General features: G+C 60.5%; 50 protein-coding genes and 1 riboswitch (2 of these 51 running past the window's edge). Of the genes, 14 read left to right on the plus strand and 36 right to left on the minus strand.

Annotated elements, in window-relative coordinates; genetic code table 11:
* Window positions 1–649: the end of an ABC transporter ATP-binding protein gene (locus Q4D83_RS02150; protein ID WP_303172549.1), read on the plus strand. 845 nt of this gene lie to the left of the window's left edge; 649 of the gene's 1,494 nt are visible here — the last part of the coding sequence; the start codon falls outside the window, past its left edge; it ends in the stop codon at window positions 647–649.
* On the opposite strand, the gene Q4D83_RS02155 is transcribed toward Q4D83_RS02150, so the two are convergent.
* Window positions 646–4,260, minus strand: coding sequence for an exonuclease domain-containing protein (locus Q4D83_RS02155; RefSeq protein WP_303172550.1), 3,615 nt, complete (start codon window positions 4,258–4,260; stop codon window positions 646–648). The genes Q4D83_RS02150 and Q4D83_RS02155 overlap by 4 nt on opposite strands.
* Before the next feature lie 501 nt (window positions 4,261–4,761).
* Between Q4D83_RS02155 and Q4D83_RS02160 the strand changes: the two genes are divergently transcribed.
* On the plus strand, window positions 4,762–5,706 hold the full coding sequence (locus Q4D83_RS02160) for a sugar-binding transcriptional regulator (protein ID WP_368502172.1): 945 nt from the start codon (window positions 4,762–4,764) through the stop codon (window positions 5,704–5,706).
* Here Q4D83_RS02160 and Q4D83_RS02165 read toward each other — a convergent pair whose 3' ends face one another.
* A complete protein-coding gene (locus Q4D83_RS02165; RefSeq protein WP_303172553.1) occupies window positions 5,707–6,921 on the minus strand; it encodes a NupC/NupG family nucleoside CNT transporter in 1,215 nt (404 codons plus the stop codon).
* 42 nt (window positions 6,922–6,963) lie between these two features.
* Window positions 6,964–7,371 carry a cytidine deaminase gene (locus tag Q4D83_RS02170; protein WP_303172555.1) on the minus strand — a complete coding sequence of 136 codons (408 nt, stop codon included), beginning with the start codon at window positions 7,369–7,371 and terminating at the stop codon, window positions 6,964–6,966.
* A 150-nt stretch (window positions 7,372–7,521) separates the two neighbouring features.
* Here Q4D83_RS02170 and Q4D83_RS02175 point away from each other — a divergent pair, with 150 nt between their 5' ends.
* Genes Q4D83_RS02175 through Q4D83_RS02185 form a run of 3 tightly spaced genes read left to right on the plus strand, consistent with a single transcriptional unit; the run spans window position 7,522 to window position 11,177 of the window.
* Window positions 7,522–8,808, plus strand: coding sequence for a thymidine phosphorylase (locus tag Q4D83_RS02175; RefSeq protein ID WP_303172557.1), 1,287 nt, complete (start codon window positions 7,522–7,524; stop codon window positions 8,806–8,808).
* A gap of 33 nt (window positions 8,809–8,841) precedes the next feature.
* On the plus strand, window positions 8,842–9,510 hold the full coding sequence (gene deoC / locus Q4D83_RS02180) for a deoxyribose-phosphate aldolase (protein WP_303172559.1): 669 nt from the start codon (window positions 8,842–8,844) through the stop codon (window positions 9,508–9,510).
* The gene (locus Q4D83_RS02185) at window positions 9,507–11,177 is read left to right on the plus strand and encodes a phospho-sugar mutase (RefSeq protein WP_303172562.1); all 1,671 of its coding nucleotides are present in this window, start codon (window positions 9,507–9,509) and stop codon (window positions 11,175–11,177) included. The genes deoC and Q4D83_RS02185 overlap by 4 nt, the downstream gene beginning before the upstream one ends.
* 11 nt (window positions 11,178–11,188) lie before the next feature.
* Here Q4D83_RS02185 and Q4D83_RS02190 read toward each other — a convergent pair whose 3' ends face one another.
* From Q4D83_RS02190 to Q4D83_RS02200, 3 genes are all read right to left on the minus strand, one after another.
* Window positions 11,189–12,112: an ADP-ribosylglycohydrolase family protein gene (locus Q4D83_RS02190; protein WP_303172564.1), complete on the minus strand. Its 924-nt coding sequence runs from the start codon at window positions 12,110–12,112 to the stop codon at window positions 11,189–11,191.
* Between the two features lie 125 nt (window positions 12,113–12,237).
* Window positions 12,238–13,431, minus strand: a complete 1,194-nt coding sequence (locus Q4D83_RS02195) for a hypothetical protein (RefSeq protein ID WP_303172565.1) — start codon at window positions 13,429–13,431, stop codon at window positions 12,238–12,240.
* 238 nt (window positions 13,432–13,669) lie between these two features.
* Window positions 13,670–14,956 (minus strand): alpha/beta fold hydrolase, encoded by a 1,287-nt coding sequence (locus tag Q4D83_RS02200; protein ID WP_303172567.1) that lies wholly within the window; start codon window positions 14,954–14,956, stop codon window positions 13,670–13,672.
* Between the two features lie 42 nt (window positions 14,957–14,998).
* On the opposite strand from Q4D83_RS02200, the gene Q4D83_RS02205 reads away from it, so the two are divergent.
* The 3 genes from Q4D83_RS02205 (at window position 14,999) to Q4D83_RS02215 (ending at window position 18,336) form a co-directional block, all read left to right on the plus strand.
* The gene (locus Q4D83_RS02205) at window positions 14,999–16,261 is read left to right on the plus strand and encodes a hypothetical protein (protein ID WP_303172569.1); all 1,263 of its coding nucleotides are present in this window, start codon (window positions 14,999–15,001) and stop codon (window positions 16,259–16,261) included.
* Window positions 16,262–16,368: 107 nt separating this feature from the next.
* Window positions 16,369–16,929 carry a neocarzinostatin apoprotein domain-containing protein gene (locus tag Q4D83_RS02210; protein WP_303172570.1) on the plus strand — a complete coding sequence of 187 codons (561 nt, stop codon included), beginning with the start codon at window positions 16,369–16,371 and terminating at the stop codon, window positions 16,927–16,929.
* A 129-nt stretch (window positions 16,930–17,058) separates the two neighbouring features.
* Window positions 17,059–18,336 (plus strand): YdiU family protein, encoded by a 1,278-nt coding sequence (locus Q4D83_RS02215; protein WP_303172572.1) that lies wholly within the window; start codon window positions 17,059–17,061, stop codon window positions 18,334–18,336.
* Here the strand turns inward: Q4D83_RS02215 and Q4D83_RS02220 are convergent.
* The 4 genes from Q4D83_RS02220 to Q4D83_RS02235 all read right to left on the minus strand — a co-directional run bounded on the left by Q4D83_RS02220 (window position 18,333) and on the right by Q4D83_RS02235 (window position 21,679).
* Window positions 18,333–19,163 carry a PRD domain-containing protein gene (locus tag Q4D83_RS02220; protein ID WP_303172574.1) on the minus strand — a complete coding sequence of 277 codons (831 nt, stop codon included), beginning with the start codon at window positions 19,161–19,163 and terminating at the stop codon, window positions 18,333–18,335. The two genes, Q4D83_RS02215 and Q4D83_RS02220, sit on opposite strands and share 4 nt — an antisense overlap.
* Window position 19,164: 1 nt before the next feature.
* Window positions 19,165–19,665, minus strand: coding sequence for a glucose PTS transporter subunit IIA (locus Q4D83_RS02225; protein WP_303172575.1), 501 nt, complete (start codon window positions 19,663–19,665; stop codon window positions 19,165–19,167).
* Complete coding sequence (locus Q4D83_RS02230) at window positions 19,658–21,238, minus strand: PTS transporter subunit EIIC (RefSeq protein WP_303172576.1); 1,581 nt, start codon at window positions 21,236–21,238, stop codon at window positions 19,658–19,660. Before Q4D83_RS02230 ends, Q4D83_RS02225 begins: the two co-directional genes overlap by 8 nt.
* Window positions 21,239–21,484: 246 nt before the next feature.
* On the minus strand, window positions 21,485–21,679 hold the full coding sequence (locus tag Q4D83_RS02235; RefSeq protein ID WP_303172577.1) for a DUF4177 domain-containing protein: 195 nt from the start codon (window positions 21,677–21,679) through the stop codon (window positions 21,485–21,487).
* A gap of 74 nt (window positions 21,680–21,753) precedes the next feature.
* Here Q4D83_RS02235 and Q4D83_RS02240 point away from each other — a divergent pair, with 74 nt between their 5' ends.
* Window positions 21,754–22,827, plus strand: a complete 1,074-nt coding sequence (locus Q4D83_RS02240; protein WP_303172579.1) for an alpha/beta hydrolase family protein — start codon at window positions 21,754–21,756, stop codon at window positions 22,825–22,827.
* Here the strand turns inward: Q4D83_RS02240 and Q4D83_RS02245 are convergent.
* The 4 genes from Q4D83_RS02245 to lepA all read right to left on the minus strand — a co-directional run bounded on the left by Q4D83_RS02245 (window position 22,814) and on the right by lepA (window position 32,349).
* Window positions 22,814–25,996, minus strand: a complete 3,183-nt coding sequence (locus Q4D83_RS02245) for an exonuclease domain-containing protein (protein ID WP_303172581.1) — start codon at window positions 25,994–25,996, stop codon at window positions 22,814–22,816. The genes Q4D83_RS02240 and Q4D83_RS02245 overlap by 14 nt on opposite strands.
* Window positions 25,997–26,099: 103 nt before the next feature.
* Entirely contained in the window at window positions 26,100–28,664 is a 2,565-nt protein-coding gene (locus Q4D83_RS02250) for a hypothetical protein (protein ID WP_303172582.1), read from the minus strand.
* A 717-nt stretch (window positions 28,665–29,381) separates the two neighbouring features.
* Window positions 29,382–30,356 carry a hypothetical protein gene (locus tag Q4D83_RS02255; RefSeq protein ID WP_303172584.1) on the minus strand — a complete coding sequence of 325 codons (975 nt, stop codon included), beginning with the start codon at window positions 30,354–30,356 and terminating at the stop codon, window positions 29,382–29,384.
* A gap of 145 nt (window positions 30,357–30,501) precedes the next feature.
* Window positions 30,502–32,349, minus strand: coding sequence for a translation elongation factor 4 (gene lepA / locus Q4D83_RS02260; RefSeq protein ID WP_303172585.1), 1,848 nt, complete (start codon window positions 32,347–32,349; stop codon window positions 30,502–30,504).
* A gap of 217 nt (window positions 32,350–32,566) precedes the next feature.
* Here lepA and Q4D83_RS02265 point away from each other — a divergent pair, with 217 nt between their 5' ends.
* Complete coding sequence (locus tag Q4D83_RS02265; RefSeq protein ID WP_303172587.1) at window positions 32,567–33,115, plus strand: type II toxin-antitoxin system PemK/MazF family toxin; 549 nt, start codon at window positions 32,567–32,569, stop codon at window positions 33,113–33,115.
* Window positions 33,116–33,136: 21 nt separating this feature from the next.
* On the opposite strand, the gene Q4D83_RS02270 is transcribed toward Q4D83_RS02265, so the two are convergent.
* The 4 genes from Q4D83_RS02270 to Q4D83_RS02285 are packed head-to-tail and all read right to left on the minus strand — an operon-like array spanning window position 33,137 to window position 35,768.
* Window positions 33,137–33,925: an energy-coupling factor ABC transporter ATP-binding protein gene (locus tag Q4D83_RS02270; RefSeq protein ID WP_303172588.1), complete on the minus strand. Its 789-nt coding sequence runs from the start codon at window positions 33,923–33,925 to the stop codon at window positions 33,137–33,139.
* Between the two features lie 42 nt (window positions 33,926–33,967).
* Entirely contained in the window at window positions 33,968–34,720 is a 753-nt protein-coding gene (cbiQ, locus tag Q4D83_RS02275; protein WP_303172590.1) for a cobalt ECF transporter T component CbiQ, read from the minus strand.
* On the minus strand, window positions 34,717–35,049 hold the full coding sequence (locus Q4D83_RS02280) for an energy-coupling factor ABC transporter substrate-binding protein (protein WP_303172592.1): 333 nt from the start codon (window positions 35,047–35,049) through the stop codon (window positions 34,717–34,719). Before Q4D83_RS02280 ends, cbiQ begins: the two co-directional genes overlap by 4 nt.
* Window positions 35,046–35,768: an energy-coupling factor ABC transporter permease gene (locus tag Q4D83_RS02285; protein WP_303172593.1), complete on the minus strand. Its 723-nt coding sequence runs from the start codon at window positions 35,766–35,768 to the stop codon at window positions 35,046–35,048. Before Q4D83_RS02285 ends, Q4D83_RS02280 begins: the two co-directional genes overlap by 4 nt.
* A gap of 47 nt (window positions 35,769–35,815) precedes the next feature.
* Window positions 35,816–36,019: riboswitch (cobalamin riboswitch) on the minus strand.
* Window positions 36,020–36,274: 255 nt separating this feature from the next.
* Between Q4D83_RS02285 and rpsT the strand changes: the two genes are divergently transcribed.
* Window positions 36,275–36,538, plus strand: coding sequence for a 30S ribosomal protein S20 (gene rpsT / locus Q4D83_RS02290; RefSeq protein WP_303172594.1), 264 nt, complete (start codon window positions 36,275–36,277; stop codon window positions 36,536–36,538).
* Window positions 36,539–36,633: 95 nt separating this feature from the next.
* Here rpsT and holA read toward each other — a convergent pair whose 3' ends face one another.
* The 5 genes from holA to Q4D83_RS02315 form a co-directional block, all read right to left on the minus strand.
* Complete coding sequence (holA, locus tag Q4D83_RS02295; protein ID WP_303172596.1) at window positions 36,634–37,590, minus strand: DNA polymerase III subunit delta; 957 nt, start codon at window positions 37,588–37,590, stop codon at window positions 36,634–36,636.
* Between the two features lies 1 nt (window position 37,591).
* The gene (locus Q4D83_RS02300; protein WP_303172598.1) at window positions 37,592–38,425 is read right to left on the minus strand and encodes a TspO/MBR family protein; all 834 of its coding nucleotides are present in this window, start codon (window positions 38,423–38,425) and stop codon (window positions 37,592–37,594) included.
* A gap of 162 nt (window positions 38,426–38,587) precedes the next feature.
* Window positions 38,588–40,261, minus strand: a complete 1,674-nt coding sequence (locus Q4D83_RS02305; RefSeq protein ID WP_303172600.1) for a ComEC/Rec2 family competence protein — start codon at window positions 40,259–40,261, stop codon at window positions 38,588–38,590.
* Window positions 40,258–40,929 carry a ComEA family DNA-binding protein gene (locus Q4D83_RS02310; protein ID WP_303172602.1) on the minus strand — a complete coding sequence of 224 codons (672 nt, stop codon included), beginning with the start codon at window positions 40,927–40,929 and terminating at the stop codon, window positions 40,258–40,260. Before Q4D83_RS02310 ends, Q4D83_RS02305 begins: the two co-directional genes overlap by 4 nt.
* A 149-nt stretch (window positions 40,930–41,078) precedes the next feature.
* Window positions 41,079–41,507 (minus strand): ComEA family DNA-binding protein, encoded by a 429-nt coding sequence (locus Q4D83_RS02315; RefSeq protein ID WP_303172604.1) that lies wholly within the window; start codon window positions 41,505–41,507, stop codon window positions 41,079–41,081.
* 303 nt (window positions 41,508–41,810) lie between these two features.
* Here Q4D83_RS02315 and Q4D83_RS02320 point away from each other — a divergent pair, with 303 nt between their 5' ends.
* Entirely contained in the window at window positions 41,811–42,641 is an 831-nt protein-coding gene (locus Q4D83_RS02320; RefSeq protein WP_303172605.1) for a DUF4352 domain-containing protein, read from the plus strand.
* Here the strand turns inward: Q4D83_RS02320 and Q4D83_RS02325 are convergent.
* The 6 genes from Q4D83_RS02325 to Q4D83_RS02350 form a co-directional block, all read right to left on the minus strand.
* Window positions 42,638–43,465, minus strand: coding sequence for a DegV family protein (locus tag Q4D83_RS02325; RefSeq protein ID WP_303172608.1), 828 nt, complete (start codon window positions 43,463–43,465; stop codon window positions 42,638–42,640). The two genes, Q4D83_RS02320 and Q4D83_RS02325, sit on opposite strands and share 4 nt — an antisense overlap.
* Before the next feature lie 24 nt (window positions 43,466–43,489).
* A complete protein-coding gene (locus Q4D83_RS02330) occupies window positions 43,490–44,203 on the minus strand; it encodes a histidine phosphatase family protein (protein ID WP_303172609.1) in 714 nt (237 codons plus the stop codon).
* Window positions 44,200–44,667, minus strand: a complete 468-nt coding sequence (gene rsfS, locus Q4D83_RS02335; RefSeq protein WP_303172611.1) for a ribosome silencing factor — start codon at window positions 44,665–44,667, stop codon at window positions 44,200–44,202. Before rsfS ends, Q4D83_RS02330 begins: the two co-directional genes overlap by 4 nt.
* A gap of 57 nt (window positions 44,668–44,724) precedes the next feature.
* Window positions 44,725–45,375, minus strand: a complete 651-nt coding sequence (nadD, locus tag Q4D83_RS02340; RefSeq protein ID WP_303172613.1) for a nicotinate-nucleotide adenylyltransferase — start codon at window positions 45,373–45,375, stop codon at window positions 44,725–44,727.
* Window positions 45,376–45,393: 18 nt separating this feature from the next.
* Window positions 45,394–45,702, minus strand: coding sequence for a hypothetical protein (locus Q4D83_RS02345; protein ID WP_303172614.1), 309 nt, complete (start codon window positions 45,700–45,702; stop codon window positions 45,394–45,396).
* 95 nt (window positions 45,703–45,797) lie between these two features.
* Window positions 45,798–47,075: a glutamate-5-semialdehyde dehydrogenase gene (locus Q4D83_RS02350; protein WP_303172616.1), complete on the minus strand. Its 1,278-nt coding sequence runs from the start codon at window positions 47,073–47,075 to the stop codon at window positions 45,798–45,800.
* Between the two features lie 81 nt (window positions 47,076–47,156).
* Here Q4D83_RS02350 and Q4D83_RS02355 point away from each other — a divergent pair, with 81 nt between their 5' ends.
* Window positions 47,157–48,008, plus strand: coding sequence for a hypothetical protein (locus Q4D83_RS02355; protein ID WP_303172617.1), 852 nt, complete (start codon window positions 47,157–47,159; stop codon window positions 48,006–48,008).
* Here the strand turns inward: Q4D83_RS02355 and proB are convergent.
* The 4 genes from proB to obgE form a co-directional block, all read right to left on the minus strand.
* Window positions 48,005–49,186, minus strand: a complete 1,182-nt coding sequence (gene proB, locus Q4D83_RS02360) for a glutamate 5-kinase (protein WP_303172619.1) — start codon at window positions 49,184–49,186, stop codon at window positions 48,005–48,007. The two genes, Q4D83_RS02355 and proB, sit on opposite strands and share 4 nt — an antisense overlap.
* A 23-nt stretch (window positions 49,187–49,209) precedes the next feature.
* On the minus strand, window positions 49,210–50,058 hold the full coding sequence (locus Q4D83_RS02365) for an ABC transporter permease (protein ID WP_303172620.1): 849 nt from the start codon (window positions 50,056–50,058) through the stop codon (window positions 49,210–49,212).
* 18 nt (window positions 50,059–50,076) lie between these two features.
* Window positions 50,077–50,940, minus strand: a complete 864-nt coding sequence (locus tag Q4D83_RS02370) for an ABC transporter ATP-binding protein (protein ID WP_303172621.1) — start codon at window positions 50,938–50,940, stop codon at window positions 50,077–50,079.
* A gap of 354 nt (window positions 50,941–51,294) precedes the next feature.
* Window positions 51,295–52,797, minus strand: coding sequence for a GTPase ObgE (gene obgE / locus Q4D83_RS02375; RefSeq protein ID WP_303172623.1), 1,503 nt, complete (start codon window positions 52,795–52,797; stop codon window positions 51,295–51,297).
* A gap of 103 nt (window positions 52,798–52,900) precedes the next feature.
* Between obgE and Q4D83_RS02380 the strand changes: the two genes are divergently transcribed.
* Window positions 52,901–53,941 carry an LLM class flavin-dependent oxidoreductase gene (locus Q4D83_RS02380; protein ID WP_303172624.1) on the plus strand — a complete coding sequence of 347 codons (1,041 nt, stop codon included), beginning with the start codon at window positions 52,901–52,903 and terminating at the stop codon, window positions 53,939–53,941.
* A 72-nt stretch (window positions 53,942–54,013) separates the two neighbouring features.
* On the opposite strand, the gene rpmA is transcribed toward Q4D83_RS02380, so the two are convergent.
* The 3 genes from rpmA to Q4D83_RS02395 form a co-directional block, all read right to left on the minus strand.
* A complete protein-coding gene (gene rpmA, locus Q4D83_RS02385) occupies window positions 54,014–54,280 on the minus strand; it encodes a 50S ribosomal protein L27 (RefSeq protein ID WP_303172626.1) in 267 nt (88 codons plus the stop codon).
* A gap of 46 nt (window positions 54,281–54,326) precedes the next feature.
* Window positions 54,327–54,635: a 50S ribosomal protein L21 gene (gene rplU, locus Q4D83_RS02390; RefSeq protein ID WP_303172627.1), complete on the minus strand. Its 309-nt coding sequence runs from the start codon at window positions 54,633–54,635 to the stop codon at window positions 54,327–54,329.
* A gap of 170 nt (window positions 54,636–54,805) precedes the next feature.
* Window positions 54,806–57,671 carry the 3' portion of a translation initiation factor IF-2 N-terminal domain-containing protein gene (locus Q4D83_RS02395; protein ID WP_303172629.1) on the minus strand. 2 nt of this gene lie beyond the right edge of the window, so only the last 2,866 of its 2,868 coding nucleotides appear in the window; the start codon is cut by the window's right edge — 1 of its three bases falls inside, at window position 57,671; the stop codon is at window positions 54,806–54,808.

The following is a 57,671-nucleotide window of genomic DNA, read 5'->3' on the forward strand; positions in this document are numbered from 1 at the left end:
GGAAACGTCGCTCGCGCTGCATCAGCACCAGCGTCTCGGCATTGTTGGCGGTTCCGGCTCCGGGAAAACCACCCTGCTCAAGATCTTGGCCGGGCTCGACAATCCGACCACCGGTTCGGTGGTGCGGAGTCCCGGCACCAGCTTGCACATGGTGTTCCAGGACCCACAATCCTCCCTCAACCCACGCATGCGAGTGGGGCGTTCGATCGCGGAGCCGCTGCACGGTATGTCGGCTGCCCAACAGCAGGCCCGCGTTGCGGAGGTCTTGCAAGAGGTGGATTTGGAACCGGACGCCGCGACCCGCTTCCCACACGAGTTTTCGGGCGGGCAACGGCAACGAATTTCGATTGCACGTGCGATTGCGGCGAAGCCCAGTGTATTGCTCGCAGATGAACCTGTAAGCGCCCTCGACATGTCTGTACGCACCCAAGTGATGGACCTGCTGGATCGCCTCGTGCGCACCCACGGCCTCAGCCTCGTGTTCGTGTCGCACGACCTTGCGGTAGTGCGGCAGTTGTGCACCGACCTCATCGTGCTGCGCAACGGCGAAGTTGTTGAACGTGGCAACGTGGCAGACATTTACAATTGCCCACAGCACGACTACACGCGGCAGCTTCTCGAGGCCGCCCTCCCCCTCCAGGTGTCCTAAACCAGCTCGCGCACCATATCCGCGAGGTCGTCTTGGTAGCGGTGGCGCAGAATCGCCACCGCGCGACGCCGCGGGGCGTTCGGCTGCAACCCCAACGCGCGGTTCACCGCTGGCACGAGTTGTTCACGGGTGACGTCCAGACCCATGAGGTTGGCCACCGTGGGTTCCTCCATCAGCGGCGTGGCGCGGGTGATGTCAAAGTGGCCGTCGTCATGGAATTCCAACCACACGCGATCGCCTTCGCCAACACCCAAATCCAGCAAAAACCTCCGGATCGTCCCTAGCGTGCTGCCCGCCCGGTTGTAGCGCACGGCCTGCGGCCCGAGCCGGCTGGGCAGTTCGACGCCGCCGAGGAACGGGACGTCGACAAGCGCGCACACGCCGCGGTGCACGCCGAAACCGGAGCCGCGCAGGTGATCACTATTCACCACCAATAGCAGTGACCACGTCTTGCCGCGGCGGTAGAAGTTCGGCACCTCGCGCGGGGAAGCATCATTGACCACCGGGGCCTCCGCTCGACGCACCACGCCGTTTTCGATCACAAATTCGCCCGTTGAACAATAGGTACGAATGGAGCTCTCGGCCGCGCCGATGGTGTGCGCGTCGCGAATCAAATCGTTCAGAGAAATCTCCCCGGCGGCGTCGACACGGCGCGCAATCCAATCAAAAATGGTGGTGTATTCCTCCATCCCCCACTCGCTCAGCGCCCACGTCTCTGGCCGCACACGCATAAACCGCGGGTCGGCCGAAAGTTGGTTCGACATCGAACGCGCGTTACCGGAACCGATCTCGGCGATGATCTCATCGGCAACCATCGGTTTCCCCGCGATGGCAAGCGCCGCACCCGCCCGATCTTGATAGGAATCGTTTCGCGTATAAATGCGGGTATCTTCCACGCGCAGGCGGCGATCCCGCTTCAAATACGCCGACAGCATCTCCGCGCCCACACCCAACGGCTTCGCGATGGCCGACAGCGAGCACACACCCCAATCATCGGAAAACGTGGCGAGCGCTTCGGCCACCTGATCGGCAAAGCCAGGGAGGCACACCCAGCCTTCCTCCAGCTCCCACACGTCCGTCACCGCACTTAAGGTCCGCAAGCCTGGTTCGGTCAACAGTTCGGCAACGTCTTCGGCAGGCGCGAGGGGCAAAAACCGGTACGCTACTGCGGAGGTGAGCAAACTCACCGCAGGCGACTCGTTGGCTAACCGCTGGCGCAACGACTTTTCCAACTGTCGAATACGCTCTCGAGTCAAACCGAGTTCCGTGCCGATATCGTCGAGGGTCCGCGAGCCCTGCAGCCGGCCGGCAAAAATTACCGGGCCGCGGGGGTCTTTCGACACAATCGCCTCAATCTCCGCCAACGCCGCGGCCACGGCACTTTCAATGGGATCGGGGACTTGCCCGATGAGCGCATCCACCCACTTCACTACCGGCTCCGGCATATCCGGGCGAAACGCCGCCACGGTGCACCATTGCACCAAATGCGTGAGATCGGCGTTGAGTTCGGGCGCGGCCGACCAGGTTTCGTCGATCACCACGGCGTCGACAACATAGTCGGCCCCGTTGTTGGAGACCCGGGCGAAATCGTCGTATTCGATGTCGGCGAAAGCTTCCGCCGCGGTGAACTCAACGGTGCTGACATCCTCAAAATCCGCCAGCAGGTCCTTCGGTTCTTCGGCGAGTTTGCGGTCTCGCTCCTCGGCGCGCTCGATGGCAGTGTCCACCACGGCATGCACGAATTGTTGCAGCCGCAGCTTGCCCACCCCGTGCAGCTCGGAGAGAGCCCGCGCGGTAGCGTTCAGCGGGTTTGGGTAATCCGCGAACCAACCCGCAACAATGCGCGAATTCCGGTCCAAACCATCCGGCACGAGGTCGGGGCTGAGCACCGCCGACATACGGCACAGGGGTTCCTGCGGATGGTTCGCAATCCACAGCGCGGCCACCTCCCCTACCGACGTCGGCGCGGGCGAAAACTCCAGCGCCCAGGGGAACAGCGAAATACTAAACGGCGCTTCCGGCTCCTCCTCCGACGACACAGTTTTCAGTCCGCTGAGCTGACGCGCGAACGCGGTTTCGTCAATAATGGGGATGCTGAGCTCGCGCGCCCGGCGGGCCCGCTCACTCTTAGAATTTCGGTCCGCGGCCACCACCACGGCACTCTCAGGGGTAACTTCACCCACGTCCAAACCGACACCGCGGGCCCGCGCCTCCCACGCATCCCGCGGCACGGCAAGGTTTCCGGTAAAGGTCACGCGGTCACCCGGCGCAAACAACGCACCGGGAGTGACATCACTGCTGTCTTCTTCGGGTTCGGCGAGCAACTCCTCCACAATTTCGGCGTCCACCCCAAGCTGCGTCGCAGCCTCCTGGAGGTACGCCCGTTCCGAGTCGGTAACTACCCCATCCACCCACGCTTCGATGGCCACCTGACGTACGAATCGCCCGTGCAAGTCCTGCACTTCGTCGCGAGTAATCCCCAGCGCCTCCGCGCACGCCACGAGTGCCTCTAATGCCGATGGGCTAATCTGCCCGTCGGTGAGCACCGCGCGTAGGAAGCACAAATAATAGTCCGCGTCTTGGTCGCCGGTTTTGGGCACGCGTTCCGCCACCGCCGCCAGCCAGGCCGCCATCGGATCCACGTCGGTTTCCAGCTCCGCCAATCCCTCAAAGATTTCTTCGACTTTGGCTTTGGCTTCGGGAGCGAGGCTGGCCACCGCCCCCTCATGCGACAGCGCTACCCCCAACGGCTGCGGTTCCGCCATCAACAGTTCCGCGCTCGGCGACGCAAACACCTCCGTGGGGAGCTCGGCTACCGGCATGGATTTCGGCTTCGCGTGCTTGCTTTTCGACGCCACGGGAGGCACGCTCGGCACCTCCGGCAACTGGTGGAAAACCTCGGTGGGCGCGTCCTCAACAGTATCCACCGGCGCCTTCGGCTCTGGCGCGCGCCGCCTGCCCCGTTTCTTCACTGGGGCCTGGAACACCTCGGTGGCGGGTTCGGCACCCTCATTATCAGCATCGTGTTTGCCTTTACGGCGGTCCGAACGCGGCACCGCCGGCCGCGGCTCCGGGGTAGGCAGCGGCGGCACATACGTCAACGCGCAATCGTTTGGCAGCGGCGTGGTTTCCAATAACCTCATCAGCAACACAGCGGTTCCGTGCGCATCAGAGATGGCATCGTGATCCTCGAGCGGCCGCTCCCCAACCGCCTCTAAACAATCATCCAGAGACTTTGGCCGTCCCGGCAATTTGGACGCCAATTGAATAGTGCACACCGGAGAGAAATCCACTTCCACCCCAAGGCGCGCAAACTCCCGGCGCAGCATCCGGATTTTCAGCCGCGCATCATGGGTAACCACAATCCGATCACGCAGCAGCTCGCCTAATTCCTCAGCAATTTCCGGGAATCGCGGCGCCCCCGAAACCATGGATGCGGTAATCCCGTGCACGTCCGGATTAGGTATTTTCCGGTTCGGGCGGACCATCGTCTCCCAAGTACCGCTGATCGACCCATCGGATTCCAGCAGCACAACTCCGATCTCAACGATCCGGTCGTTGGCGCTGAAGCCGGTGGTTTTCAGATCGACAACAGCAAAAGGGTGAGACATGACGATGTAAGGCTCCGGTGTTTGTTAAGAGAATTACCCCTAACACTTTATCGGTCGGGGGTGACCAGAACCGCATAAAAAGTGAATAAATCCCGTACAGCCTTATAGAAGCACTACCCCCGTAGAGCTAAAAAATGGTTTCAAAGTGGTCAATGATAGATTTCGGGTCGAGCACATTTTCTCATGCGCGTAACGGATTTTTGCGCACGCCACGCCGAAGAACACCCAAATGGGTGGCATCGAATATACTATTGAACTCGGAGGTTCAAGGAAAAGCCACGCACGTCTGAACTTTCGCGCACCATCGACCTCCATCCTTACATTGCGCACCACCTACTAAATGGACCGTTCCGCTACCCCCGCTGCGTTTTCCCGGTGAAGTAACCAGTGCCACATTAGGCACGCAGCCATTGACGCCAAGCGTTCCCAATAACAGATAATAAGGTGACTACGCACAAACAGCGTGTTCATTACCGTGAAGTGGAAGGACAACACACCACCGTGGATGCCCGCGACGAGCAAGCCCTCACCGCCGTCAAGTTGTATTACGAAGAAGGGCTGAGCCAGGCGGAAGTTGCCCAAGAGATGGGTGTGTCCCGGCCGACCGCCTCCAAGCTCATTCACCACGGCAAACAACGCGGCTTCGTAACTATTCAGATTCACGATCCCCGCGAGGCTGGCTCCCAACTGGCCACCGACCTCGCTGCCAAATACCGATTGCAGGATGTGCGCCTCGCCCAGGTGCCGCGCGGGACGAACACCGATTTGCTGCGCGAGTTGGGCCGCGCCGGGGCGGATGTGTTGGCGGATCACGTCCGCGACAATATGAAGGTTGGCGTCTCGTGGGGTAATACCATGTTCGCCGTGGCACAGCAGCTGGCACCCACGGACCTCCACGGCGTGGAAATCGTGCAACTCAAGGGCGGTACCTCGCATTCCCAGTACAGCACCAATGACATCGGGACGATCGATAGGTTCTGCTCGGCGTTTAACGCCCAGGCCCGCACGCTGCCGCTTCCGGTGATTTTTGACAATGTGGAAGCCAAGCGCATCGTCGAGCAGGACCGGCACATCGCGCGCATCCTGAAGCTGGGTAGGCAAACGGACGTGGTCATCTTTACCGTCGGTGCGGTCCACCCCGAATCCCTCCTACTCAACTTGGGCTACCTCACCAAGGTCGAGGTGGCCAAGCTGGTGGCAAACGCGGCGGGCGATGCCTGCTCGCGGTTCTATACCGCCTCCGGGGACATCGCTCTGCCGAGTGTGGATGAACGTACGGTGGGCATTTCGCTGAAGGACCTCGCTTCGCGCCCAGTGCGCATCCTCGTTGCGGGCGGGGTGAGCAAAACCACCGCGATTCGCACTGCGCTTTCCATGGGCCTGGCCACTCACCTTGTGATTGACCAGAGCACCGCGCACCGGGTATTGGAAAGCGCGACTGACTAGCTAGAACACCACGACGCCCACGATCGCGGCGTTCAGCATGTTCGTGGCAAAACCCGTCATCAATGCCAGGGGCGCCAGTTTGGCTACCTCGCCGCGCCGCTCCGGCACCAAACCACCGATCGAACCGATCTGAATGGCCATGGAGCTGATGTTGGCAAAGCCAGCCAGGGCGAAGGTGGTGATCATCACGGACTTCGGATCCATCGACGGGATATTCGGGCCGAAGGAGGTGAAGCCAACGAACTCGTTAATAATGGTCTTTTCGCCGATGAAGTTGCCCACCATTTGGGCGTCCTGCCACGGCACGCCGATGAGCCAGGCGGCGGGCGCAAACAGCAACCCGAACAGGCCCTCCAGGGACCAATTGTCGTAGCCAAACAGTCCACCGATGCCGCCAAGGATTGCGGAGATCATTGCAATAAAGGCGATAAACGCGATGAGCAAACAACCCACGGCCACCGCGATGCGGCCGCCCGACATCGCGCCACTGCCGATGGCATCAATAATGTTTTTGGATTCCGTATCGCGAACATCCCGCACCGAGGCGTCGAGGTTGGATTCCTCGGTTTCCGGCCAGAAAGCCTTGGCCACAATCAACGAACCGGGGGCGTTCATCAAACTGGCCGCCAACAGGTACTCCAGAGGTGCGCCAAGCAGCGAATAACCGATGAGGGTAGACCCCGCGACGGAAGCAAACCCGCCGGTCATGCAGGTAAACAATTCCGAGCGGGTGAGCTTTGGCAGGTACGGGGCGATCACCAGTGGCGCCTCGCTTTGGCCGAGAAAGATCACGGTGGAGGCCCATACGGACTCTACTTTGCTGGTGCCCAAGATCTTCTTCAGCGCCCCACCGAGGAGGTCAACGAAAATCTGAATGACCCTCAAGTAGTACAGTGCACCGATGATTGCTCCGAGGAAGATGATCACGGGGAGCACGTTCAGCGCGAACACAAAGCCGTTATCTTCGCCGAACAAGCCGCCGAACACGAACGAGGTGCCTTGGTTGGTAAACTCCGTGAGCTTTTCCAACCCCTCCGCGACTTTCTTTAATGCGAGGAACCCGTAGTCCCATTTCAGCACGATCAGCGCGAACGCGGTTTGCAGTACCAACCCCACCCCCAGCGTGCGCCACCGAATTTGCTTTCGATGTCTGGAAAAGAGGATGAGTACACCAAAGATAACGGCAATGCCGAGGAGACCTTGGAGGCGATCCATGAGGTAGAACCTTTCAACGTCGTCGGTATTTAGCTGCGAGCGCTACAGCGAATCTGGCCCGAACGCGTTCGGGAGCAGCTCTGAAAACGGCACCGTATGCGGCTTACCGTCCTGGGAAACGATGACCCGCTCGCAGCTGAACTCGCAGAGAACTTGGCGGCATGCGCCGCACGGATAGCAGGGTTCGGCCTTGAGACCAACGACAGCTGCCGCAACGATTCGCGGGCGCCGCGTCCGATCCGCCTCGCCGCTGATGATCGCCCGCGTCACGGCTGTGCGTTCGGCGCAGATCGTCAGCCCGAACGAAGCGTTTTCTACGTTGCAGCCGGTGACGACGCGGCCGTCGTCAAACAGCAATGCGGCGCCGACGGGGAAGTCGGAGTATGGGGCGTACGCGCGGTAGGCGGCGTCCCGAGCAAGTTCGAGGAGCTCGGTGTCGGTGGGGGTCATGGGCTACCTCCTCACGAAAAATTAACACTTGATAAACGAACCCTTGACAAGTGTTCTTGCCCTTATGATAATCGGAAGTAGGCTAGCGCACAAGAACCCCCTTACTGTGACCGATACCACACGCACCCCATTTCGCAAGGAGTATTTGCAATGGCTGAAAAATTCGATGCCGTAGATATCATCCGCACCAAGCGCGACCGGCACCGCCTCACCAAAGATCAAATCGACTGGGTGATCGATGCCTACACCCGCGGCGTCGTCGCTGACGAACAAATGGCCGCGTTGAACATGGCTATCTTCCTCAACGGCATGGATCGCGCCGAGATCGTGGACTGGACCACCGCCATGATGAACTCGGGCGAGCGCATGAACTTTGACTCCCTCTCCCGCACCACCTCGGACAAACACTCCACGGGCGGCGTCGGCGATAAAATCACCCTCCCGCTTGCGCCCCTCGTGGCCACCTTCGGCGTCGCCGTACCGCAGCTTTCCGGTCGGGGACTTGGCCACACCGGCGGCACTTTGGACAAGTTGGAATCCATTCCGGGCTGGCAGGCGAACATTTCCAACGAGCGCATGATGGAAATTTTGGAGGACCCCGGCTGCATTATTTGCGCGGCTGGGGCTGGCCTCGCCCCCGCTGATAAGAAGATTTACGCCCTGCGCGATATTACCGCCACCGTGGAGTGCATCCCGCTGATTGCCAGCTCGATTATGAGCAAAAAGATTGCGGAGGGCACGGCCTCGCTTGTGTTGGACGTCAAGGTTGGCTCCGGCGCGTTTATGAAGGAGTTCGACATGGCCCACGAGCTCGCCACCACCATGGTTGATCTGGGCAAAGACGCCGGCGTGACCACGGTTGCACTCTTGACGGACATGTCCCGCCCGCTGGGCCGCGCGGTGGGTAACGCGCTGGAAGTGCAGGAGTCGGTGGATATCCTCGCTGGCGGCGGGCCGCAGGACGTACGCGAACTGACGGTCGCCTTGGCGCAGGAGATGCTTACCCTGGCCGGCAAGCCTGACGAAGATGTTGCCGCCGCGCTTGACGACGGCCGCGCAATGGACGTGTGGAAACGCATGATCCGCGCCCAGGGTGGTGACCCTGACGCCCCGTTGCCCACCGCAAAGCACTCCCACGAGGTTGTCGCGGATCGGGATGGATATCTTGGCGAGTTGGATGCGCTCGCTGTGGGTGTTGCCAGCTGGCGCCTCGGCGCCGGCCGTGCCCGCAAGGAGGATCCAGTGCAGGCCGGCGCTGGCGTGCTGCTGCACGCGGGTTTCGGCGACAAGGTGAAACGCGGGCAACCGCTCTTTACTCTGTATACGGACACCCCGGATCGGTTCGAGCGCGCCTTGGAGTCGCTCACCCCCGGGTTTGCTATTACTGACTCCGCACCGGCGATGCCGGAGTCCGTCATCCTGGACCGCATCGCCTAACTGAATTGCTATTTGCTGAGGAGTTTACTCACCATGACCACTCGCGCCGACGTCGCCGCGATTATCGACCACACCCTGCTCAAACCGGAAGCAACGCGCGAACAAGTTGCCGAACTCGCCGCGGAGGCCGGACGCTTAGGCACCTTTTCCATTTGCGTGTCGCCGTCCCTGTTGCCGGTGGATACGCCCCCTGGCGTGGCGGTTGCCACTGTGGTGGGGTTCCCTTCCGGGGCGGTGCGAGCGTCCATTAAAGCTGCCGAAGCTGCGGCAGCGGTTGCCGACGGCGCCGACGAGGTGGACATGGTGATCAACCTCGCCCTGGTCAAGCAGGCGCAGTGGGATGCACTCACCGAAGAAATCGCTGGCGTCAAGCAGGCGTGCGGCTCGGCGCTCCTCAAAGTGATTATCGAATCCGCCGCGCTGACCGACGCTGAGATCGTCGCCTGTTGTCGCGCCGCAGAAGCCGCGGGCGCCGACTACGTCAAGACTTCGACCGGCTTCCACCCCGCCGGCGGCGCATCCGAACACGCAGTGAAACTCATGCGCGCAACCGTGGGTGACCGCCTTGGTGTGAAAGCCTCCGGTGGCATTCGCACCACCGAGGCCGCACTCGCCATGATCGACGCCGGCGCTTCCCGCCTCGGCCTGTCCGCATCCGCCGTGATCCTCGACGGGCTACCCGAACAAGAAGGTTCCCTATGAACACTCTCCAACGCGCCGTTGTGTGGCGCGACCACGACCCCGACCCCGCCACGCGGGACACCATAACCAAACTTATCGACGCCGCGACCAGCGGCGACACCGGCGCCGAAGCCGAGCTCGCCTCCCGCTTCGCCGGACCGCTCACCTTCGGCACGGCCGGATTGCGCGGCGAGGTAGGCGCGGGCGAGAGCCGCATGAACCGCGCCGTGGTCATCCGAGCGACCGCTGGCTTGGTGTCCTGGTTGCAAACGAAAACTCCGAACCCCACGGTGGTCATCGGCTGCGACGCCCGCCACGGATCCGCGGAATTTCAACGCGACGCCGCGGAAGTCGTCTCCGGCGCTGGCGCCACCGCCTTGGTGCTGCCCGCACAACTGCCCACCCCCGTGACCGCGTTCGCCGTGCGCTCCCTTGGCGCGGACGCTGGCATCATGGTCACCGCCTCCCACAATCCCCCCGCAGACAACGGCTACAAGGTTTACCTCGGTGGCCGCGTCAGCCCCGGCGACGGCGACGGTGTGCAAATCGTCTCCCCCGCCGACAGCGAAATCACCGAACATATCAACGCCCAGCCACCGGCTGATCAAATTCCCCGCACCGACGACAACGTCAAACACGTGGACGTGCTTCAGGAATATCTCAAGCGTGCCGGTGCGCTGGGCACGCCCAACCCGCTGCGAATCGTACTCACCCCCATGCACGGTGTGGGTGGCGCGGTGGCAGTGCAAGCGCTCGCAGCGGCTGGTTTTACTGACATCCACGTGGTGGAGGAACAGGCGCTACCCGACCCGGATTTTCCCACCGTATCGTTCCCCAACCCGGAGGAACCCGGCGCTCTGGACCTCGCGTTTGCGCTAGCCACAGATGTGGAGGCAGACGTCATCCTCGCACTCGACCCGGATGCAGACCGCTGCGCCGCGGCAATCCCTACCGCCACGGGTTGGCGGCAACTCACCGGTGATGAGACGGGCGCATTGCTGGGCGAGTACATTGCTACCAAGTACGCGAAAAGCGGCGCCAAGGGCGGCGTGATGGCGAACTCGATCGTCTCCGGTAGGTTGCTTTCGCGCATTGCCGAAGACCATGGTTTGGATCACCAGGCCACGCTCACTGGTTTTAAATGGATCGCGCGGACTCCCGGGCTCGTGTTCGGCTACGAGGAAGCTATCGGATACTGCACCGACCCCGAATACGTACGCGACAAGGACGGCATCACCGCTTGCATCACCATGGCCAGCCTCGTTGCCGCGCTCAAGGCGCAGGGGCGCACCGTGGACGATGCGCTCGCAGAGCTAGCCCGGCGCCATGGCCTGCACGCCACTGCCCCGCTGACGTTTAGGGTGTCTAACCTACAGCTCATCGCGGATGGCATGGACACGCTGCGCGCGCACCCGCCGACGGAGCTGGCGGGCTCGAAAGTGGTGGAATTTTCCGATTTGGCGGAAGGCTACCAAGGGCTGCCAGGCACGAATGGCGTGCTCATCCGCACCGCCGACGACGATCGCGTGATCGTCCGTCCCTCCGGCACCGAACCCAAGCTCAAGTGCTACCTTGAGGTAGTGATCCCCATGGACGAATCACACGTTGACGTTCCTTGGGACGCCGCGGACCAGCGCCTCGGCGAGCTCAAACGCGACGTCGCCAAGGCGGTTGGTATGCAGGCGTAACCGCCGCGGGGTTAGCGCGAGCCTAGGTGCAGCAACTGCTCCGCAAGCGTGGGCAGGTCCTTGGGCCAATACTCCTCACCGCGAGGATTCAGCGTCCCAGGGCCTGGCTCGCACTCGTCCACAACCTTGCGCCACCGCGCGGGGATGGCCTCCACGCCGTACACCGACCCCAACAACGCGCCGCACACGGCACCATTCGTATCCGTGTCACCGCCAAGGCCAATGGCATGCACCAAGGATTCCTCAAAGCTGTCGCCATTGGCCAACTCCCACACCGCCTGGAAGAACGCGTTTTTCACCGAGCCCATGCGGCCCATCAAATCACGCTTACCCCCGGCGACCGCCGCTGCCACGAGTTCGCGGACCACGGCGCTCGGGTCGCTGGCCAACAACTCCAACACCTCAGTGGCGGTCAGCTCGTCGCGGATAGCGGAAGACACCGCCACGACGAACGCCTGGTTGATCTCCTGGCAAATGTGGTGCGGGTGCGTGAGCAAACAATCCGCCACAGCGAGTTCCCGCGCCTCCGATTCCGAGAAATTCGCGGCGTAGATCGCCAGCGGACTCACACGCATCAACGCACCATTCGCCTGACTGGTCTCATCCAACCTGCCGCGCAGCAGCGCGTTCGTACATGTGGAGCCAATGTCAAACGGTCCAGATTGGGCCCACGCCTGATAGGAAGCCCGCACGTCGTCCGCATCGAAACCGTTGTTTCGAACGATGCTGCGGGCAAGGGTCAAGGCCATTTCCGTATCATCTGTCGGCTGGCCCGCAATGATGGAATGGGAGCCGCCGTCAGCAAGCTCGCGAACACCGTTGGGGTACATCTCCTTGATGGACTCCGGGGAACGAAACTCCACCAATGCACCCAAATTATCGCCAATTGCCTGGCCGTACAGGACGCCTCGGGCGCGATCCAACGAAAAACTCATGACGCCAACTCCTTCGCCGTTAAAACCTTGGACACAGTTGCCCCCAATGGTAGGGCGGTTGCGGGTGTAGCAGCCTTGGATCCTCCAAGCGGGGGTGATGCGCAACCGATTCCAGAAACCGCGACCTAGGCGGAATGCCCAACGACGCTGATATCACGAAGATCGCGCGGATGGACAAGGAACAAGCGCGACGTGACCACGCACTCCAGTTCCACGCAATCCCCCATCATCGAACCCACCGTAAACACCGAGGAAAAATCACCCTCGGAGTTGTTGCACAGCGTCGCCTTGACCAACGATTGAGAATCTTGCAACCAGCCCCACGTGGACCTGTCATTAACATTGATGTCCAAGCCCTTCAAGCTGGCGGGGCAGCCCAGCGCCTGCGGATGCTCCACGCCACCTGCAGCGCTATCCGAAAATTGTTCCACCATCTCGCACGAATCTTTGCCCACATACTTTGCCAGCACCCGCGTGGGCACCTTTGAAAGCACCTGGCGGGCGAGGTGCTTCGCCGCCTCGCCCACCGCCGGATCCGCGCGCAGCACCGTGTCCCGCAGCAATGAATCAATCGCGGTGAGCAACGCCTCGCAGGAGGCATCCGCGTCCGCCGTTGGCGACACCGACACGTGCGAAGACACCAGCTGCTCCACAAAGTACAACTCAATGGCGCCGGTGGTGCGGCGGACGCGGTATCCCTCGAGTTCCAACCGGGTCAACATGGCAACCATGACCGACCAGCATTCCCCCACTTCCACCATCAACTGCCACAGCGTGATCGGGGCGTACTGGCTGGCCAACTTCAACCCCACGTGGAACAACAAGTGCGGATCGTTGGGATAGTGGAACGACAGGGAGCCGTAATCCGACGTCGCGCTAATCCGGTCGCAGGCGCACCACACAATCGGCAATTCCTCGGCCTGCACGGCGACCATACTGGGCAGCACGAGCAACGCATCGCCAAACTCGTCGAGCGTTACCGCGCCAAACACGAACTCAGAAACCCCTTCAATGGGCAGATACTCAACAACCTGAGCTGCCACCATGTAGCGGTTGCTGGGACGCACGCCATTGACATTGACGGACGTCACAGCGCAGGCGGAATCGACGGCCGGAATCTGAGTGGGGTCATTACCAACAGCGCCGTACGCGGCGGCGACGTACGCATCCATATCCGCGAACACATCCAAGCTTGAGGGCACAAATATTGGCACATCAACATCTAAGGGAATGCTAGTGATCTGCCGGTATGCCTCGGGCTGGATTAACACACTCGTGAAATCCTCAAACACGGAGATTTCCATTCCGACCATTTCCATACAGGAGACGCTAGTACCCCCACGCGAAAACTGAAACGCTTTGCCCCAATCTGGAACGTCAAAGCCGTCAGCTTACCCCTATCAAGGGGTAATTTAACACTGTTTTTCCGGCTTTATTTTTGCTACAAAGCGCAGGTACTGGCGTTTCCCAAGCCCGTCAGGCCTGCGAGCAAGCTTCAATTATGCCACGCAATTTTTTTCACCGCAGCAAAATTGAAATATTACTCAATCGGATGTTCTAATATTCGTTAGTCTTTGCTAATAACGTACCGACGATTCCACCCCCATCAACGCCAATTCCATCATGCTGAAATTGATTTGTGATATGTAGACGAAGATCGCGAAAAACCCCGGCAGTTTCCAAAGATAAGTCCATGGGAACAAAAATATCGTCGTAATACACAGCCGCCGCACAGACCGCGGAAGCCTCCGAAAGAACATCTCGGTTATACAGGCAATCCCAATCCGCCTTCGCCGCGAGGGTGGCCGCAACCTCGGCATACGGCTTCAGGGCCGGATCCTCGATAAACTGCCACGGAAAAATGTGTTCGGCAGTAAGAAAATATGGCTCGCAAAAATCACAGGGATTCGCGCTTTCCGCAAAACCCGGGATTTCCTCGCGGATCCTATGCGCCGACCAATTCGTCTGACCTTTCACGGTACCACCGTAGATTGCCTCATGGACCACCGCATATAACGGATTTCCGGCGAAGGAAACGCGCTGCCCCACCTCCGACAAAAACGATTTCCGCAACCGTTTTTCCCCACGGAACATCACAAAAGGATCCTCCAAAAGGTAACCCAGACGATCAAAACCCAACCCACGACCCAACTCGATGCCAATGGTGCGGAACCGTCGCGCCGACAAGCGTTCGCCGGTTGGAAGCAGCTCCGCTGCCGACTTCAGATGGTGGCAGATCTCCCGAATGCGCTGATCAGCCCACGGAAACTGGGCGTAAAACCGTTCATGCCGCACCTGGGTGCGGGCAAACGTCGCGCGGTACACATCGTCCACGTGACAGTCGGTGGCGGGCAATCCGCCGGTGATATACGCCCGGTGCACCGCATCCGGGAACCGAGACAAATAGGTGGTGATGCAAAACCCGCCGAAACTCTGCCCAAACAACGACCACTTCTCCACGCCCAACGCGTTTCTGAAATCCTCGCAGTCTGCCACAATGTTGTCCGCGCGCAACAAGGTGAAATAGGTGGGCTCGATCGTCGGGGCGTCGATAAGCGCGGAACCAGAACGACCCGTGCCGCGCTGATCGAGCAACAACAGGCGGTGCTTTTGCAAGATGGTTTCCATCCACCCGCTCGGGCCGAGAAATTGCGGGGAGGGGAAGCCCGGGCCGCCTTGAAGGTAGACAACGATCGGCCAGTCCTCGCCGCCATCCGGAACGATTTCACGGGCGAAGATATCCAGCGTGCCCAGCTGCGGGCTAGCTCGATCCCATGGCACGGTGAGCGTGTGAGAACGTACAGTAAAACCGAATCGACGGTGGGCGCTAGTACGGAGCGTCATAACCACGATCGTACCTATGTCCAATGTCTGCTCGGAGCACGTATGCCCAAAACCACCTCGCCTTCCCCGCGTCTGCACGGGATCGACCTCGCCCGCGCGCTGGCTATTCTCGGCATGGTGTACGCCCACGTCGGCCCCGACGCAGGCACCTCGCTGAGCAACTTCGGCGACAACCTCACCCGCGGATTCGCCTCCGCAACCTTTGCGGTCCTCGCTGGCGTTTCACTTTCGATCATGGCCGTCAAGCCCTCCGCGAGCACTTTTCATCGGCTCCTCGTGCGCGGCATTATCCTCATGGCGCTGGGCACCATCCTGCAGGTAGTGCAAGGTTCCATCGCCGTGGTGCTCATCGCCATCGGCATTATTTTCGCATTGTTGCCGCCGGTAACACGGTGGCGCAGCCGCTGGGTGCTCGCGCTGTTCCTCGCATTCCTGGTTATCGGTCCTGGCGTCCAAGTGCTCCAGCAATACCTCACGACGTTCGCCGAGGTGCTCGGCATGCCGTACCCAGCGGTCACCTGGCTCACCTACGGCACGCTCGGCATACTCATCCACCGCCACGTGGTGCACTCAGCGGTGTGGCAGTCCGCGTGCGTGATCCTCGGCGCGGGCATCGCCGCTGCGGGCGTCTCATTTCGCGAGCCGTTCAGCGACAAGTTCCAGCCGGACGAGCTGCTCGGCGTTTTCCTGAGCCCCGAACCACACCTTGGAGGTTTGTTCGACGTACTGGCCTCCTGCGGGGCGGCGAGCGCAACGATTGGCGGCTGCCTGTTACTGGTGCGGGGGGCACGGCAACCGCTGTATCCACTCCGCGCCCTCGGCGCGATGTCGCTCACGTTTTATGTATGCCACGTCATCACCGCGGGCCCAATCCTCGATCATTTCAACGCATTGCAGGACCCAACCGCGACTACGACCGCGGCGTCGACAAGCGCGTTACCACCGGAGGTCGACCCCATGGAGGCGCATTGGGAGGAATACCGAGAGCTCGTGCGCACAGCCGAAAACTATAGCGATTTCAGTAGCGCCGAACAACAGTTCTACGAGCGGATTTTTCAAGAGCCGCAAGCCGGCGGCGACGCCCCTGAGGAGCCGAGCCGCATGCCGATCTTCTGGGCTACCCTCGCCACGGGCTTGTTGTTTGCGCCGCTGTGGCTGTGGTTTTTCCGTCGCGGCCCACTCGAATGGGTAATGCATCGCCTCATCGAACGCGCCGTGGCGGAGCCGAAGCCGCGCCCACAGCCGCAACCAAAACTCGGCGATAGCTCCCCGAGCGGCGCGGAGTCCGATACCATTACATCCTGAGCAGCGCAATCGAAAAACGCTTCTCATCACGAACCTAGCAGTGCGCCAGGTAGGCTCATCTAGGACAATAAAAGAATCACCCTGTTCGGAAAGGCCCCAGAAACTCCATGACCTCCCGCATCCGCACCCTCGGCGCTGCGTCCCTCGCAGCCGCTACCCTCGTCCTCGCCGCTTGCAGCCCGCCCAACGAGCAGGACACCACGGAATCCAAGGTTGACACGGCCTCTGATGTAGCAGCCCCTACGAAGAGCGCCTCCGCAACAAAGTCCACGTCCGCCACGACGACCCAGGCGTCGTCCGATTCCATGACAGCTGACGCCAGCACCACCACAGGGCTCAAGGACGGCGATAAAGTCACCGTGAAGCTCACCGGCCTTGACCCCACAATGGGCTACTACGCCGCGATTTGCGCGGAGGAGGCTACCCCCGGCAACCCGGTGCCCGTGTGTACCGGAAAGAACGGGGATTCGGCGTCCCAGGCGTGGATTAAGGCGGAGGGCGGCACCACGGCAATGGCGGAGGATGGTACCGCCACCGTTACATTGACTGCCGCCTCCACCGGCGAGGGGATCGATTGCACGGTTGACGCATGCGTGCTCAAAGTGTTTGGTGATCACGCGCAAAACTTCGCGGACATCACCAGCGTTCCTGTGACGTTTGCCAAGTAGCCGCAGCTCGGCGATTACAACTGCTGGAAACATACACGGCTTACCCGCCGCGGGAGGCTTTGTCCGGTCGGCGGCGGCGTGGCGGCGGGCGTGCGCCACTTCGTCATGGGCGCCACGTAGACTTTTTCCATGCTCTCTATCCCGGCCCCGGTTATCCAGCACCGCTTTGCGGACGCGTTTCCTGAGCTGTCCGTGCCGCACACCCCGGAGAGCGCACCGGAGCCGGAATTAGTTGCACTGAACGCGCCGTTGGCATCGGAGTTGGGGTTTGATCCTTCGTGGTTGCGCTCGGAGGACGGCATCGCGTTTTTGCTTGGCAGCGACGCACCGCACGCCGTTGCGCAAGCGTATTCGGGCCACCAATTTGGCCACTATTCCCCCCTGCTTGGCGACGGCCGCGCTTGCCTCCTCGGCGAAGTCCGCGCCTGCACCGGCACCCTCTACGACATCCACCTCAAAGGCTCCGGCCCTACCCGGTTCGCACGCGCTGGCGATGGCCGCGCAGCGCTTGGGCCGATGCTGCGCGAGTTTATGATCAGCAATTTTCTGCACACCGTGGGGGTGCCCACGACTCGGTCGCTCGCCGTGATTTCCACCGGCCGCCGCGTGCAACGGGAACGCAGCCTCCCCGCCGCAATATTGGTACGCGTTGCCGCCAGCCACTTGCGGATCGGCACATTCCAAGTGGTTTCCAGTGTTGACCTGCTGCGACGCCTCGCTGACTATGCCAGCCAACTGCATTACCCGGATACCGAAGGTGATGCGCTAGCACTCCTCGAGGCGGTGATGGACTCCCAGGCCGACACCGTGGCGCGCTGGATGGGCCTCGGGTTTATCCACGGCGTGATGAACACCGACAACACCACCATCTCCGGCGAAACCATCGACTTTGGCCCCTGCGCGTTTCTCGAACACCATGACCCCCACGCCTGGTTCAGCAGCATCGACACCAAAGGCCGCTACCGCTTTGGAAACCAGCCTGGCATCCTCGCGTGGAACCTACAACGCTTCGCCGAAACACTCCTTCCGCTTATCGACGCCACCCCTTCCGAAGCCATCCGCAAAGCCGAATTGCTGTGCGACTCTTTCGCGGATCGTTTCATGGGGGCTTACCGCAGCGTGCTCCAAGAAAAACTCGACGGGGCCATCCCCAGCAACTTCCACATTCACGGCGACCACACCGCCTACTTTTCAGATATCGCCCCGCTGAAAAACCCCGTGATAATCCCCCGAAACCACCTGGTCGAGGCGGCAATCCAGCAAGCCAACGACGGCAACACCGAACCGTTTTGCGCCCTGTATGCCAGCCTGACCACCCCGTACGATATCCCCTCTCAGCACCCCGAATTCATGCAGGCCGCCCCGCCCGGCTTTACCGAACAATTCCGCACCTATTGCGGCACTTAGCGCAACCTGGAAATGTGCAGCGCAAGGAAACCGATTTCCGCCTCGCTGAGCTTCGGATACTGCTGTGCAATCAGAAACTCCGCAACTATTTCCGCAACTCGCCACGACGCCGCCAGCGATTGCTGAATCACCGCGATCACCTCCACCGGTTCCCGGTCACACCGCCGACCTGAGGCGAAACCGGCAAGCAGATAGCGCACGTGGGTAATAAACCTCGCGGTTCCCGCCGCTGCGGGATCAAGCCGCACCGCCAAATGCCGCTCCACAAGTTTGACAATCCCACCAATGTCTTGGGTCATGCGCACCGCCGAGGCAATACGATCGCACGTAAACTGGGCGCTGACCACATGCAACGCAAACGCCGTGGCCTCCGAAGGATGTATGTCCACCCCCAGGTCCGCCCGAATCACCTTGAGCGCAAACCTGCCAAACTCGTGTTCCTCCGGATACAACTGAGCCACCTCGAACGCCAACGGCACATCAATGTCTTGTCCGTCACGCGCCCTGCGCAACGCGAACGCCAAATGCTCCGCAAGCGGCAACAACATCGACACCGGGTTGAGCCCAAACCGATCCTGGGCGGCGATCACGATCTTGCGGGCAACAGCCAACACGTCCGCCGGGATCAACGCCAACGCGTCCGCAATCTTCCCGGCGCGCTGCTGCGACTCCAGCACATAGGTTAACTGAATCCGCTCCGGCGGCACCTGCTGGCCCGGATTGACCCGAAACCCCACGCCTCGACCCGTCACGACCACACTACGCCCGTGGGCATCGATAGCCTCAACCACGTTGTTATTGCACCGACGCTTGAGCGTATACCCCATACTAGCGCTCCAGTTCGAGCACGTTTTCACCGAACGCGGCATCGAAACGGGGTTCGTTATGGGTCATACCGGCAGCGTTTGTCACCAACACCATGGTGTCCAAACAGTCCACCGCCGAACGGATAGCGGCGGCGTTTTCGAGTTGCACCACGCCCTCGCCGCGATCCACATAATCCCCTTGAATGCGCAACGCCCGAAAGCCATTCCCTTTCAGATTGACCGTGTCCACTCCAATATGGACGAGGATCTCTACCCCCTCCGGGGTGCGAATCGAAAATGCGTGGCAGCTCGGCAACATCTGAAAAATCTGGCCAGTCACCGGCGCCACAATGACATCGTCTGCGGTATGCACCGCAAATCCGAAGCCCAATATCCTGCGGGAAAACACCGGGTCGGGCACTTGCTCGAGGGGAAACAACTCGCCACGCACGGGCGCCTGGATGCCCAACCTATTGCCCGCGGCAAGGCGTCGCCGTTTCCCAAAACCGAACAAACTAATCATCCAATCCAAGCAGCTCCGCAATCGCGTTTTTATAAAGCACTGCCTTTGCACCGTACACGGCCTGAATCCCTCCTGCTACATCCAGCACATCGGTAGCACCAAGCTTACGTAATTCCGTGCGATTCACGGCCGCCGAATCCTTCACGCTCACCCGCAACCGGGTAATGCATGCGTCAATATCCTCGATGTTCTGTTCCCCGCCAAGAGCCTCGAGTACGCGTGCGGATTCCTCATAGAGTGCGTCACGTGGCAGCGCCTCCACAGCGGCCACGTCAAATAGATCCACGCTGGCTGGCTCCTTCGGCTCCGCTTCAACCTCATCCTCAAACCGCCCTGGGGTGGCCACATTGAACTTGGTGATGTACCACCGGAACACCACGTAGTAAAGGGCAAACCAGAACACACCCACTGGGATCACATACATCCAGTGCGTTTTCTCATGGCCTTGGATGACGCCGAACAGCAGGTAATCGATCACACCCCCAGAGAAAGTATTACCGATGCGCACCTGAAGCACATCCGCGATGAGGAAACTCAAGCCATCAAACGCCGCGTGAATGAGATACAGCACCGGCGCCGTAAACAGGAACATAAACTCAAGCGGTTCGGTGATGCCGGTGACAAAACTCGTCACGGCAGCGCCCAGGAACAAACCAGCGAACTTAGCTCGGCGAGTGCGCGGGACACAGTGGTACATGGCCAGCGCAGCACCCGGCAAACCGAACATCATTGTGTCGAACCGCCCCGCGAAAAATCGGGTACCTTCCGTGAACAGGCCCTGGTGCGAGGAATCCGCAAGCTGCGCAAAGAAGATCTTCTGCGCGCCCACTACCTGCTCCCCCGCGACCTGTTCCACTCCCCCGAGCTCCGTGTACCAGAACATCGGGTAAATCGTGTGGTGCAAACCCACCGCGCCGGACAAACGCAACAAGAATCCGTACAGGAACGTGCCCAAGTACCCCAGCTTGGCCATCCCCTCGCCCGCGTTCACCAGTGCCATCTGAATCGGCGGCCATACCAAGAAAAATACCGCGCCCAGCAGGATCGCCGCACCGGCGGTGACTATGGGCACGAACCTCGAGCCGCCGAAAAAGCCCAATGTGGGTGGCAATTGAATGTTATAAAACCGGTTGTGCAGATACACCGCCGCAGCGCCAATGGCGAGCGCGCCGATAATCCCAGTATCAATAGCTTCGCCGTCTGAGTTGAACACCTTCAGCAGCGAAGCCGTGGTGCCGGTCATGATCAGGTAGCCGACCACACCCGCGAGCGCGGCGGTGCCTTTGTCCCGCTGCGCCAAGCCGATGCACAACCCAGTGGACAGCAGAAGTGCCAGATTGGCGAACACCACGGAGCCGGCGTCGCTCATCACCTGAAACACGCCCTGGGCGAATGGGTGATCCAATACCGGGTACGCTGCAACGGTAGTCGGATTGCTGAGTGCCCCACCAATACCCAATAACAAACCCGCCGCCGGCAAAATAGCAATCGGAAGCATAAAGGCCTTACCGACCTTCTGCATGGTTTTAAACGCCGCGCCCTTCCGCGCCGGGCTCGCAGCCTTCTGCGTCATAGCAATCATCCCCTTCATCGTTGGGAATCGATAGCCTCATGCTCAGGTTTTGCTTCCGCACGCACATACGCATTGCTGCGCGGCCACGGAATAACAATCCCGATGACTTTTCCGTATAAAATTTTCCCCTTGTCTACCCCTAAGATTAGGCAACGACAAAGGGAAAAACAACAACCCACAAGGCCGCAACGTGGAAACGTAGCCCGCGCAGACTCCCCCTCGATCAGATCCGGTGGCCGATAAATCCTAGCGCTCGAAAATCACCATGATGCCTTCCACGCCGCCGGGACCGATGCGGCCTTTCACGTCCGTGGCAGTGATGGTTTTCAGCACCCAGCCTTGGGCCGCGTGCTCGTTCAGTAGCTTCTCCAACTTCTTGCCCGAGACTTTTCCGCCAATAAGCCCTTCGCGCATTTCCACAACTTTGTATTCAGTAGCCATGCCCCCAAGGTACCGGAGCGATCGTACCAACCCGGGTCAGCAAGATAGCTTGGTGTCTGAAATAATCGATATTCGTGTCCATCTTGCGTTCCGTGTATAACCGTGCCGTCACCCGGTTTTCGCGTATGCCTAACGCCTCTGGCCGAATCGAACTGTTGCTCAGCACGCTGCACCATCACGGAATCCGCACCCTCCCGTTCCCGGCCGTGTTCCGCAACGACGCCGTCTACCTCCCGCCCGCAACCAGCACCTACCCCGCGGCGCGCCTCGCACGGCGCAGCCTTGATGCGGCCACCGGCATCGAACGCTGGTGGATCGAATCCCCGGCGATGCGCCGCGAAGTGCAGGTGCAAATCCTACGACTCGGTGACCCGAACATTTCCGCGCCCACGCTGTTATTACTGGATGGTTCCTCCGCGCCAACCGACAACGGCTGGATTGGGGAGGGACACATCGCGGACACGCTCACGGGGGAACACGCGGTCGTCGTCATGCCCACGGAAGCCAGCGGCTCACACTACGCGGACTGGCGCGACGCCGACCCGCTGCTCGGCCGAATGAAGTGGGAAACGTTTCTCTGCACCGAACTGTTGAGCGTATTGCAGCTCCCGGAAAACGGGTTGAACACTAACGGAGTGCGCATCATCGGCGGGCTATCAATGGGCGCCGGTGCCGCCGTCCGCCTCGCGAACACACACCCGAATCTCTTCCACGGCGTCATCGGAATTTCGGGTTGCTATTCCACTACGGACCCCGTCGGCTGGGAGTACCACAACGCCATCACCCGGTGCGTCGGCGGCAACACGCGCCACCTTTGGGACGCCGAAACCCGCGCGCGTGCGGACGTCGCCCGCAACCCTGAGGGCCTTAGAAACACCGCCGTCTACCTTTTCACCGCCGACGGCCGCATCACCGACCGTGACCTTCAATTTCACACCAACCGACCGTTTCAGGAATTACTGGGCGCCGTATTGCTCGAATTCGCCTCCTGGTGCTGCACCGAGCGTCTCGACGCCGCGATGAGCGCCGCCGGCATGCAAAACTACCGCGTGGTCTACCAACGCGGCGGCGTCCACGATTGGATCTACTGCGCCGAACAACTCCGCGCCGGGTGGGACTGGATCATGCCGCGCATCACGCCTGCCTGAGCAGCTCCGCAAGCTCATCGTCGTTGCGGTTGCGCAACCGACGCACAGCCTGGCGGCGCGGGGCGTCGGCAGGCAACCCGAGGGCAAGGTTGATCGCGGCGAAAGCCTCGTCCTCGGTGTCGGCCTCGATGGCCATAGCGTTCAACAGGGCGGCCAGCCCCCGAAGGCCATCCTGGGCAGGCAGCGCCGGCAGTACATCGAACTCGTCGGCGAAGACGAACCAGACGCGGTCGCCGGCCTTCGCATCCATCGGCTCGAGAAACCTGCGAATGGTACTCAGCGAACAATTCACCCGCCCCCACCGCAACGTCTGCGGCCCCAGGCGGCTCGGCACCTCGAACGGTTCGTTGAACTCCAACCCGTAGAGCGCCGCAACGCCAAGGGGCACCGCGCTGCCCGAGCCTCGTAAATGATCGTCGGTCACCGTCACCAGCAGCATCCAAGCATCATCGTGGAAATACATGCCTTTCGAATCCTCTGGCGTGCGATCATTCACCGGAGTCTCGGTGTTCACGCGCACGATACCGTCCTCCAGGATGTACTCCGGCCCAGACACATAGAATCCAACCGAATGTTTGGAAATGCCGAAGCGTTTCGCCTCCTCCTTAAGCTGTTCCAGGGGAACCTCGCCGCCGTTTTCCTCGATGCGCTGCAACAAAAAGTCGGATAGATTCGTCCACTCCTGCAACCCCCATTCCTTCAGCGCCCAGGTATCCATTGCCGATCGCACAAAGATCTCACTACGCCCGAGAACATTGACAATGGAACCCCGGCTACGGTCCGATATCAGCGCGTGCAGCTGGTCAGTGGTCATGGGCGAACCATGCAACGCGAGCTCCACCGCCACCCGATCCAAAATCGAACTCTTCGGCGGAAGCAGGAACGGCCCGCGGCGGATATAACCCAATTGCTCCGTGCAATAGTCGGAAATACGTTCGGGGCTACCGCCGGGGAAATGCTCCAACACGGCAGTGACCAGCTGCTGCTCCTGCAGCACCCCATTATGATCGACCGCACCCTTGGCGCATTCCTCGACCACAGACTCGAAATTGTCAAACAAGAGCCAGCCATCGGAGATGCGCCATTGCACCACGCGCCCCTGCGCGAACTCCACGCCAGGTTGGCCATACACCCACGTTAAAATTTCCAGCAGATTTCGTCCCGTGTCGGGTTTGATCCGCGCCGCCAAACCAGGAATCAAATCAAACGCGGTGTCTAAACTTGCGCAGGGCGAAAAGGCGGCAGCGCAGGCGCTCACCACGGTTTCGCACGCCGGGGCATCAGCGCGAAGCTCTTTGAGCAACGCGGCCTCGAGCTGGCGTATCCGCTCACGCGTAATGCCAAAACGGTCACCGAGTTCCTGGAGGTGCTCGGCTCCCGTGGCGCGGCCAGCGATAATTGCGGCGCGGCGCTTCGCGTCGGTGCGCAACAACGCACCGATCTCCGCGACGGCCTGGGCAATCAACCGATCCCCCGGCTTCGTTGCGGCCGCCAATTGGTGGCCCAGGCGCTCCGGCACCGCCAACTGCGCCACGTAAACCTGTTCCAAATCTGGCCAATGCCCCAAAAGGTCAAGCCAGCCAGCCGCGAGATCCATGGTGGCACTGGGCTGAATCGCGGCGTCGTCAAGCTGGCCGACCCCTGCGAGCACCGCGGCGTCGATAACGGACCACACAGCCGCTTGGACAACCCCTTCGATCCGCACGGGGCCAAAACCTGGAAGTTCGGCGAGCGCAGCAACGGAAGCAGCAAGAGGCTCTGGGAAACGTCTCAGCCAGGTTTGCACAGAGGTACTGTTCGGATCAAGTCCGTCGGGCAACACCGCATCATCCACATACGGCGACATTTCCGCGAGCGGCGTTTCCGGATACTCCGCGATCCAACACTTCGCAACCTCCGGCACCGTGTCCACCTCCGGGGAACACCACGGGAACAACTGCGCGATGTCCGGAGTCGGCCCCGCGTCCCCCGAGGTTGGGTGTTCGCGAGCTGCATCCGCGGGCAGCAATGGATCCAACAGCGCCGCGAAAGTGCGTTCGGTAACGATGGGGATTTCCAGTTCCTCGGCGGCGTCGAGAAGCCCCGCGGAATTGTGCGGCGCGTTCGTAATCACCACCACCGTACGCTGGTCAATACCGCCAATGGTGAGCCCCGCGAGCTTAGCGTGGCGCTGCCAGGTTTCGCGGGTCAGCGCGAGCGGACCAAGGAAACACACGTGATCGCCGGATCGCAGCTGCAACGACTCCGCGATCCCGTTGCTTTCCGCCGGCGGCACCACCCCAAGTTGCTCGGCGAGTTGCGGCATGTCCGGATGGTGGCCGTCGCGAACCACCATACGAGCGAACAGGATTTCGTGCAGTGCGCGGACGTCAGCAACGCTCAAATTGTGTCTCGCTGCGGACTGCAACATCTCCGCCTGCTGCCGCGCAGTAAGCGCCCCCAACGACAGCGCCGACACCAACTCTTTGAGGTAGGCTGCCCGCTCGGCGGCGACGCTAGGATCGTCAATAGTTTCGTAGCGTCGGAGGGTCTCCGCTCGCTGTCGCGTCTGCGTTTCAGACGGCTGGGCTGGCTCCGGGCGGGGCACGAGATCGATGCCGGAATCGTCAAGGCTATCCAGCTGCGCGTCGGTGAATTGCACCGGCGTTGCGGCCGTGAGCTCCTCGTGAGCGGCCGGCAACATTGCAGCAAGCAATGCCGCACTCCCCACCGCCTTACCGAGCGCTCCCGCAGCGGGCCACGCCGGCGCGCCGCTGGCACGAAGGCAGGCGACCAGGTCCTCGCTGGCGATGGCGAGGTATTGCTTGCTCAAGGCAAGCGTGCTTACCCCGCCGACGTCTTGATCAAGCTGAACACCTAACCGCGCAAATTCACGGACCAGCCAAGTATTTACGCGTTCGAGATCATGCGCCACGAGTATACGCCCACGCAACAATTCGGCCAGGTTGCGTGCAATGTAATCGAAATAGGGCGCGTCTTGGACATCTTTCCGCGCGATGTGATGCTCGTTCGAATTGTTAAACTCTCGGTCCGGATCTACTAAAGTCTCCCACGTTTGCTCAATCGCACCATGCGAATCTAGAAGCACCACCCCGATTTCTAAAACGCGATCCGAATCGCCTAATCCTGTTGTTTCGAAATCGAGGGCAGCAAACATAGGAGCATTCATACCACCCACTCTAGAGTGCACAATTCAAATCACTGAAGACGGACACAAGGAAGTATCTAGTTTCAGTTACAACAAAATCATTGTTTACACCCGCACAAATCCGCTATGCCCAGCGCAATTTCTCCGCAAGTTCCGTGTCCCCGCGCGCAATCAACCGCTCCACGGCGATGGTACGGCGGGCGTCGGCGGGCAACCCAAGCGCCCGATTGATGGTTGTGAACGGGCTTTCATCGGCGCGTTCCACCAACCCCATTGCGTTAAGCACCGCTCGTTTGCCGCGCAGTTTAAGGTCCACGCTCGGGGCGGCAATCACATCGAATGAACGTCCAAATACCAGGAAAACGCGATCACCGGGACGGGAACCCAACTCCAGCAAAAACCGCCGCAACGTACCCAATGCGCAATTGGAGCGCCGCCAGCGAATCGCCTGCGGGCCGAGCCTGCTGGGAATCTTGGTTGGACGATTAAACCGCAGCTCATAAAGGTTTACCACCGCGGGTTGCACCACGGTGCCGGAACCCCGCAACTGCTCCTCGGTGACAGTAATCAATTGCATCCACCCAGCATCACCCCAGTACATTCCCCGCGAGTTTTCCGGGGTTTGCGGGCACGTCGGTTCTTCTTCGCTCAAGCGCACCATGTCGCGCGGGCCGATCACAAACTCAGGGCCCCGCAAGTATGTCATCACGGAGCTTCGCGCCACCCCGAATGCGGTGGCTTGATCGATAAGCCAATCTAGGGGAGCCTCGCCCCCGCGCTTACGAACACGACGAGCAAGCACATCGGCGAGATTTGTCCATTCCTCAAAATCCCACCCCCGCAATGCCCACGTATCCACAGCGCAACGATAAAAATACTGAGACGAATGTAAGGCACTCACAATTGAGGCAAGAGTTCTGTGCGGCATTCGATCATGGAGTTGTTTTGTAGTCATTGGCGCCCCGCGCAGCGTAAGCTCTACACCCGCCATTTCCACGATGGATTGTTCGCGAGGAATAAGCCTAGAATCTCGTTGCTGATAGTTACACTGCTGCAAAATGTACGGTAAGAATTCCTCCGAATAGATTGCTTTTGATCGGCGCTTCAGCTGCGCTAAGAGCATCTCAGTCTTCACAATGCCAAATTGATTACCAAGTGATTTTAAGAGGCCGTTCAGTATTGGCACGAAATCATCACAGATTACCCAATCCTCGGAAACTTCCCACCGGACAGCAGCCCGCCGCGAATTAGGCACCCCGTGGCGCGAATACAACCAACACAACACCTCGAACATAGTGCAATCGACGCGCGCGTCAGCCGGTTCAGCCAGCAGTGGCATCTGTTGCAGCACGGTGTCCACCCGCACGCATGGATGAAAACGCGAAATCATCGCGCTCGCTAGGAGTTCGCAAAATTCACCATGCTTGCGGATATTTTCACCTAATCGAACTTCCATTTGGCGCGTCCGCTCGCGGGAAAGCCCGAGGGAGGTCGCGGCTGCTTGGAGCGTGTGCAGCTCCCCTGCCCGCTGCTGCAGCAACGCGGCGTAGTGGAACGGGTCTTGGTCGATCACGCGGGAAATTTCGGCGGCGGCACGTTCGTAGATATCGCGAGCCGGGCTGGGGTGTTGTGCCATCGCATCCGCGAGTTGCGGCAGCAACCCGCCGCGGAGTTTTGCCGAATCCCCATAGTCCAGCCACGCACCATGCAGGTCCAACCAGCCTGCGAGCACGTTCAGCGCCGGCAACGGGTGTGGAAAGCGCGCGGGACGCTGCTGCGCAAACCCGATATACATGGCGTGCAGTACCAGCGCACGCACCAGCGCCTCGACCTCGGCGCGGAGGAATCCTTGGCCGCGCAAGATTTCCGCAACAGTGGCGTACAGTGGCGTCGGAAAACGGTTGAGCAAACGTTGCACGTGACTGGACTTGGTATCGAATCCTTCCGGCAGCACCATCGGGTTCAACAGCGGGGAAAGCTTATACAACGGCAGCATTGCGCACTCGCTGATCCACTGCAACACCACCGCCTCGACATCGTCTGCAACCCCCACAAACCAAGGGAAGATCTGTTCGAAGTCCCGGTGGGTGAACGAGGCGCCACCAAGGCCAGCATCCACGCACCGGCACGAATCCTCGCTCAAGCTTGGCAGCAGCTCGCCGCCAGCTATCACGAGCGGCACCGCCTGCCCAAGATCCAAAACTTCATGCGAACCAAGGTCGCGCCACGCCGCTGCCACGCGCTCCGCTGCACGCGCCACTGCCGATGTCCCCCGCTGCCCCGCGAGCCCCGCGTCGTACAAGGCGACACCATCGTCGAGATAGTTACCACCTCCGGTATCGTCGTAGCCGAGCTCACGCAACGAAAACCCGAATCTTCCTTCGGGTAGCTTCACCCCGCAACGCCGGAAACTCTCACGCAACACTCCGCATACGTAATCGAGATCGTGTGCCACGAGAAGCCGCCCACGCAGGAGCGCCATCAATTGTCCGGCGATGTCCCGAAATGCTAGGTCCGCTGAACCCGCCCCGGCAGGCGCGTCTTCGTCACAATGAGTGACAACCGCTGCCCAGCGGCGTTCGAATTGCCGCTCTGAGTCGAGCAAAATCACGGCAATCGCGAGGGCGCGCTCATGCGCATTTGCGCCTGAAATTGAAAGCTCTATTACCGCGAACGAAGGCAGGGTCATGCCCACCACAGTAGAGGTCGAATTTCCCGTTTAGAACTGCAATTCGCATTAATTAAACCGAATTGGGGGTACCGCCCGCAGATCACACCGCGTGTTGCGCACAAGGTCAGATACACGGATCGCTGGCATGTGCGCAGTTCACGCAAGCAATAGAACATTCGCAGCAACAAATCCACGCCGCGAATATACGCATTGAACGCAACGTTTCTCGACGCCGCGTCCGCCGCCGCGCACCCCACCACAATTCAGGCACACAATCTAATTGTGTGCGTGTTTATTTTCGGCGGAAAATCCTCTCGTCCCGGCGAATTCAATTCCGTGTTTCCGGGAGCGCGCCAACGCATTCATTGCAAACCCAATCGAGGAAATGCATTTCCCGCGAAAATGAGATGCAATAAGGTGGCCTCACCTGCAAGAAGGCCGAGTTTCATAGCCCCAGCACCTGTGCCGCACACGCCGTAGTAAAATATTCACCAAGGCAAGGGGCTGCGGCAATCCGGTGATAGTCAGCACCCCTCATATGCGTCTTGCTGTGCAGGGTAACAAGGTGAGCCCCTCGACTACCCGGACGCTAGGCCAACGCGAAAACGTGTGCGCAAGCCCACCGAGTCGAAGCCAATCGCTGCGGCCCCTTGCCGAACCTCCCGCCATACGCACAACAGTGCAAAACCGGCGCGGGAGATTGCACTGTTGGTCGAGTGCCTAGCCGCGCCACGGCTACTCCTTGAGGAACCCGCTCACAAACGTCAGCTCACCAAGCCCATGCTCCACCCCTTGGGTGTACAACTCCGCCGCGGTTTGCGCGAGGCAAAGCTGACCGTTCCGCCTGTGCAAATACCCCAACCGCCACATGGACTCCAAGTCTGCGACAAATCCGTCAAACTCCTCCATGCATTCTCGCGCGCTGCGGGGCGCGGCGTCCGTAATCAGCTGGTCAGTGCGCTGGTCGAACTCGAGTACGCTCACAACACTCTCCGGGGTGAGGCTGCCATCCTCAAACACCTCGATGCTCCCGCCATGATCGTGCAGATACTGCGCCACCACGAAGCAACTGCCCAGCGTGGTGCGGGAGACCTTCGCAGGCACTTCGTCAATACGCTCGGCGCCCACCCCGCCCATTTGCAGCGCGAACGCCAGCTTCATCCGCGTATCGGCGTCCTCGGCGGTTTCCGGCTCCTCCGGCAGGCTCGCCAAATACTCCATTGCAGGAATCACAAGCGTCGGGGAAAGCCCGTGCGGTAGCTGCCCAGCGGCACCCTCGGCGTCATACTGCAACGCAGCACCGACAACCTTCGAACTCGTTTCCGGATCCCACAGACCGCTCCGAGAAACCACCTGCGGCAACCGATCCCAATCTTCCAACTCCACGCCATCCGTAAGCGAGAGCACGCACCGCCAATCGTTGACCTCAGATAGGACTAACTCCAGCGAATCGAAACCCAGCAGCTCTTCAAAGCTCATCGAGTAGCTGTCCGCGTCGATCACCCCCTCTGGGTAGTCTTCCGCGGGACCGATAAGTATCGACACCCCGTCACGCACGCCCAGCAGCAATACCGCTGGGCCCGGCACCGCCGATAACCCTGCCGCAATCAAATCCACGCATTCCGCAACATAATCCTCGCCGTCCAACAGCATTGTCGCGTGCGGATACCCAACATTTAACGCCCGTACATCCACCTGAATTGGCCTCATGCCAGCAAAGCATAGCCAGCACCAGCGACACACGCGCAGCGGGTTTAGCACAAGCGTTCGGACACTGCGCGGGGCTCATGTGAAGACGCTGAAGCGCCCTGCACATTGTGCCCGTTACCTCGCACCTCTTGGGGGTAGCGGGCCGTTAATCCCCATCCGTGCTCAGCGCAGCGACGAATGCCTCTTGGGGCACTGACACTGAGCCGATGTTCTTCATACGCTTCTTGCCTTCTTTTTGCTTCTCGAGCAGTTTGCGCTTACGGGAAATGTCGCCGCCGTAGCATTTCGCAAGAACGTCTTTGCGCAGGGCACGGATGTTTTCACGGGCGATGATTTTGGAACCGATCGCGGCCTGCACTGGAACTTCGAATTGCTGCCTAGGAATAAGTTCCTTGAGCTTCACGGTCATCTTGTTGCCGTACCATTGTGCATTGTCGCGATGGACGATGGCGCTGAAGGCGTCCACGGGTTCACCTTGCAGCAGGATGTCCACCTTGACCAGGTTGGCTTCCTGCTCCCCGGCTTCCTCATAGTTGAGGGAGGCGTAGCCTTTGGTGCGGGACTTCAGCATGTCAAAGAAATCGAAAATGATCTCGCCGAGGGGCATGGTGTAGCGGAGCTCGACGCGGTCCTCGGACAGGTAATCCATGCCGCCCATTTGGCCGCGTTTGGATTGGCACAATTCCATGGTGGTACCCACGAACTCGGCGGGCACGATCACGGTGGCTTTCACGATCGGCTCCCACACTTCCTTGAGCTTGCCGCCCGGCCAGTCGGAAGGGTTATGCACCATCAACTCGGAGCCGTCTTCAGCGATCACGCGGTAATTCACGGAAGGGGCCGTAGAAATCAGGTCCAGATCGAACTCGCGTTGCAACCGGTCGCGGGTAATTTCCATGTGGAGCAGCCCAAGGAAACCGCACCGGAAACCAAAACCCAGCGCCACGGAAGTTTCGGGTTCGAAGGTGAGCGCGGCGTCGTTCAGCTGGAGCTTTTCAAGTGCGTCGCGCAGGTCAGGGTAATCAGCCTGAGAGATTGGGAAAAGCCCGGAATACACCATGGGCTTGGGTTCCTCGTACCCCTTGAGCGGCACTTCCGCGCCCTTGTGCGCCCAAGTGACGGTGTCGCCGACCTTAGATTGGCGAACGTCCTTCACACCAGTAATCAGATAACCCACTTCGCCCGGGCCAAGCCCTTGGCACTTTTTCGGGGTGGGGCTCACGATGCCGATTTCCAGCAACTCGTGAGTAGCGCCGGTGGACATCATGCGGATCTTTTGCCGCGGTTCAAGGCGTCCGTCCACCATGCGGATATAGGTGACCACGCCGCGGTAGGTGTCGTACACGGAATCGAAGATCATTGCGCGCGCGGGGGCATCCGGAGCGGCGTCCGACGTCGGCGCGGGCACAAGCTCACACACACGGTCGAGAAGCTCGGGCACACCGGCGCCGGTTTTACCTGAAACACGCAACACGTCTTCTGGTTCACAACCGATAATGTGAGCGATTTCCAAGGCGTACTTTTCGGGATCCGCCGCAGGCAGGTCAATCTTGTTGAGTACCGGGATGATTTCTAGGTCGTTTTCCATGGCCAGGTACAGGTTCGCGAGGGTTTGCGCCTCGATGCCTTGCGCGGCGTCGACAAGCAAAATGGCGCCCTCACACGCCTCGAGGGCGCGGGAAACCTCGTAGGTAAAGTCCACGTGCCCAGGCGTGTCAATCAGGTGCATAACAATATTTTCGCCCGCGTGTTTTCCGGACCGCGGGACCCAAGGCAGGCGCACGTTTTGAGCCTTAATGGTGATGCCACGCTCCCGCTCAATATCCATATTGTCCAGGTATTGATCACGCATGTCGCGGGCCTCCACGACCCCCGTGAGCTGCAGAATTCGGTCCGCGAGGGTGGATTTGCCGTGATCGATATGCGCGATGATGCAGAAGTTCCGGATCTGCGCCGGGTTCGTAAACGTAGCTTCCGCAAAATTGCTGGCCATAGTATTGAGCGTCCCTTTCCTGATATAACCCACCCAACAATACCCGAGGCGTGCCCGAAGGTTAAGCCGTCGCTAGTGCGGCAGCTACCAGCGTGTTTGCCTCAATGTGACACACTGCCAGCACCCCGTACTACGCTAGACAACCATGGGACGCGAAAACTCCCGCCGATTACCGCGGCTGAGAAGGACGGCACGATCCGCCTCCGAGCCTCGGTCTGTGCTTCGTAAGTTAGGTCGATTACTACGTCCCAATCCGAACAAAGAGCCGTCCGCACACGACCCCGAACTTGACCGCGGGCTCGCACGCCTGGGCGACCGCCTTGGTCTCGACGTCCCGACGAACGACACCCCGCAGCGCCGCGCCGTCGCAGTAGTCAACGCCAAACCCACGCACGCGCTGGCCCGCAGCCTGTACTACGCGCCCGACATGGACGGCCAAGCCGACCCCGGCGAGGTGGTGTGGATCATGGTAAACACCAACGGCCCTGACAAACCGCCCATGGAACGCGCCATCGTTGTCGTCGGACGCGCTGCCCACAAAATCCTCGGTCTGCTGATTTCCCCAGACGACGCGCACAAAAACGAACAAAACTGGTTGGATATCGGCGCCGGCGCCTGGGACGAATCCAGCCGCCAATGCTGGGTACGGTTGGACAAAGTCCTAGAAATCCCCGAGCTGCATATCCGCAGGCAGGGCGCCATCATCCCGAAGCATCGTTTCGACCGCATAGCCAACCGCCTGCGCAAAGAATACGGTTGGGGCTAACTCGGCGGCACCAAGGACAAGCTAGGAAATCAAGTCATCCGGCGTGTGCACCCGGCGGCCAAGCGCAGCCGACACGAGCGGCGCCCAGGGCAACTCCAGCCGCGCGGCCCGCAACAACTCGCGATCGCACATGATTTCGTCCACCGGTCCGGCCACGAGCTGGCGATTATGAATCACCACGGCGGTGCGAGCAAACGCGTAAGCGAGGTTCACATCGTGTGTGGAGAGGACCACCGCGGCGTCGATACGTTCGAGGGTTTGCAGGAGCTGCGCACACCCCGCCGGGTCAAGGCCAGCAGTCGGCTCGTCGAGCAACAGCACCTCCGGCTGCATCGCCAACGCACCGGCCAACGCCACGCGTTTGCGTTGTCCATACGAAAGCTGCTGAGGCACGCGGTCCGCGAGGTCCGCAATCTCCGCCGCCACCATGGCGGCTTCGACACGGCGTTCTCTCTCCTCGGCGGCGAGCCCCTGATTACAAGGCCCGAACGAGACATCATCACGCACGGACAACGCGAAGATTTGATCGTCCGGCTCCTGGAGGACCAACTGGACCACCGACCGCGCAAAGTTACGGCTACGCTTGCTGCGATCCAGTGCCTTGCCCTTCACAGTCACCGTCCCACGGGTAGGCGCCCACGAGCCGCACAGCAGCCGAAACAACGTGGACTTCCCCGCACCATTTTGCCCAAGCAGCGCAATCCGATCGCCGGGATAAATATCCAACGAAACGCCATCAAAAATCGAAGCGCTGCCGTCATGGGCGAAACTTGCCCCACGAAGCTGCACCAACGGCGGCGATTGACTCATCTCACTTCACCTTTACTATCGTTCCACCAGCCGGCGCTCGCCTTAGCCGCCTACGCCCTGCGTCGAAGCGAACAAACTTAATAGCGCGATGGTGGCTAGCAGTGCCGCATACCCAACGACGTAACCCCACCGCGTCGCGGCGCCGCGCGAACCACCGACAAGGTGCATCGTTGCCAATTCACCACGCAAACTAACCCCCTCCCCGAGCCTGCGGGCGCGGGTAAAGGCCACCACAAACAGCGCAGCAATCAGCCCCGCTACCGAATGGATCCACCTTCGAACATTGGTGTGCCCGAGGCGCAGGGCTTGCGCCTCCCACATGGTGCGAGCGGTGTCGATAAGCGTTGCAATCATCCGGTAGGTCAACGCCATCACATGCACAATCGAACCTGGGACACCGATACGCCCGCACCAATCCATCACGTGCGCCATCGGGGTAGTCAGCGCAAACAACATGGTGGCGCTCATCGCCACCACAGAACGCAGCAACACCTCAACAGCGTCCCCCACCCCACCCGGGATCAACACCACGCCGTTGGTGGTAATCGCAAAAATAAGCGGTCCGAGGCCCACGGCAATGAACGCCGCAGGGGCCGCGACCAAACCGGCATACAGCCGCCACGGAACGCCCGCCCGCACCGCACAAACAACAATCAACACGGCAAATAGGGGCAACGCCGGGAGCGGCGGCAGCGCTATCACGCAACACGCAGCGCCCAGCAACAACGTCGCCTTTTCGCCGACGCTCACGCCCGCCCAGCGGCTCCGCGCCGCAGCAAGCTCAAGCGCGTTCACGCCTGGGTAGCATTCGCAGAGTCGCGTGACTCCTGCTCAGCCTCAGCGCGCGACCGGCCACGATAATTACCCAACGCAAAACCCAGCACGCCGGCGCCAAGCGCAGCTTGGAATGCAAACAAGCCCGATTCCACCTCGCCCGGCAATTCGCCTACCAGCGGCTCAAACCAAGGCTTGTAATCCGGGTTCGTCTCAGCAACGATGCTCTCCGCGGCGGCATCGGTACCACCGAACTGTTCTTCAGCCGTAGGATCGCCGAAATTGAAAAACATCGGAAACGCGGCAATAACAATGGCGAGGCCAATCATGCCCCACGTTGTGGATTTCATCGGGTGACGCCCTCCTTGACCTCGCTGGTTTCGGATTCCGTGGTGGGGGTGGCCGGCTTGGCCGCTGGGGTCAGCACGCCGAGGATCCGCAGTTCCTTCGACGCAATGACACTTAAGCTACGGAACACCAGTACGGTGACGATGCCCTCCACCACGGCGAGCGGAACTTGCGTCGGCGCATACAACGCCATAAATGTGGTGGCGGCGTTGGCGAATCCGGCGGCATGATGAGCAGCAGCCAATTGCAGGGCGGTGACCACATAGGTGGATAGATCGGCAAAAAATGCCGCAAGGAAAATGGCAACGCTCGCCGATAATCCGGCTTTCCGCGAGACCTTCCACATGGCGTAACCGACCCACGGCCCCACAATCGCCATAGAAAACACGTTCGCGCCGAGGGTTGTGATGCCGCCGTGTGCCAACAGCAACGCTTGGAACAGCAACACAATACTGCCAAGCAGCGCCATTACAGGCGGCCGGAACAGTACCGCCCCCAACCCAGTACCGGTCGGATGCGAGGACGAGCCCGTCACCGATGGAATCTTGAGCGCACTGAGCACAAACGTAAATGCACCAGCCGCTCCGAGCAGCAGACCGGTTTCCGGCTGTTCCTTGATTTGCTTCTTTACCGCCATGGCGCCGTGCACAACAAACGGTGCTGACGCTACGCCCCACGCGATCGCATGAGATGCGGGAAGGAACCCTTCCGCAATATGCATAATGAAAACTTCTTTCGTGTCACCTGGCCCGACACCTCGCGGACCGACTTATTGTGTTCTGTTGCAGCCGGTCTCCTGGCTTTGTTTCGTTTCCACAGGGCGCCGCTGAAACCTTCCCACACCAAACCGGTGCAGTGGCGTTAACCTGGGGGACCCAAGGTCAGGACGCGAAACTTTCGAAACATACAGTGGCGAGGGCCGCTGCCGGATTCCCACCGGCATTCCCGAACACTGCAACACTCCTCACGTTACACCCCATGTCGACATATCCACATAAGATATTCCGCCTGCCGAAGCTTCCCCCACACTCTCCTGTCCACGCTTTGCCCTGTTCGGCAATGCCCTGCTAGACTCCCATTGTTCACCACTTGATGGGCGCGTATGTTCGCGAGCGGTCAGGACCTTGGGTCCGCCCAACATCCGCAACCGCGCAGGCCGCAAGCTTGCGCCACCAGCGCATCCGGTGGCACATCACATTCGATCAAGACCAAGAGGTATTTTCTTTCATGGCTAATATCAAGTCCCAGATGAAGCGCATCCGCACCAACGAAAAGCGGCGCGTGCGCAACCAGGCGATCCGTTCCGCCGTTCGCACTGAGATTCGCAAGTTCCGTGAGGCTGTCGCTGCTGGCGACAAAGCGGCCGCCGAGGCTCAGCTGCGCGTCGCATCCCGCGCGCTGGACAAGTCCGTAACCAAGGGCGTCTTCCACCGCAACAATGCCGCGAACAAGAAGTCCCGCATGGCCAATGCGTTCAACAAGATGAGCTAATTCCCAGCTCGCCTAGTAACCCACGCCCAGTAATTGCGCGTGGGTTTTTGCGTTGCCCGGCTTCCGTCCCTCACCCCACCGAACAGCTCCGCCGATCACCGGGCGAGTTCGGCGATCTCCCGCACCGCGTTTTCGATTGCGTATTCGGGGTCGGCGCCGTGGCCTTTGACGGCGGCGTCGAGGTCGCCGACGATGATTACCGCTTTGGATACGGCTTCCCCGGACCACCGCCTAGCCAACTTCGCGGTCTTTTCCACTTTCCAGGGCGGCATGTGGAGGATTCCGGCAAGTTGCCCGGAATTAAGCGCCCCACGCGTGGCGTACAAACGTGCGATAGCGCCGACGTTTCCGGAGAGCGCGGCGGCGAGCATGACGGGGCTCATTCCTAATTGGAGGGCGCGCCGGGTGGAGGCGAGCGCCCGGGCGGTTTGACCGGTGCAGGCAAGGTCTGCGATATCGAAACCGCTCACTTCGGCGACGCCAGCATAGTAGGCACGAACGTTGTCTACTGTGACGTCCCCGCCCGTATCGGCGACCAACTGGCTCACCGCGGAGGCGAGCTCGCGCAGATCACTGCCGACGCCCTCCAAAACCGCATGCACGACGTCCGGCGTGACCTTTACTCGATGTCGGCGAAACTCCGCGGTGACAAACCCCGGCCGATCCTTGGGTTTCACCTGGGCGACCTCGTGGACTTGGGCCACGGCTCGAAATTGCTTCACCATGGACTTTGTGCGCCCTCCACCGGAGTGGAGGATAAGCAGGTAAATGCCCGGGGCGGGGTTGGACGCGGCGTCGAGAAGCAGCCGGGCGGGATCTTTACCAGCCTCGTCCGTGTTCGTGAGCACTACGATGCGGTCTTCGGCGAACAGGGAGGGGCTGAGCAATTCCGCCAACTCACCAACGGTAAGCTCACCTGCGCGCAAGGTGGACACGGGAACATCCCCGCCGGTGTGCTGCCGAACTTGGTGCACAATCTCGTCGCGGGTGCGTTCGGCGAGGAACGGCTCGTCGCCAAGAATGAGGTGAACGGGGGCAATCACACGAACCATCCTAGGCACGATGCCTGCGTTGCAGCACACCAACCCCCACTGCGTTGATCACAGCGAGCAGCAACATCACCGCGACGAGCACCACCACCCCCGGGCGTGCTGCCGCCCCGCCTTCTCCAAAAACATGTCTGATAAGGATGCCGAGGGTGGCCCACACCAGCACCAACGCGTACGCCGTATCCCGCAGATACACGGAATTCCAAAAACCCATGCTCAGCCCCATAAACAGCGCCGCACCCAGCCAAAAGGTTTGGTTTTCAAACAGTGGGTGCCAGCCGATGCTCACCAGCCACACGTAGAAGTTTGCCACTACCGCCACGGTAATCCAGCCGAAGTACACCATAAACGGCAACACCGCGCACACGTAGTCCGCAATCGAACGCTTCTCGTAGGTGGCTTGATGCACTTTGCGCACAATCATCGACAGCACCACAAACAAGGCAATAATTAACAAAAGTGAAGCATCTATCGCGCGGTAATGCCAGGCGAAAATCCACCCAATATTCAGCAGGCAGGAACCGATAAATAGCACGCTGATTCGGGCGAATGCTTGCCGCTCAACGAGGGAGTGGAAACGAGCCCTAATCGGCGAAAATTGATACACCACATATATTGCCAATAGGGCGTAGATGACGGACCAAATAGAAAACGTAAAGCCCACAGGGGTGAAATAGTTACTGTATCGCTGAGCTACTTCACCGGTGGTAAAACCGCCAATGCGCAGCGTGTTTGCAATAGTGTTGACAGCAAGGGTGACCACCAAAGCGACAACTGACAACCATTTCAAGGCTCGTTCTTCCCGTAATCTTGCCTTCGGATCAGCCGCTAGGATCACGGTCCCCTCCTTACAATAAACGAACCTCAATATATCACGGTTGTTCAAGCAACTTACATAACAACCCAAACGGAATTCTGGCAACTCAATTCTAACCAACGGCCCGGCGGAAATCAGCGGAACTCACCGATTGCGGACGTGGTCACCACCGAGTTTCACGGCTCAAAATCTACCGTCGCGGGCGTGTTGGGTGCCGTCGCTATAGAGGGCTACCTCGCCATCGCGATTCGGGTACAACACAGGGATCCCGCCCTTGGTTCGCGTGGGGCGATCTCGTGCCGCCCCCTGATCGTCGAGCACCACTACCACTTGAGTGCCCGCGGGTGGCTCGTAATCACCTTCGACCTTTTGCTCAACTACCACGCTCAGTTGCGTCAGCGGGACTTCCTTGACCCCATACCACCAATGCACGCGCGGCAGCAGCCACAGTGCCATGCCCACAAGCGCCACCCCTAAAACCGCGCGGCCATAGCCCCGGTGGAACAGATACAGTACCCACAGGCTGCCCAACACCACCCATCCCGCGGGCGCCTCCAATTGCGGCCCGGCAAGCACGGTTGCCACAGTGTGGATCCACCAGGCGCAGGGTTCTATACACATCATTGGAAGCGCCTCCAGGCCGCCGGGCAGCAGCGCGCAGCACACCGCGACCAACCCGACGATAGTGATCACCCCCACCACGGGCGCCACCAACATATTTGCCAGCACGCTGACCAAGGGCACGCTGCCAGTCATCATCGCAATGATCGGTGCGGTGACCACGTCCGCGGCAATGGCTACCCCCAATGCGCGCACCACCACGTCCGGCATGCGTCGGCCACCGATGGCAAGCCGCGCCAACGCCGGCACGAGCAGCGGTTGCAACACCACGATTCCTGCGGTGGCAGCCACAGACAGGGCGAAACCATAGTGCACGGCTAGGTTGCTATCCCAAAGCACGAGCGTGCACACGGCAAGCGCCAACCCGTGCATCGGCTGCATCTTCGAGCTATTGATCACCGCAAGGAGCCCAACCATGCCGGTCACCCCAGCGCGCAGCACGCTCGGCTCGCACCCCACCAACCCCACGAACCCAGCCAGCGAAACCCCGGCCGCCGCAACCTGGACGCGGGGCGGTAGCGTTAGTAATTTCGCTACCGCAAACGCGGCCGTGATCACGATGGCAACATTGGATCCGCTCACCGCCGTGAGATGAGACAACCCGGTACTCATATAGAGCTGCCGGTCCGCATCCGATTGCATGTTCACATCCCCAAGTACCATGCCCGGCACCAACCCTTGGGCATGCTCACTCAACCAGTAATGGCACGCCTGCGCGAATACTTCGCGGACGTATCCGGTGGCCGCCTGCCAGCCATGCGGTGGTGCAAGTACGCGCATGTCCCGCGCACTCAACGCGTACTCCAACAAGCCCGCGCGCTCGCTTGGCCGTGCCTGCAGCGCCGCTTCCACCACCGCCCCTGCCGGTGGTGGGTCACCACGCAGCATGACTGGGAGCTCGACGGGGTAGCTCGTTGAGTCTACCGTGACCAGCCAAAACCCCTCGCGGACTTGCTTGGGATGTTCCGAAACGACACCCCGCACCAACCCCGGCGAGGCCGTACCGGGCGCGCCCCAGCCCAACGCGGCGACGGCGCGCACGCGGAGCCAAGCAGTTGCCGCTGCCACGCCACCGCCACAGCTCAGCACTATCGCCTGCCCCGGTTGCCGGCAGCACAGCGCCGCCACCCCGGCCGCAACGATGACACCCGTGGCCGCGAATGGCATCCGTAGCACCACGAGGGCGGTGGCCGCCCACATGAGTGCGGCCACTGGGATCAGCCGCAGTTCGCTCATAGCGTGATGAGCCCTTTGACCTGCTCGAATTTGGCGGCGCCTATCCCCTTGACTTCCTGTAATTGCTCCACGCTGCTAAAACCCCCGTTGGATTCCCGGAACTCTACGATCGCGTGTGCGGTTTTCTCCCCCACGCCGGGCAGTTGTTGGAGTTCCTCCGCCGAGGCGGTATTAATGCTGGTGAGCCCGTTTCCGGGTGCCGCCGGATCCCCACCGGGCGCGCCCGGCACTGGTATCGGCTCGCCTTGCGCTGGCACCACGATCTGCATCCCATCGGTAGCCTTTTGCGCTTGATTTACCGCAAAAATGTTCCCTTCGGGTTTGATCCCGGCGTGCGCTAAGGCGTCGGCGATGCGGGCGTTGGGCGCGAGGGTAACCAGCCCGGGCCGTTCCACCTCCCCAACCACGGACACCACCACTTCCTCCGGCTGGGCAACCTGTGTTGTTGACGCCGCGAATGCTGAGGAAAACGCCTGTTCCGGGGGTGTTTCCATCGCCGATTGCGACCACAGCAGGTAGCCGACGAGACCGCCGATAAGCACCCCGCCCAGCGCCAACCCCTGCCGGGTGGAAACCTTCAAGCGTGGTGTTGGGTATTCCACATCTAGTAGCTCCTCCTGACCGGTGGGAGCCGTAAATTCTTTCAACCTATCAATCGCGCTTCCCATACCTCACCACGGTAAGCGCAGCTCACGGGCCACAACAGGGCTCGCAACATCCCCCCAATCATGCCCTGTGAATAGAGCTAGGTTATCCACAGGTTCGCTTGGCACACCTGCGTCAAACCTTGCGGGTGGGCGCGCGTTCGGCTATGGCATTATACGGTCACCAGGCCTTCCAACCAGCGGAATTTTTCCTGTCCAATTCCCCGCACGTTTCGCAGCTCCTCGAGCTCCTGGAAACCACCGTTGAGCTCGCGATATTGCACAATTGCACGCGCCGTAACCGACCCCACCCCGGGCAAACTGTCCAACATTTCAAACGTCGCCGTATTGATGTTCATTTTATTTGCGTCCGCGGCGGTGGGAATTGGGGGCATCGCCGGCGTTTCCACGGTGAGTGCAGCTGCATCCTTCGGCGCTTCCAGCGCTAATCGACGCCCCGGCTGCCGCCCCGGGCGCGTCACATACAGGCAGCAGCCCACTCCTAAGAACAGGGCGAGCGCCCATGCCAACCGGATTCGCCGTGTGCGTTTCTCTTCGATTTCTCGCTGTTGGTTGCGACGTTGACCTGCGACTGTTCCCATACATCCACGCTAGACACACAACCTCACCCCAGTCAGTATGTTCATCGAAGTTTTAGGGCAATTATCCGCATTCTGCTACGAGTTTCATACGCGCAACCAGCGCAAAAACCCACAGCAAATCTCGCACACACGGACGAACTACCGGTGCGGGGCCGGCGGGCGCCATCACGCCCCTCACGCCATGCCCACGCCGCAATACCTAAGAAGGCAACTTAGCTCGAATTAATATTAGGCATAATATATCCTTACGTTATCTAATGTATAGCCAAACATTCACCATGTTTGGTTCGCGAAGGAGGATGCATGACCACGCCGCAGCAGCCTACGGGGCCTGAAGAACCAACACCTGACGCCACACCGCAACCAGGGTTCCCGCAGGAAAACCCTTTCGCCTACCAGCCTGGCCAACCCCAAGGTCAATCGCACCCCAACCCGCTGGCCGATCCTCTGAGCTACCCCCAAGGCTTTGACCAGGCACCCGTCGCCATGCCGAACCAAACGCCCGGTTCGATGCCGGGCCAAACGCCGCCACAAACGCCGCCGCATATGCCGCCACCGTTGCCGCCCCAGCAGAAGAAGGGCGGCTGCATGAAATGGGGGCTGATTATCGCGGGCATCCTTGTGCTGCTCACCATCTTCGGCATTGGCGTTGGCATCGTATCCATTGTCGTTGCTGGCGGATCTTCGACGTTGACACAATATGCGAACCCCAACAGTGGGGCCAGCCAAAGCGCAGAGCAGGTCGCAGGCAACCAGGAGGTAGATGGCCTCACCATCGGCGACACCTACCAGGCCTCAAAAGGGTTGCAGATCACCGTCAACTCCTTCAGCGTCATTGACACCGAATACCTAGGCCCCCACGCCTGCGCACTGGTCACCTACCAAAACTCTGGCAGCAAAGAGGTTGATTTCCAAGGCCACTGGGACTGGACCATCCAGAACTCCGCCGGCGTGATCACCAACCCCACGTACTCCGGGGAAAACGACCTGCAGCACGGCAAACTCGCCCCCGGCGGCACCGTCTCGGGGAACGTTTGCTTCGACAATAGCGAACCTGGGGACTACATCGTGCAATACAAGCCGCAGCTGGCGTTCCGCTCCGAAGACAGAGCCACTTGGAAAGCAACAATCTAGTCGGTCTTGCTGGCGGAGGCGATTTCACCAGTCGCCTCCGCATCGCGCACCACCGTCACGGCGACGGCCCCCGGTCCGGAATGCACGGCGAGCACTTGCTCCATGGCTACAATTTCGATCGCTTCCGGATCCTCATAGCCCAGCGCCGTCACAAGCATGCTACGTAGCCGCCGGGCGGCTTCTCGCGCCTCGTGCTGCTGGAGCGTGATGGTGGCGGGGGCGTCGCCAAGCGTGGTGTTCACAATCTCCACGATTTTCGTAAAAGCTTTCGCCTGCGTGCGGGTTTTACCCACCACTTCGAGGCGTCCGTCGTTGAGATGCATAATCGGCTTCGTAGCCAGCGCCGTTGACATCAACGCGGTCGCCGCAGACAACCTGCCGGATTTGCGCAGCTCGTCGATGCGGTGCACATACAGCCAGGTTTCCGAACGGTCGAGCACCCCCACGGCCGCCTCCGCGCAGGCTTCGATATCGCCGCCGTCGCGGGCGCATTCGGCAGCGGCGATCGCCGCTTTGCCGAGGCTCATGCCAACGCTGTTAGTGTCCACAACTCGCACCCCGCCGTCGAACACCCCGGCGGCGGTAACCGCGTTCGACCAAGTTGCGGAAAGCTCCTTGGAAATGTGCAGCGCCACCACGCCGGCATCCCCGCCGCGTTCCAATTGCCGGGCGTAGCACGCGACCAATTCGAGCGCGTTGAGTCCCGCCGTGGATCGGTCGGCACCACTGTGGATGACGTGGAGGTCCACCACCGTGATGTCGAGTTCGGCGGCCACATGCTCGGGCAGGCAAGACGATGAATCCGTGACTATCCGGACGGCCACAGCAGTCCCCCTCACAAGTTGGTGTTAACGGTCGAGTTCCAAGCCTAGCGCCACGCCCATGTTCCAACCATCGAGGTACCACTGAGCATCGTTGATGGTGGTTTCATCGAAGCGTGCGTCCAGCACTGCGGGGTCGCCGTCGGCGTCGAGGCTGCCTGCGTTGTACCGTGGCCGCGCCGTCAGGCGCCCCCAGCAGGTATTTTTCAACCCGGAGAGCATGACGTAGCCGTCGTCGCTATCAAATCCGAGCAGGCTGGCGGTCAGCGCGCTGATGGTTCCGCCGTGTGCAACAACCAGCACGGCACGTTCTTCCCATTCGGGCAGATCGCGCATCAGTTCGTCCACCACTTCGCGGGCGCGGGCGGCTACCTCAAGCCGAGTTTCCCCACCCGGCGGAGCCCAGGTCGGGTCGTGGCGCCAGCGCGCGCGGGCACCGGGAAAACTCGCGTCCACTTCTTCCCTGCGTTGCCCCTGCCACTGCCCCAGGTTCGTTTCACGCAGCCTGGGGTCGGTGCGCACGGGGACGTCGATAAGCTGGCTTACCACCAACGCAGTATCGTGCGCACGGCTCAGGTCCGACGACACAATCGCGCAAATGTTCTTGTGCGCAAGGTACCGGGCAGCGTTGTGCGCTTGTTCGATGCCAAACTGGCTGAGCTGAGTGTCCAGCTGTCCCTGCATCCGGCGGCTGGCATTGTATTCGGTTTGGCCATGACGCAGTAAATACAGCCGCCTCACAGCTCGTCCGCATCCGGTTCTTTATCCGCAAGCGGAATATCGTCTATCGACGCCGCGCTCCGCACATCCACATCCCCCGCCCACGCCGCAGGGCGAACCGGTGTTTCAATACCTTCAATGTCGATGAGTGGGCAGTCACGCCACAGCCGATCAAGCGCGTAAAATTCGCGCTCTTCGTTGCGTTGCACGTGCACCACGATATCGCTGTAATCGAGCAGCGCCCAGCGGCCCTCGCGGACTCCTTCGCGGCGCACAGGCTTTGCGCCAAGCTCCCGCAGCTTGTCTTCCACCTCGTCCACAATCGAGCCCAAATGACGTTCATTGTCCGCCGAAATGATGACGAAGCAATCGGTAATCACCAAATTGTCCGAAACATCAATCACCGCAATGTCGGTGCCGCGTTTATCGTCCGCAGCGAGCGCAGCTGTGCGAGCCAACGAAAGAGAATAATCAGAAGCAGTCACGCTAGTCCTTATTGTTTTGGGTACTGGTCAAGTCTCCCACAGGAAACCGGGTTGAAGCTAGTCAAGCGGCACCGCGTGTTGGTACAAGCGATGCTTGGCAATGTACTGCACCACCCCATCCGGAACGAGATACCACACCGGGCGCGCAGCGGCAGCACGGGCACGACAATCTGTCGACGAGATCGCCATCGCCGGGATCTCCACCAACGACACCCTACTGCCCTGCTTCACCGGCAAGTCATGGGAAAGCTCATACCCTGGCCGCGTCACCCCAACAAAATGCGCAAGCTCGAACATTTGCTCCCAGTCACGCCAGGTGACGATCTTGGCCAGCGCGTCCGCACCAGTAATAAAGTACAGTTCCGCATCGGGGTACACCCGCCGTAGATCGTGCAGCGTATCCACCGTATACGTCGGGCCGCCGCGATCAATATCCACGCGGCTCACCTGAAAGCTAGGGTTCGACGCCGTGGCAATCACCGTCATCAAATATCGATGCTCAGCTGCGGTGACCTCCCTATCCGCCTTCTGCCAGGGCTGCCCAGTGGGCACAAACACCACCAGATCAAGCCCGAATCGATCCGCCACTTCCGACCCTGCGACAAGATGCCCATTATGGATCGGATCGAACGTACCGCCCATGATGCCGACGCGCCGCAACCTCCGAGCGCGCGGGGAGGCCGACGAAACGGCACTGGTGTGAGGCATAGAAAGAATTGTACCCGGCTATCCCAACACCCAAATCAGATACGCCGCACTCAACCCGAGCGCGATGCCAAGGGGCAGGCTTCCACCGATCCAAGCGGCAACCGTACCGCCAAGACTTTGCCGCCCCAGGAAACCGGGGTAAATCCCACCGAGAAACACACCAAACAGCGCGGCGCCCAGCACGAGGTCATACGTGGGGACCCCAACGGCGAAAAACACGTCAATAATGTGCCAAGCGAGGATCAGTAGCACGGTCAGCCCCGTGAGCACCGTAAATATTCGAATTCCTTGTCGAGTCTGAGTCGTGGTTTCACGTTGCGTGCGCATCCCTCGTCCTTCCACTCGCGGCTGAACGTATGGGGCGAGGGTAACGCGCATCTGAAGCAAAAAGCTAGGGGGTTTGTGGAGGTTTCAGTAAACTTTTATGGCCTCATGTGCCCATTACCAGTGAGCACCCATTTACTCGACGTGAGTTCGGGAAGCGCCATGGGACCACGCGCATGCAGCTTCTGCGTGGAAATACCAATCTCCGCGCCAAAACCGTACTGTTCCCCATCGGTCCACGCCGTGGACGCGTTGATCATCACCGCCGCGGAATCCACCCCATCGGCGAAGCGTTGGGCCGTACCGATGTCACGGGTGGCAATGCCCTCCGTATGCCCCGAACTCCACCGCGCAATGTGTTCGATTGCGCCGTCCACTCCGGCCACAACCGCCACCGCGATGTCCATGGAAAGGTATTCCTCCCCCCAATCCTGCGGCGTCGCCGCCACCACATCACTCGCCCCAAACGCCGCGAGCGCGGCGACGTCGCCATGCACCACAACCCCCGCGGCCTGCAACGCTTGCACCACTTTGAGCTTCGCGGCGTCGTCAAGCGCGGCGTCGAGAAGCGCGGTCTCGGTAGCGTTGCACACGCTCACGCGGCGGGTTTTACCGTTGAGCAGCAACCCGATCGCCTGCTCAAGATCGCAATCATGGTCAATATAAAAGTGGCAGTTTCCGGTGCCGGTTTCGATCGTCGGCACCGTGGCGTTGGACACCACGGCCTCGATAAGCCCGGCACCGCCGCGGGGAATCACCACGTCCACAAGACCCCGAGCGGTAATCAAATCCTGCACGCTATCGTGAGTTTCGCAGGGAAGCAATTGCACGGCCTCCCGCGGAAGATCGTGCTGAGCAAGGGTTTCCTGCAAAATCTCCACCAGCGCAGCATTCGAATGCATCGCCGATTTCGATCCGCGCAACAACGCCACATTGCCGGATTTCAGCGCCAACCCAAACGCGTCCACAGTCACATTCGGGCGCGCCTCATACACCATGCCCATCACCCCGAGCGGCACCCGAACCTGCTGCATGCGAATCCCATTGGGCAGGGTTTTGCCAGACAGGACGTCTCCGACCGGGTCCGGCAGGGCCGCCACCTGACGCAACCCGCCGGCGATGCCCGCAATACGCTCATCATCCAATGCCAGCCGATCCAACAACGAAGCCGCGAAGTCACGCTCCCGCCCCGCCTGAATATCCAGCTCATTTGCGGCCAGAATACGTTCACCTTGCGCCACCAACGCATCCGCCGCGGCAACCAATACCTGGTTTTTGGCATCCGTCGTTAGTGTGGCAACCACCCGGCTGGCGGCTTTGGCGGCGCGAGCCTTGGCCAGCACCTCGTCCCGTTGTTGTTGTCGCGCGTCACTCATGGGCACAAGTGTAGCGTGCACCCCACAGCACGTGGTTGGCAGATACGCTGGAGGGTGTAGTTGCAGAAAGGACCCAAGCTCATGCGCTCAACCCTTGTGATAGCCGCCAGTGTGATGTTTATCGGCGCATGTAGCGCACACCTTCAGGCGAGCCCAGCCAGCACCACGACCACCCCCGCAACACCGGTAACAGTCGCTTGGCACGGCGATCAGTTCCTCACCCGATTCGGACACCACTGCACGCTTCGGGACGCCCACATAGAATGCCAGCAGGAAAAACACCAGGTGACGCTCACCCCAAACGGGGTGCGCCACGAACAACGGCGGCGACCAGCCACCGCGGAGCGCCAAGCCCTCCCCGCAATCCTGCCCGTCGGCGCGCGTATCGAAGATGAAGGCGCCCAGTGCACCGTCTCCGAAAAGGCCCTCGAATGTTCGATTCGTGGAAAGGGGAAGACACAGACGTTCCGTGGCAACGGCGTGCGCATGGACACCGCCGACGGCGAGTTGTACACCATAGACCCAGCGGTGGAGCCGCGCGGCGGCACTCCCACCGAGTTCGGCGGGATGCGCGGCCACAAATTTGCGATGCGCGACCCCGACGGCGGGCAGCTCGCATGTTTCATCCCCAGCAATCAGCGCCTCACCGAAGACCCCACATTCATCATCTGTGGCGCGAAAACCAAAGACGCGCTCAGCGGGCAATTCCGCATCGGCACTGAACTCACCGACCTCGGCACCGCCCGCCCCCAAGTACCGTTCGCAGACAACCCACAGCCCGGCCCGGTCAGCATCGCGCGTGACGACGTCCAGTGCGCCGGGGAAAGCGCCGCGCTAATCTGTCAAACGCCGCTTGGGGAATTCCAAATTACTACCCACCAAGCCGGCTTTGACAATATTCACCCGCTCAATGAAACGAGCAAACAACGCTAGGCGCGGGAGGCGTAGTTGCTCAGGTAATCCGCGTGCACAACAGGCTTGTGCATGCCCGCCGGCAGGTCAGAAGTGTGTTTGCCTATGATCCGGCCCAGTAGTGGGGAATCGTAGGCGACTTCGCCGCGCCCAATGATTTCCCCACCTGGGCCCACAATTTCCACAATCTCCCCGGCCTGGAACTCACCCTCAACGCTTTCGATGCCCACCGCAAGCAGTGATTTCCCGCCGCTAGTGACCGCGGTGACCGCGCCGGCGTCGATACGCAACGTGCCCGCAACGTCCGCGGCGTACAACGCCCAAAACTTCCACGCCGACAGCCGATTTTCCTTCGGATAAAACACGGTACCCACATCCGCGCTCCCCAACGCGGCACCAATACTCTCAGCGGAGGCCAACAACACCGGAATGCCGCAGCGGGACGCAAGACGCGCCGCAGAAACCTTCGAAGCCATACCGCCGGTGCCCACGATGCCACCATCGCCAGCGATCACATTCTTAAGATCGTTGCCGTCGCGCACCTCCGCAATAAACCGCGCGTCCGGCTCGGCGGGATTCTTATCGTACAGCCCGTCCACGTCCGAGAGCAGCACCAATGCGTCCGCAGAAATAAGGTGAGCAACAATCGCCGCCAACCTATCGTTATCCCCGAACCGCATCTCCGTGGTGGCAACCGTATCGTTCTCGTTCACAATCGGCACCGCACGCAACTGCCGCAATCGGTCAATTGTTCGTTGGGCATTACGGGCCCGATCACGGCGACCCGCATCACCCGCAGTTAACAACACCTGGCCGGTCACCCGGCCGTAACGTCCGAAACTACGCCCCCACTCGTGCGCCAAATGCACCTGGCCCACACTCGCCGCGGCCTGCTTGGTGGCAAGGTCCACCGGTCGCTGCGTCAACCCTAACGGCGCCATGCCCGCCGCGATCGAACCGGAGGACACCACAACAACGTCAGAGCCGGCCGACATGCGGGTTTGTACGGCGTCGACAAGCGCATCAATGCGTGCCGGGTCCACCACAAAATCAGGACCCGTCAGCGACGAAGAACCCACCTTCACCACCACGCGCTTCGCCTGCGCAATGCGCTCCCGCAAACTCGCCGGAACACCATTCGACGTTTTGCGATTGGACTGATCAGGCAAATACGGCGTCACCGGCAGCATAGAACTCATGGGTACATGGTAATGCACATCGGCTAATACCCCTGCCGCACTCGACGACCCTGGATTTGCGCCAGGCGGCTGCCGGACTGGCGGCGCGAAAGAACAGAAAGCGCACGCGGGGCAAACGCCAAACCGCCGACAAACCACAACACAGGCACCAGCAACGATTTGTACTCAACCGAACCAAACGCGTTTGGATCAAGAAGCGGACGAGTAATCTCACCAAGCCAATAAATCGGGAACACCTTCGCCACCGCGGCTACCGCATCCGGCAGCAGATCAATCGGAAACAGCACACCCGAAATAGACAAAATGCAGTACCCGACAAAGATCACCGGCAGCATCCACAATTGGCTCGGCGAAATCGCCCCCAACAACACCCCAATGGGCGCAACACTCAGCATCACAAACAACGACAGCGGGAATACCAGTAGAAACACGCGCACCGGGTCAGCAATCTCAATATTAGAGAAAAAGTGCATGACCACGAATAGCAACAACACCGTGAGAAAATTGGCTAAAAACAGGGATGATACCTTGCTGGCAATGTAGCTCGACATACCGTACGGCAACACCTTGGCGCGCAAAATAGTGCCGTTTTCCTGATCGACCATGATCTGCGAAGATACCGTCAGCATCCCCGTCATAGACAACGAAATTGCCGGCAGGGAGGCCAAGACCGCGCCGTAGGCGGGATCATCGCCCGGCAGGTCTCCGCGAAAATAGAGGAGTAACCCAAGCAGCCCCACCGGCGCAAACGCAATCAGCACAATCGCCATGGGACGAAATTTGTGGCGAATCTCTACGCCGCTGCGAACAACAGCGCTGCGCAATAATTGTTTGACGTTTCGGGTCGTTTTCGGTTGAACTGTAATGCTCATTGCAATCACCGCGTGCTTTCAGTTTTTGTGTTCAACGATTTCTAGATACAGGTCTTCCAGAGAACTGCGCCGCACCTCTAGATCCCTAATTGGCGTGTTCAACAACTCGCGCAACATGGGTATCGGATCATCGGTCCACGTTTCCTGGTAATCCCCCTGCGCATCCACCCACGAAACACGCGTACCGCTATCAAACTTTTCCCTCAGGCTGCGCGGGCTGCCATCCGCCACGATGCGGCCGTGATTCAGCAGGATGATCCGGTTGCACACCGCCTCCGCTTCCACCAAATCATGGGTCGCCCAAATCACCGTCTTTTCACCGGTGAGGGATTGCAGGGTGCCGTGGAACTTCCGCCGCATACTCACGTCGAACCCGGCGGTGGGTTCGTCCAAAATCAGCACGTCGGGGTCCCCCATGAGAGCCGCCGCAACATCCACCCGGCGACGTTCCCCGCCGGAAAGTTTTGCCAACCGCCGCCGCATCAATTCGCCTAACCCCAGCTGTTGGACCAACGTCTCGCAACGATTCACAGTCGCCGATTCATAGGCAGAGCGGAGATAGGCCAAAAACTCTTCAACGGTCCACTCACCGTGGTCGGTCCACTTTTGCAGCATGAGACCCACCCGCTCTTTGAGACGGTGCGGGTCGCTCGTCGGGCGGGCACCCATAAACGAAACAGTGCCAGTGGTTGGCAAGCGCAGCCCACACAACGTTTCAATCAGCGTGGATTTCCCCGCCCCATTTGGCCCCAACAGCGCAATCTTTTCCCCCGGCTTCACACGAAACGAAACCCCGTTCAACGCAACTTTCTCCCCGAACACCATACCGACATCGTCGCACTTCAACAGCACATTATTATCTCTGTATCCTGCTTCATTCATGATCATGTACCTCTAAAAAGTTGTTTGGGATGTTGAACGGCTCACGATAAAAACAACATGACAAGATTCAGGTCAAAATTATGTTGCTCTTTGTTAATATAACCATTCCCCCCCGTTCCAAACCAATAATCCGCTAGCGAGCGAGCACCGGCACATCGCCCAGGCTCAACGGGCATGGAGCGAGCCGAATACAGCCAAGCGCCGAACGGTTGATTGGTGCTCGCGCAATCGCGGCGTCGTTAACAGCATTAAAAGTTCGAAACCACGCACGGTAAAGGTAACCGTGAATGGTTTCGTAGCTGGAGGTGTTCGCTCCTTCGCGTGGCGCTTCAGCTTGAGCGCCTAGACCACCGGCTAGCCTTCCCAGCGTTCGCGGTCGGCGACTTGGCCTTCGCCGAAGTCGTATTCGTCGATCAAACCGCGGCGCACCTGCGATGCGCGTTTACGTTCGGATGCGGAGGTGCGTTCCCGACGCTCCAAGCGAACGTCTGTTCCCCGGCCGGTAAGGGGCGTATCCACGCCCGCGATGGTTGTCGGCTCCCAATCAAACGACAGCTCACCGATGGTCACGGTACAGCCTTCTTGGGCGCCCGCCTTCGCGAGGGCTTCCTCCACCCCCAACTTGGCCAAGCGGTCGCCGAGGTAGCCGATAGCCTCATCGTTTTCAAAGTCGGTTTGCTGGATCCAACGCTCCGCTTTTTCGCTGCGCACGATAAAACCACCCGGAATTTCGGGGTCCGCCTCGATGACAAACTCGCGCTGACCGGCCACAGCCTTTGGCCGGATGATCATCTTTCGCTCGGCCTTTTGCTGCGGCCGGGTGCGGCGATGCTCGTTGACGATCTCCATGAGCTTGTACTTAAGCGGGTCAAGCCCTTGGCGTGCCACGGTCGAAATAATAAACACCGGCCAGCCGAATTTTTCTTTGAGGTCATCGAGGACGAACTCAGCGAGTTCGCGGGCCTCCGGCACGTCCGCCTTGTTCAAGATGATCACCCGCGGACGGTCCCGCAGGTCACCCAACCCAGTATCCGCATCCAATGCGGATTGATACGCGGCGAGCTCCGCTTCCAACGCTTCAATATCGGAGACGGGGTCGCGGCCGGATTCCAACGTCGCCGCATCCACCACGTGGGCGAGCACGGCAGTGCGTTCGATGTGGCGAAGGAAGTCCAAGCCGAGGCCCTTCCCCTCGGACGCGCCGGGAATCAGCCCGGGCACATCGGCGATGGTGAAAGTATCGTGGCCGACGTTTACCACGCCGAGGTTCGGTTGCAGTGTGGTGAAGGGATAGTCGGCGATTTTCGGCTTGGCGGCGGACAGCGCGGACACCAGGGAAGATTTCCCCGCGGACGGGAACCCCAGCAACCCGACATCCGCCATGGATTTCAGCTCGAGCACCACATCATGCTCCTCGCCCGGTTCGCCTTTCAGTGCGAACCCTGGGGCTTTGCGTGCACGGCTAGCGAGGGCGGCGTTGCCAAGCCCCCCGTGCCCACCGGCAGCCGCGATGTACTGCATGCCTTCGGCGGTCATATCGGCAAGCACTTCGCCTTGTTCGCTCATCACCACAGTGCCTGCAGGTACCTGCAATACGAGGTTTTCCCCACGCGCACCGTTGCGATGATCGCCGGCACCGTTAGCCCCACGCTGGGCTTTCATGTGCGGGCGGAAATGAAAATCGAGCAGCGTGTGCACCTGCGGGCTCACTTCAAGAATAATGTCCCCGCCATGTCCACCGTTGCCGCCATCCGGCCCCCCAAGCGGCTTGAACTTTTCTCGATGGATAGATGCACACCCGTTCCCGCCGTCCCCGGCCTTCAAGTGCAGAACAACGCGGTCAACAAAGCGCGACATGAGCTTCCCTAAATCCCTACATACTAAAGCGCTTAATAATAGCATTTGGCCACTGGGGAAACCACTTGGGAATAGTTGACACGTCAACAGTGTTGTGAGGGGCATGAAGGCATTTGGATTTCTCAGCTTCGGCCACTACACCCTGGCTGCCGGCCGCTCCCCCGACTCCCGCAGCGTTCTCCACGACGCCGTCGAACTCGCCGAACGCGCGGACGAACTCGGCGTCAACGGTGCATATTTCCGCGTGCACCACTTCGCCACCCAATCGGCGGCACCGATGCCCCTACTCTCCGCCATTGCGGCGCGCACCAAACACATCGCGGTCGGCACCGGCGTCATCGACATGCGCTACGAAAACCCCCTCTACCTCGCCGAAGAAGCCGCCGCCCTAGACCTGCTCGCCGATGGCCGCGTCGCCCTCGGCGTTTCCAGGGGCGCCCCAGAGCAAGCCCATCGCGGGTGGGAATCGTTCGGCTATACCGGCTCGACGGATCCTCGCGGCGCCGATATCGCGCGCGCCAAATTCGAACAATTCCTCAAAGCTGTCGAAGGGCAGGGCATGGCGCCTGCCGACCCAACACACTTCAGCCCTGGCATCAAGTTGCCCGTCTTGCCACACTCCCCCACCCTGCGCCAACACATCTGGTGGGGCGCCGCCACCCGCGAAACCGCGGAATGGGCCGCACGCATGGGCACCAACCTGATGAGCTCCACCCTGTTAACCGAAGCCAACGGCGAAGCATTCGCCGACCTACAGGCCGAACAAATCAGCCGGTACCGCGCAGCGTGGGACCACCCCTTCACTCCGCGCGTTTCCGTGAGCCGCAGCATTTTCCCCCTCATCAGCGACGAGGATCGCCGACTTTTCGGACCCCAACGCCAAGATCGCGATCAAGTTGGCAGCATCGATGGATTCACATCCACGTTCGGTCGTACCTACGCCGCAGAGCCCGACCAGCTTATCGAGCAATTACGGAACGATGCCGCCGTGATGTCTGCCGACACCCTCATGCTCACTATCCCCAACCAACTCGGCGTGGACGCAAACTACCGAATCTTAAAGAACTTCGCCGAACACGTCGCCCCCGCCCTCGGCTGGCAACCCAATACGGCCGGCCCCGTCACCGGCTACCCCATCAAATAACCCCACCGTTCGAACACAAAAGCGCCGCCCCAAGTGCGATTTCTCGCGGGGCGGCGCTTTCGAATTGAGCTTCTACGCGGAGGCTGCTTCGTTTTCTACGATGTTGACCAGCTTCCGGTTGCGCTTGACGCTGAATTGTACGGCGCCCGGCTTCAGTGCGAAGAGGGTGTCGTCGCCGCCGCGGCCAACGTTTTCACCAGGGTGGAATTTGGTGCCACGTTGACGGACGAGGATTTCGCCGGCTTTCACCTGCTGGCCGCCGAATCGCTTCACGCCAAGGCGTTTTGACTCGGAATCGCGACCGTTATTGGAGCTAGATGCGCCCTTCTTGTGTGCCATTGTCTATTTCCCTCCTTTGGAAAATATATTCAGCCTGTGCCGGCTTTTACTTGGAAATGCCGGTGATTTTGACAACGGTCAGGGGCTGACGGTGACCCTGGCGCTTCTTGTAACCGGTTTTGTTCTTGTACTTCAGGATTCGGATCTTCGGGCCTTTGACATGCTCAACGATTTCGGCGTTGACGCTCACACTTGCGAGTTTGTCGGCGGTGGAAGTTACGTCGGCGCCATCGACGAGCAGAACCGGGGTGAGGGCCAAGGACGCACCCGGCTCACCCTCGATCTTCTCGACCTTGACGAGGTCACCTTCGGCAACCTTGTACTGCTTGCCGCCGGTCTTGACGATCGCGTACATAGGAGGGCTACCCCTTTATCTATAAACTCGGGTCAGGCACCGCACTTCAATCAAGCAGTGGCCTGAATTTACTGTCTTACTGCATTTTGCGTTCCTCGGCGAGGGGTTAACCCCGCCTGAAACTGCGACTTTCGAAGCCTACCCCTTGCAGGGTATAAACACCAAACCGCCTAGTTTGATCGGTAGGATTTCCGAACTACTCGCCGCCGCCCGCGTGACGAACGTACGCGGCTGGCCGGTGCGGGTTGTGCTTCCGGCTCGGCGACTCGTTCCCGCTTGGAAGTTGCGGCGCTCGCTTGGCTGCGGCGAACCGCCCGCCTACGGCCGCGGCGAATGGATGTTTCAACGACGGCTTCGACATGTTCGGCAACCGCATCAGACGCTTGGCGACGCCGCGGCTCCTCCGCCGTATCTTCCTCCCGCACCTGAGCGATCTCGTTGCGACGCTTCGTGCCCGCCCGGCGTCGACCGCGCCGCCGCTTTTCGATCACTTCTTCTACCGCTTCCGTGACCGACTCCGAGTCGGATTCTGGGGCGCTGTCCACATCGACAAAGTCCGCGGGGTCGGGGCGCCGATCGGAACGGGAATTGCCTCGGGTGGATCGCTTCCGACGCGGGGACGCCTCAAACGCAGCAACCGCTTCTTCGTAGGTTTGTTTGTGCTCGCGGACGTCGTCATCCTCGGCGATAACCACCGCGGCGGCGAGCTCTTCGATGGTCGGTTTCTTGTCTTCCTCGCCTTCCGCACGGTGCATCGCCGTTGCGGCGGGGTGCTCGCCCACCGGTTGCACGTGCCGCGTCGTCGACGCGAACTTCCGCCGCGTGGTGCGCGGTTCTTGGCCGTCCACGGGATCTTCGTGCAGGATAATCCCTCGACCGCCACAATGTTCGCATTCCGTGGAGAACGTTTCCAGCAGCCCGGTGCCCAGCCGCTTGCGCGTCATCTGCACCAGCCCAAGGGAAGTAACCTCCGAAATCTGGTGGCGGGTGCGGTCACGGCCCAGCGCTTCAGTCAGTCGCCGCAGCACCAAATCCTGGTTTTCCGGCAACACCATATCGATGAAGTCCACCACAACCATGCCGCCCAGATCGCGCAATCGCATCTGGCGGACAATCTCCTCCGCCGCCTCCAAATTGTTGCGCGTGACGGTTTCTTCAAGGTTGCCGCCGGAACCGGTGAACTTGCCAGTGTTCACGTCGATCACGGTCATCGCCTCGGTGCGGTCAATCACCAGCGTGCCGCCCGACGGCAACCACACTTTCCGCGACAACGCCTTAGCCAACTGCTCATCGATGCGGTAGTGCGCGAACACGTCTTCACCGTCGTGGTCCGCAACCTCGTAGCGCTCTAGGCGCGGCATCAAATCCGGCGCCACGGACTGCACGTAAGAATGCACCGTGTTCCACGCGCGCTCACCTTGGACGATAAGACGGGTGAAATCCTCGTTAAACAGGTCACGCACGACCTTGACCAGCATGTCCGGTTCCTCATACATGGTCACCGGTTTCGCACCTTTGCTCGCCTTTTCCTCCTCGGTGCGTTCGGAAATGTGTTCCCACATACTATGCAGCCGGCGAACGTCTGCGGCGATCTCTTGTTCGGTAACTCCCTCGGCGGCGGTGCGCACAATGGCGCTGCCCTGCGCGGGGAGAATTTCCTTTAAAATCTCCTTCAAGCGGCGGCGTTCCGGCTCCGGCAATTTCCGGGAAATACCCGCGCTGTTGCCGTGGGGAACATACACCAAAAAGCGGCCCGCCAAGGAAATCTGGGTAGTCAGCCGCGCACCCTTGTGCCCCACTGGATCCTTAGTCACCTGCACCAGCACCTGATCACCAGATTTGAGCGCTTGTTCGATGCGGCGGGCGCGTCCACCGAGGCCCGCGGCGCGCCAATCCACCTCGCCGGCATAGAGCACGCCATTGCGCCCCTTGCCGATATCAATAAACGCGGCTTCCATGCTGGGCAACACGTTTTGCACTCGGCCGAGGTAAATATTTCCCACCATGGTGGTTTGCGATTCCGAAGTGACAAAGTGCTCAACGAGCAAGTCGTCTTCCACCACGCCGACTTGGGTAATCAAACCTGCCGCGTCGGTGCGTTGCCGTTCCCGCACCACCATGGAGCGTTCCACGGATTCCCGGCGCGCCAAAAATTCTGCCTCGCTGACAATGTGACGCTTCTTGCGGTTCTCTTCGCGGCGGTCTGCCCGACGCCGACGTTGCGCCTCCAAACGAGTCGAACCTTTAATCGCTACCGGCTCGGGCGAGGGCTCTTCCTCCACCACAACGTCAGTATCGACGGCGCCCCTCCCGCGCCCTTTACCTCGCCGACCGCGCCGTTTGCGACGGGCTCCGTCTTCGACACTATCTTCGCTTGCATCCTCGGCGGGCGGGGAGAGAGTGGTTTTCGCCGGAGTTTCGCCCTCAGGGGCCATAAAAATTGGCGTGACAAAGTTAGGACCGTCCGCGGGCACTGGGGTGATGTCCGGCACCACGTCCTCGAGGAGTTCAGCCTGCTGTTCTTCCTCAACCGCCGCGGCGAAATCCTCCAGCTTCTGATCAACCTTGCGTTCAATCTGGCGGATCTCGTTCGCAACGTTTTTCTCTACCCGGTGGCGAAGTTTCTGCTGTTCTTCGCTGGTTTCCTCATCGTGAGGCTCCGGTTCGTCACTGGCGGCAGGTTCATCGTGTTCAGGTTGGCTCGCCTTGGATTTCGGCGCCGCCTTCTTCGCCTTTGCGCCCTTGCCAGCCTTCGCTTTCGGCGCGTCCTTGCGATCCTTGTCCGCAGGTTTGCTGCTTGGCTCGACGGCCTCCGTCGAGGGTTGCTCCTCGGATGGGGTGAGCGCGTCGAGCAATAAATTTGCCTCCGACAGGCTCAACGTAGACTGGGCGACTTTGACCAGCCCAAGTCGGTCGAGTTCGATAACAAGTTTTCTGGATGGCACGCCCAGCATCTTTGCCAATGCGTGCACCCTTGTTTTAGCCCCTAGCTGGGAGCGATCAAAATTCTTCAAATTATTTCCAGTGGTGTCAGCC

It is taken from the genome of Corynebacterium sp. (genome assembly GCF_030532715.1).
GTDB lineage: Bacteria > Actinomycetota > Actinomycetes > Mycobacteriales > Mycobacteriaceae > Corynebacterium.

Bases quoted from the DNA above. Each gene is read 5' to 3' on its own strand.
- deoC (WP_303172559.1), top strand. From the start codon at position 8,842: ATGACCACTCGCGCCGACGTCGCCGCGATTATCGACCACACCCTGCTC.
- Q4D83_RS02175 (WP_303172557.1), top strand. From the start codon at position 7,522: ATGGCTGAAAAATTCGATGCCGTAGATATCATCCGCACCAAGCGCGAC.
- lepA (WP_303172585.1), bottom strand. From the start codon at position 32,349: ATGGCCAGCAATTTTGCGGAAGCTACGTTTACGAACCCGGCGCAGATC.
- Q4D83_RS02270 (WP_303172588.1), bottom strand. From the start codon at position 33,925: ATGAGTCAATCGCCGCCGTTGGTGCAGCTTCGTGGGGCAAGTTTCGCC.
- Q4D83_RS02225 (WP_303172575.1), bottom strand. From the start codon at position 19,665: ATGATTAGTTTGTTCGGTTTTGGGAAACGGCGACGCCTTGCCGCGGGC.
- Q4D83_RS02310 (WP_303172602.1), bottom strand. From the start codon at position 40,929: ATGGGAAGCGCGATTGATAGGTTGAAAGAATTTACGGCTCCCACCGGT.
- rpsT (WP_303172594.1), top strand. From the start codon at position 36,275: ATGGCTAATATCAAGTCCCAGATGAAGCGCATCCGCACCAACGAAAAG.
- Q4D83_RS02255 (WP_303172584.1), bottom strand. From the start codon at position 30,356: ATGAGGCCAATTCAGGTGGATGTACGGGCGTTAAATGTTGGGTATCCG.
- Q4D83_RS02215 (WP_303172572.1), top strand. From the start codon at position 17,059: ATGCTCTCTATCCCGGCCCCGGTTATCCAGCACCGCTTTGCGGACGCG.
- Q4D83_RS02210 (WP_303172570.1), top strand. From the start codon at position 16,369: ATGACCTCCCGCATCCGCACCCTCGGCGCTGCGTCCCTCGCAGCCGCT.
- Q4D83_RS02350 (WP_303172616.1), bottom strand. From the start codon at position 47,075: ATGAGTGACGCGCGACAACAACAACGGGACGAGGTGCTGGCCAAGGCT.
- Q4D83_RS02370 (WP_303172621.1), bottom strand. From the start codon at position 50,940: ATGAATGAAGCAGGATACAGAGATAATAATGTGCTGTTGAAGTGCGAC.
- nadD (WP_303172613.1), bottom strand. From the start codon at position 45,375: ATGCCTCACACCAGTGCCGTTTCGTCGGCCTCCCCGCGCGCTCGGAGG.
- Q4D83_RS02345 (WP_303172614.1), bottom strand. From the start codon at position 45,702: ATGCGCACGCAACGTGAAACCACGACTCAGACTCGACAAGGAATTCGA.
- Q4D83_RS02165 (WP_303172553.1), bottom strand. From the start codon at position 6,921: ATGGATCGCCTCCAAGGTCTCCTCGGCATTGCCGTTATCTTTGGTGTA.
- Q4D83_RS02315 (WP_303172604.1), bottom strand. From the start codon at position 41,507: ATGGGAACAGTCGCAGGTCAACGTCGCAACCAACAGCGAGAAATCGAA.
- Q4D83_RS02195 (WP_303172565.1), bottom strand. From the start codon at position 13,431: ATGGAAATGGTCGGAATGGAAATCTCCGTGTTTGAGGATTTCACGAGT.
- Q4D83_RS02355 (WP_303172617.1), top strand. From the start codon at position 47,157: ATGCGCTCAACCCTTGTGATAGCCGCCAGTGTGATGTTTATCGGCGCA.
- rpmA (WP_303172626.1), bottom strand. From the start codon at position 54,280: ATGGCACACAAGAAGGGCGCATCTAGCTCCAATAACGGTCGCGATTCC.
- Q4D83_RS02190 (WP_303172564.1), bottom strand. From the start codon at position 12,112: ATGAGTTTTTCGTTGGATCGCGCCCGAGGCGTCCTGTACGGCCAGGCA.
- Q4D83_RS02235 (WP_303172577.1), bottom strand. From the start codon at position 21,679: ATGGCTACTGAATACAAAGTTGTGGAAATGCGCGAAGGGCTTATTGGC.
- Q4D83_RS02170 (WP_303172555.1), bottom strand. From the start codon at position 7,371: ATGACCCCCACCGACACCGAGCTCCTCGAACTTGCTCGGGACGCCGCC.
- Q4D83_RS02320 (WP_303172605.1), top strand. From the start codon at position 41,811: ATGACCACGCCGCAGCAGCCTACGGGGCCTGAAGAACCAACACCTGAC.
- Q4D83_RS02220 (WP_303172574.1), bottom strand. From the start codon at position 19,163: ATGGGGTATACGCTCAAGCGTCGGTGCAATAACAACGTGGTTGAGGCT.
- Q4D83_RS02230 (WP_303172576.1), bottom strand. From the start codon at position 21,238: ATGACGCAGAAGGCTGCGAGCCCGGCGCGGAAGGGCGCGGCGTTTAAA.
- Q4D83_RS02305 (WP_303172600.1), bottom strand. From the start codon at position 40,261: ATGAGCGAACTGCGGCTGATCCCAGTGGCCGCACTCATGTGGGCGGCC.
- Q4D83_RS02280 (WP_303172592.1), bottom strand. From the start codon at position 35,049: ATGAAATCCACAACGTGGGGCATGATTGGCCTCGCCATTGTTATTGCC.
- Q4D83_RS02285 (WP_303172593.1), bottom strand. From the start codon at position 35,768: ATGCATATTGCGGAAGGGTTCCTTCCCGCATCTCATGCGATCGCGTGG.
- Q4D83_RS02200 (WP_303172567.1), bottom strand. From the start codon at position 14,956: ATGACGCTCCGTACTAGCGCCCACCGTCGATTCGGTTTTACTGTACGT.
- Q4D83_RS02380 (WP_303172624.1), top strand. From the start codon at position 52,901: ATGAAGGCATTTGGATTTCTCAGCTTCGGCCACTACACCCTGGCTGCC.
- obgE (WP_303172623.1), bottom strand. From the start codon at position 52,797: ATGTCGCGCTTTGTTGACCGCGTTGTTCTGCACTTGAAGGCCGGGGAC.
- Q4D83_RS02245 (WP_303172581.1), bottom strand. From the start codon at position 25,996: ATGAATGCTCCTATGTTTGCTGCCCTCGATTTCGAAACAACAGGATTA.
- holA (WP_303172596.1), bottom strand. From the start codon at position 37,590: ATGGTTCGTGTGATTGCCCCCGTTCACCTCATTCTTGGCGACGAGCCG.
- Q4D83_RS02205 (WP_303172569.1), top strand. From the start codon at position 14,999: ATGCCCAAAACCACCTCGCCTTCCCCGCGTCTGCACGGGATCGACCTC.
- proB (WP_303172619.1), bottom strand. From the start codon at position 49,186: ATGAGTTCTATGCTGCCGGTGACGCCGTATTTGCCTGATCAGTCCAAT.
- Q4D83_RS02365 (WP_303172620.1), bottom strand. From the start codon at position 50,058: ATGAGCATTACAGTTCAACCGAAAACGACCCGAAACGTCAAACAATTA.
- Q4D83_RS02155 (WP_303172550.1), bottom strand. From the start codon at position 4,260: ATGTCTCACCCTTTTGCTGTTGTCGATCTGAAAACCACCGGCTTCAGC.
- rplU (WP_303172627.1), bottom strand. From the start codon at position 54,635: ATGTACGCGATCGTCAAGACCGGCGGCAAGCAGTACAAGGTTGCCGAA.
- Q4D83_RS02250 (WP_303172582.1), bottom strand. From the start codon at position 28,664: ATGACCCTGCCTTCGTTCGCGGTAATAGAGCTTTCAATTTCAGGCGCA.
- Q4D83_RS02185 (WP_303172562.1), top strand. From the start codon at position 9,507: ATGAACACTCTCCAACGCGCCGTTGTGTGGCGCGACCACGACCCCGAC.